Origin of the sequence: Coleofasciculus sp. E2-BRE-01 (genome assembly GCF_040221695.1) — a bacterium.
Taxonomy (GTDB): Bacteria; Cyanobacteriota; Cyanobacteriia; order Cyanobacteriales; family Coleofasciculaceae; genus Coleofasciculus.
Window position 1 is genome coordinate 1 of sequence record NZ_JAVKEA010000170.1, and the last position, 45940, is coordinate 45940.

The following is a 45940-nucleotide window of genomic DNA, read 5'->3' on the forward strand; positions in this document are numbered from 1 at the left end:
TTTCGCCTCCAACAGACAATTCCATCCTGACACCCGACACCCGACACCCGACACCCGACACCCGACACCCGACACCCGACACCCTTGCTCAACCGAGCTTTCACCTTAAGTTGACACCAATGTCCCTAAACCCGCCCCTACTCTCCCCCATCTCCCCTATCTCCCCTATCTCCCCCATCTCCCCCATCTCCCCTATCCCTTTTTACTCCGCCGCCCCTGCAGCTTTGAGAATCCCCACGACTTCTGGATACCCATTAAATTCAGCAATCATCATCGCCGTATAGCCCCCCCGATTTTTGAGGGTGACATCCGCACCTGCGTCTAATAAACATTTCACGGCGGGAATATAACCCCGATGGGCTGCCCACATTAAGGCTGTCGCCCCCGCACTATCTCGCTGATTCACATCAACCCCGGCTGCTAATAATGAGCGTATCAGTTCACTATCCCCTTGATCAGCCACCTTCATTAACAGGGTTTTCCCTTTTATATCGGTCAGATTGGCATTTGCCCCCGCTTTGAGCAATACTGTTACCGTTTCGGGATATCCCTGAGATAGGGCAAGGGTAAGTGGGGTTTCACCTTGGTTGGTGGCATTTACGTCAGCGCCATGTTGCACTAGCGCGATCGCAATCTCTGTGTGACCATGTAAAGCAGCTAGCATCAGTGGGGTGTCACCGAGCTTATTTTTCAGGTGTACGTTAGCATTACGCTGGAGTAACGTCTCCACAACCGTCGTATGCCCTTCTACCGAGGCTAAATGTAAGGCTGTCTCCCCATCCGCATCCTGGAGATTAATCTCTGCCCCTGCCTCCAGTAATGCCCGCACAATGTCACAATGACCCCCGGCTGCTGCCGCCATTAGCGCCGTTCCCCCCCTGGGATTGTGGTGATTTACATCCGCACCCGCCGCGACTAACGTCTGAACCACTAACGTATGCCCTTGATCCGCCGCTAACGTCAGCGCGGTTTCACCATCCTCATCTGGCAAATTGACATCAGCACCATGCGCCAACAATGACTGAATAATCGGTAAATAGCCTAACTCCGCCGCCTGGATGAGTGCGGTTCTGCCATCAAGGTTGCGAGTATTGGCATCAAACCCACCCTCCAGCAATCGGTTCACCATCTGAATATGACCCTCACTCGCCGCTAGCAGCAATGCCTCTGAACTGAGTGTGCCATCTGCCCCAGCTTCGAGTAAGAGGTTGACAATTTGAACATGACCACTTTCCGCCGCTAGCTTCAGGGCGTTATCGTTATCTTTATCTTGGATATTGACATCAGCACCTGCTGCTAATAACCGTTGCACCAGTGTGAGATGACCTTTATGTGCCGCCACCATCAGCGCCGTGCTACCATCTTCATTCTTGGCGTTAACATCAGCACCTGCGGCAATTAGCGTTTCCACTGCATCCACCTGATTCGCGGCGACGGCTAGCATGAGTGCGGTTAAATTGTACCGTTTTCGCGGCAGGTTAACCTTAGCACCTGCGGCAATGAGCGATCGCACGATTTCGGTATAACCTCGTTGAGCGGCGATCATCAATGCCGTTGTGCCATCGCCATCGGTTGCATCGATATTCACCCCCTGACTCAGTAGGGCTTGGATTTGGGTCAAGTTACCACTTTGGGCGGCTTTCAGCAGTAAGCCATCAGTGTTTTGGATCATCGCTGTTGTCTAATTGCAGGGGAAATCTACCTCTTGGGAGGGAAGCCAGTTTCGTTATCAGACTTTAGACGAAACCGCAGCTATGCTATGTTAACTTTTGTCACTATATTAAAACTGCTCCAATAAGCTTATGAACTTCGACATCCCAGAACCGATTAAAGTTTACTCCCAATTCTTTCACCCTATAGTGATGTGGCTCTTGCTGGCAACTGCTATTTATGCCCTGTATCTGGGGATCAAAATTCAACAGACGAGAACGGCAGAAGGTGAACTCCGAAAAGAGCTAGTCAAGGGCAAATACAATATCAAACACCATCAAATTGGCTCAGCACTGTTAGCCTTTATGGTGATTAGCACTGTCGGGGCAATGGCGGTAACTTATATCAACAACGGCAAGTTGTTTTTCGGTCCCCACTTGCTGGTTGGCTTAAGTATGACTGCTATCATTGCCACCTCAGCCTCTCTGACACCCTTTATGCAAAAAGGGCATAATTGGGCGCGTTATAGCCATATCGCTCTAAATGCAGGGCTTTTAGGACTGTTTGGCTGGCAAGCGGTGACGGGAATGCAGATTGTGCAGAAGATTATCAGCAAAATGTAATATAGCGCTACGCGCCAGGGAATAGGCAATAGGCAATAGGCAATAGCGTCCGAGTTAAACTGCCTTGGGTTCAAACCCAAGGAACCAAAAGCAAAAGTCAGCTAAAGCTGACTGACTCTGAGTTTTTGTCCACTAAGCATGAACTTGCGCTTTTAGCAACACATTTATTTTCTGGCGTCCGAGTTACCAACATTCGACTTAAGACAGCAATACCATAAAACATGGAGCCTTTAATTACCTGTCGCCTAACTCATGACCAATTCCTTCGATCACACAGAAGCCTGGTATCCTGTTCATTACCTTAAGGATTTAGATCAGTCTCAACCCACGCAATTCACGCTACTGGGTCGAGATTTAGTGATTTGGTGGGACAAAGTTGCTGATCGCTGGCGTGTCTTTGACGATCAATGCCCTCATCGACTTGCTCCCCTATCACAAGGTAGGATTGCTGAAGATGGGCTGCTGGAATGTCCTTATCATGGTTGGGCATTCACCGGAGAAGGAACGTGCGATCGCATTCCGCAACAAACCGAAGACAGTAGCGCCCAAACCTCTCAACGTGCCTGTGTCGCCGCTTTACCCACGACTGAATGTCAAGGGCTATTATTTGTTTATCCCGGCAACCCAGAAAACGCGCCCAATGTCAAGGTTCCTATCGTCGAACCCTTAAAGGATTCCCCAGAGGGATGGGTTTGTATCGACACGTTTCGGGACTTACCCTACGATGCCTTAACATTGCTGGAAAACGTGCTAGATGTAAGCCACGTTCCCTTTACCCATCATCGCTCGGTGAGCGATCGCGCCTACGCCAGTCCGGTTGAACTAGAGGTTACGGAATCGGGGGAACAGGGGTTTAAAGGGGTTTGGGAACAAAGACCCCGTAAAGGTTGATAACAGATAGCTAGTATGATACTATATGCTCATATTAGATTACATTTACTCACATGGGCTATATTCCTTTGAGAGAAGCCGTCAAGCGACTTGGATTACATAAAAATACGAAGCAGGAAGTACGCAGATAATGGCATCATTCCCTCTATACGCAATCCAGCCGGACAAAGGCTTTTTGATGTCGAAGCCTATCTGGGAACAAGTGTTGGAAGTGCCACTGTTTGTTATTGTCGAGTCTCCAGTAACAAACAACGAGACGACCTGGCCCGACAAGTCGCCTATATGCAATCTCTCTACCCACAAGCCGAAATCGTCAAAGACATCGGCTCAGGACTTAACCTCAAAAGGAAAGGATTGCGTTCCTTACTGGACAGACTTCTTAGAGGGGATAAGCTCACAATTGTTGTTGCCTGTAAAGACCGATTGTGCCGATTTGGATTCGAGCTTATACAGTACCTGGTCGAGCAAAACGGTGGAAGCATCGTGGTTCAAGGGGAAGGTGTACACTGTCCACAGTCAGAACTTACCCAGGATATACTCTCCATCGTCCACGTCAACTCTAGTCGAATGCAGGACTGGAGAAAGTACGGTAAGAAAATCAAAGAAGATCCGAATCTACCTAAACCCTGAGCAGAGAAACCTGGTCAAAAGATGGATGGGAGTATCAAGGTTTGTTTTCAATCGAACCGTTGAATACTTGCAGCAACCTGACACTAAGGCTAACTGGAAAGCGATTAAAGGGGACATATTAAACACCTTGCCGGAATGGTGTAAAAAAGTCCCCTATCAAATTAAATCAATAGCAATCAAGGATACTTGCACCGCCGTAAGAGAAGCCAAGAATAAATATAAGAAAACGGGACAAATCCAGAAAGTCAAGTTTCGTTCTCGCAAAGACAGAATTCAGTCTTGTTATATTCCTAAATCAGCCGTAACTGACTTGGGAATATATCACACAATATTGGGTAAAATACGCTACACAGAACAGTTGCCCGACAATATTGGGGATTGCCGATTAGTGTTCCATCACTCTCAACACTACATCTGCATTCCCCATGACGTGCCACGACAATTGTCCGAGAACCAAGGACGTGTCGTGGCGCTAGACCCTGGCGTTCGGTCGTTCCTGACTCTGTTCACTGAAGATAGTTTTGGCTGGATAGGGACGGGAGATATTGGACGCATCCAACGACTCTGTTACTACCTCGATGATTTAATTTCTCGTACAACTAAAGTCAAAACCAAGCAGCGTCGGAGACTTAAAAAAGCGGCTGACCGATTAAGGCTGAGAATTCGCCATTTAATTGATGAGATGCATCACAAAGTTGCTCGGTTTTTAGTCGATAACTTTGATGTAATTTTGCTACCAACATTTGATGTATCTCAGATGGTGGTCAAATCCACAAGAAAACTCAGATCTAAATCAGTCAGACAAATGTTGTCCTGGGCGCATTACCGCTTTGAAAGGTTCTTGAAGCACAAGGCGTTTGAGACGGGCAAAGTCGTACTTGATTGCAATGAAGCCTACACCAGTAAAACCGTAAGCTGGACAGGTGAAATCATTTCTAATCTTGGTGGAAAAAAAGTCATTGTTGGTGGTGATGGATTTCGGATGGACAGGGACATTAACGGCGCCCGTGGGATTTTCCTACGGGCTTTGGGAGATATCCCCTCTCTAAGAGCTTGTCTGTTAGAGTGTATTGTTAGCGAATGTTAGCAAAATTATATCGGAACCCTAGGACGCCAAGACACCACATTTATTGCCCCCACATTAATGTGGCATGACCTCACCTCGAAACAATTTGGCAGAACTATGACGGTGGTGTACGCAACGCCGATTCGCAAGGGAGAATGTCGCCTATTTGCTCGCTACCTCCGCGATTATCACAGGAGACTTTACTAGACCGCTATCATTCTCATACGGTTAAGTGTAAAAGTTGTAGCACTGCCTTAGCGAGAATTCGCCAGATTCGGAGAGGTGTTGTTGTCCTAGGGGCAATGGCTTGGGCGATTATCCCATTATTGGCACTATTTTTTGACAAAACAGCAACAATAGCCGCCATTATCTCTACTGGAGTCGCGTTAATTGCTGGCTTCGGCTGGTTCGGATTGAGTCGGTTGGAACGGCGGTTTTACGAAGGGCGAACGATTCCACCTCGTAATCTGCCATAGCACAGGGGTAGGGGAGATGGGGAAGCTGGGGAAGCTGGGGAAGCTGGGGAAGCTGGGGAAGCTGGGGGAGAGTAGGGGCGGGTTTACGGACTAATATTGGTTGTTTCCTTAGCGTGGCTGCAAAACCCGCCCCTACACACAGGGCGGGTTTTACCATTAACATTTGCTTGTCACCCTGATATAACTAAACCCGCCCCGATTAGAGTGCTTTTCGGGAAGCGAGTAGAACAAAAGACAAAAGACAAATGACAAATGACGGATAATATACTGATAAGCAAATTGTCGCTCAATGAATTAGTCGAACGTGTGAGGAAAAAGAGTTGATTAGCCCAATCATCTGTTTTGTTCTGGCATTTGTCCTCGCTTCCTTCGTGGAGTACTGGATGCATCGCTTGATGCACGCGAATGCCCGCATTGGTGAACGTCACCGGGATCATCACCGCCGCAACGAAGGACAGGGAGTGCTGTGGGAGTTCCGGGATTATGTGCGGGGTAGCTTTATTGTCATGTGCCTCCTATTTTTCTATTCGTGGCAAGTTGGACTCGGTTGGTTCCTGGGTGGACTTTTTTATGCTGCCTTTTCTGCCTATGCTCATCAGCTACAGCACGAAAATCCAAGACGGTGCTTCTGGATGAAAATGCCGATTCACTATGTCCACCATAAATATCAAATGTGGCATCATAATTTTGGTTTAGCTGTCGATTGGTGGGATCGGGTTTTCGGGACGTATAAGTCTGTGGAATGGCTAACCGATAAGGAATTGCAGCAACCTGAACGTGGGTATTTACAATTGCGCTGGTGGTAGATACTGGGAGATGGGGGAGTTCCAGACCTAGTCGGCTACGTCTCTACGTCGTGATCGCCAAGCTACCCCAAAAGCATAAGTATCTGGTATTACATCATGAAGTGCCGAATGTGTGCTATAGACTTGTCATTAACAAAAAAATAGTCAGGATATGAAGAACATCCATAAAACTTTTGCTTCAGTAGCTATGGCTACAACAGCTACCCTGGGTATTTCAATCCGTGCAGAAGCCTCAAGACTCAATATTGGCTTAAATTTCACAGGTAGTACATTTTTAGAGGATAGTTTCTTTATCCCACCTGATACCATGGGTGGAGTTGGTTCAGAGCATATCGTTGAACTGATTAATGGACGATATTCAGTCTACGAAAAAACCACAGGTACGCCGGTTCAGACGAGTTCGCTCAACCAGTTCTGGAGTGATGCTGGAGTTAGTTTTAGTAGCTTCGCCTTTGATCCTCGAGTGCTATATGATCCCTTCAGTGAACGGTGGTTCGCCACATCTGTGGACAATCCTGGGAGCGACAACAACTTTTTGCTAGCTGTATCAAACGCTTCAGATCCAACAGCGGGTTGGACGGGATTTGCGCTTGATAGCGACTCAACCAACCAGCGCTGGGCAGATTTTCCGACTTTGGGATTTGACCAAGACGGAGTTTATGTCTCGGCAAATATGTTTCCCATTTCCGGTCGTGGCGCTGGTGGTGTTACCACGACGACTGTTGCTGTTCCAAAGAACGACTTGTTGGCGGCAACACCAACAGCTACTATGGCAACGGAGTTCGGGAGCGTAAATGCCGATTCCACAGCAGCTCCTGTAGACGTCGGCGGGGTTCTCAATCCCACTACGCTGGAGAACGAGCCATTGGTAGCAACACCAACCGTTACAGTTGCTCAAGAAGCGACATCGACAGCCATTAATGCAACGATATTTGAAAACGTTTCTCCCTTCGAGACAGGATTTACCCTGCAACCCGTTGTCGATTTAGACAACACAGGATTACCAGTTGCTTTGTTATCCGCCTTCAATACCCCAGCAGGCTTTTTCAAGCGCTCGAACATTACTGGAGATATCACCTCTCCCACACTTGATACCTCAGACGGTTTCATCCCCATCACCCCATTCGGTTTTCCACCCAATGCCAACCAACCAGGTTCCAAACCTGATCTTGATTCGGGCGATAACCGCTTCAGCTCAAATATAATCTTGCACAATGGAGCATTCTGGGGTGTGCAAACTGTAAACAACGCGGGACGCGCAGCGCTTCGCTGGTTCCAGATTGATGCAACGACTAACTTACTCCTTCAAGAAGGTCTCATTGCTGATCCAAATCTTGATTTCTACTACGGCTCTATTGCTGTCAACGATTTTAATGATGTTGTGATTGGTTTCAGCGGATCGAGTGAAAACCAATTCGTTAGCAGCTATGCCGCCCTAGGTCAAACGGTTGGTGGAGTTACAACCTTTGACACTCCAATGCTACTCAAAGAAGGAGTTGCTGATTACCAGAGACTTGATGGCATCGGTCGCAACCGTTGGGGGGATTACAGCGCGACAGTTATTGATCCGACCGATCCCTTTACCTTTTGGACATTTCAGGAGTTTGTTTCGGCTGAAGACCAATGGTCTACGCAGATTACTGAACTGAAAATTGCCCGTGCCACCGTCCCAGAACCTGCTTCTGTATTTGGTGTATTAACGTTTGCTGGTTTGGGTGCTGCTTCGCTGAAGCGCAAAAACAAAAATTCGGCTCAGGCTGAAAGGGTGACAAGTTCCGAGTAGAGACGCGCCATGGCGCGTCTCTACTCGGTCGGGGCGGGCGTCAGTCTTATCCTTTATGAAGTAAGAAACGATAATAATGAAACCCGCCCCTACAGAAAACCAGACCCCTTGAGTAAGCGCGTTGGGTCAAAATATCATCTCTTCCCCAACGGAATTTTTACGATAAATTTGGTGCCTTGTCCCGGAGTCGAAATGCAATAAATTTGCCCTTGGTGTTTTTCGACGACAATCTGATGGCTAATCGATAATCCTAACCCTGTACCACTACCCACAGGCTTAGTGGTGAAAAATGGGTCAAATATTTTCGGCATAATATCTTCGTTGATACCCGAACCATTGTCGGCAATTCGGATAACAATAAAGTCAGTTGTCGCTCTTACATCATCCGTGGTTGGTTGTTTGCTGCCAGTTTCTACTTCAGTAGAGATAGTAATTATTCGTGGTGACGGTTGATCCTCCAAAGCATCGATCGCATTATTCAGGATATTCATAAATACCTGATTTAACTGACTGGCATAACAGGTAACTAATGGGAGTTGATCATAGTGTTTGATTACCTGAATCCCTTGGGCATTACCCGCTGCCTTGAATCGATGCTGTAAAATTAAAAGGGTATTGTCAATCCCTTCATGAATATCAACTTTCTTGATTTCTTTTTCATCTAAGCGGGAGAAGTTTCTTAACGATAGAACAATGGCACGGATGCGATCAGTGCCAATTTGCATGGATTTGAGCAAATTTTGCCAATCGTCGAGCAGAAATTCTAGATCAATTTCTTCAATCAGTTGTTGAAGTTCTGATGTGGGAGTGGGATAGGTCTTTTGATAAGTTTGAATCAAACGAACTAAATCTTGAACATATTCCTTAGCAGGAGTCAAATTACCATAAATAAAACTAACCGGATTGTTGATTTCGTGTGCAACACCTGCCACCATTTGTCCCAGACTGGACATTTTTTCGCTATGAACCAATTGGGCTTGGGTGCGTTTGAGTTGATTTAAAGTGAGTTCTAGATCTAACGCTTGTTCCTGAGTTTTCTGTAATAATTGTGCTTGCTGCACAGCGACGCCAAACTGGGTGGCTATTTGCACCACGACACTGATTTCCGATTTTCGCCAAGCGCGAGGACTGGAATTTTGATAGGTGGCGAGTAATCCCCAAAGTTTTTTACCACAAAATATGGGAGCAATAATGTAGGATCGGGCTTGGAATTGTTCAAGGAGTTTGATATAACAGTCCGTAAATCCAGCGTTATAAATATCTTCGACGACTCGATAACTTGCACCTTGGCTGTAAGCACCGCCTCGCGTTTCTTTTAGATAGGTATCCTGTAGCGAGTTATCGGATTGGAGATTGGTACTGTTAGGGTTTGGACAAGAATAAGGCGGGTAAAGTTGGGGATGGAAACTTGAAATCGAGAGGTTTTCTGAGCCATCCAAGGTTTTAAGGGTACAACGTTCTTCTTCTAAAGCATCGGCTTTGAGATCAGGGTTATTTTGCTGTTCAAGGGTTAACGTCACCCAACCCTCCGCCACAGACTCGGCGACAAACTCGCCACTCCAATCCGGATTGAACCGATAGATGGCGACGCGATCGCAGTTCAAGACATGGCGCAATTCTTCTGTTGTCGCTGTGAATATCTTGTCAATATCCAGGGTTTGACGCATCCGTTGCAAGACTGTCGCGATCGCCCTCTCTCGCACCGCACTCTCCCATAAGGCTTCTTCTGTGCGTTTGCGTTCAATGGCTGTGGCAATGATATTGGCAATCGCTTGCAAAAAGTAAATATCATCATCGGTGAATTGGCGTTTTTGGGTGGTATGAACCGCTAATACGCCAAAGGGTTGATTTTGACCGGGAATTCTCGTACTCATCCCACTGACAATCCCATTATCCTGGAGTAAAAATGAACCCTGAAATCGTGTCTCTGTGGGTAAGTCGGTGACAATAATCGGTTCCCAACAGACCAAACTATAACCGAATTGAGATTCTTTTCCAGCACTCACTGTAGCTTGACCCACTAATCCCGCTTGCCAACCGAATCCGGCGACAAGAAGCAATTCCTTGCCATTGGGTAAACGTTCCAGAATTTGGCAATAGTCTACATTCAACGTTTGGGAAACTAGAGTGACTGTCCACTCCATTAAAATGGATAAATCTGCCTCAATTAATGCCTCTTGACCCAGTTGTGCGATCGCGGCGTCTTGGCGTTGGCGAATCCGTAGCGCTGCTTCGGCTTGTTTTCGTGGGGTAATATCGGTCACCCGTACCAGATGCATTGGCTGACCTGCCACATCAATTTGCCGAATGGCTAAGTTACCCCAAAATACCTTACCTTTTTTACTGACATATTCTAACTCTTGTTGCCAAAAGCCGTAGCGTTTAACCTGATTGGCGATAGAACGCAGTTCTCCGGTTGTAAATCTTTTTTTTTGGAGAAGATGCCCCTCGGTATTGAGTAATTCTTGCTTACTTTGGGCTTCAAAGAGTTCCACAGCACGGCGATTGCAATCGGAAATTACCAGAGTTCCTGCATTGACCAGAAAAATGCCATCAGCCGATTCATTAAATATCGATTCAAATAAGTCCTTAGTACGAGCATTTTCTTGGACTGTGCTAAACGACTGGGAGGTTGACTTCCTTAGCCAACGTGTGATCAAAATGATCATCCATGTCGTGGTCACGAATAGTCCTAGACATAAACTAATCGTCGTGCGCGTGTTAATAGCGTTATGCTGGAAAAATTTGTTGGTTTTAGCTAAAATTACATGACTAGAGGAATTGCCGATAAAATTTATAATGTTCGAGTTGACTGGATCGGGTTGTATAGCTGGTCGATTGGGTAAACTGATTGGACTCAGATGAGAAGTCGCTGATTCAGGGGCGAGGGATGGCTGAACGCGATCGCTAATTTCGTAAGCTAATTGAGAAGCTACCCCATGGAAAGCTTGTCCATTGCTGAACGTCAAATATCCCACTGACCCTACTATTGCGGCAATTGGCACAACAAAGAGGATAATCAGGATGCTTCCCAGGGACGTTTGCCTCAACTCCTGGGCAATCAGATGGTATATTGTTTTGATATACATAGGAGGTGCATAGATAATCAAAACCCTACTTCAGACTAACATCCCTTAGAGTGTCAGTTCGTATTCAGGATTGCTGTAGCCATTAGCACCAGACAGGCTAACAGAGTAAGTAGGTAGGGATAATTAAAGTTAACGGTGGAGATTGTCATACTCGCTTTCCTTGAGAAGCCAGCTACATCTTATGTAAGGGTTTGAGACGTGTTGACAAAATTCAATCTAGTTAAGTTTATTTCTACCAACCTATTTATTTGAATCAAAGGTATTTTAGTAAACCACTGTAATTTTATCCTCGATAAATTTTAAGTTTTACTTTTATGATAGTTATTGTAGTCGCCATAGCTGTTAGGATACATCCGCACCATTGTAGAGACGTTGCATGCAACATCTCTACTTGGACTTCTACCGATGAATGCAAAATTGAACAAGACTTGATATAATTTCCAATATTTGTTCCTAAACCCGCCCATTGAGCCTACTGTTGGGTCGAAACTCACTTTCACTTCATGTTTGCCAATTTCCTTCCCGCCCAAATCCAGCAGCTTACTGAGTCTACCTCAATTGCCCTTGCCCAGGCGATCGCACGCCAAGATATTCTCACACCCCTGAACCCCCAATCCATTGCCACAACTTATGTTCACCAGGGAAAAGGGGGAACACCCATCCTGTTATTACATGGCTTTGATAGTTCCATCTTTGAATTCCGCCGCCTGTTTCCCAAATTAGCTGCACACCAGGAAACATGGGCGGTAGATTTATTGGGATTTGGCTTTACAGATCGCACATCTGGGATCAAGTTTAGCGCCAGCGCGATCACTACTCATCTTTATTATTTCTGGAAAACCCAAATAGAAGTCCCCGTAATTCTAGTTGGGGCGTCGATGGGAGGGGCGGCGGCGATTGATTTCACCTTAACCTATCCCCAAGCGGTGGAAAAGCTGGTATTGCTGGATAGTGCAGGTTTCACCAGTCCCCCGCCTCTTGGCAAATTCCTGTTTCCCCCCTTGGATTATTGGGCGGTTGAGTTTCTGCGGCGTCCCAAGGTGCGGGAAAATATTAGTAAAAATGCTTATTGTGATCCCAAATTTGTTTCGGTTGATGCTTTACTGTGTGCTGCGCTGCACCTAGAAATGCCGGGATGGCATCAGGCATTAATTTCATTTACCAAAAGTGGCGGATATCCGCCGTTTGGTCAAAAACTTACCCAAATTCAGCAGCCGACGTTGATTTTATGGGGAAAAGATGACCGAATTTTGGGAACAAAATATGCTCACAAGTTTGAAGCGGCTATTTCTAATTCTCAACTAATATGGATTGATGACTGTGGTCATGTCCCGCACCTGGAAAAGCCTGAAATAACGGCAGAATATATACAGCAATTTGGTGAGGCAGGGCGGGTTTTGTTGTGAATTTATTGGTGAATATCTGAATTTAGTCCCTAAACCCGCCCCTACACTTATGACCACTGATTAAAGGGATGCCGAACTAAATTCGCATTGTAATAGTTAGGATCTCCAGTTACTTCTTGACCAATCCAATCCGGTAAATCTAAACCTTGATTTTCTTGCGTTAGTTCTACTTCGGCAAAAATCAATCCTTCATTCTCACCGATAAACTCATCCACCTCCCAGACTAAACCCTGACACTGTATCCGATAGCGTGTCTTTTCAATTAAAGGGCGATCGCACAATGTCTCTAGCATTTCTTGAGCATCTGATCCGGGAATAGGATACTCGTACTCGACTCTAGAAAAATTCTCGGTTTTCCCTTTAATCGTCAGATAGCCCTGATCTCCAACTAAACGCACGCGCACCGTCGTCAGGTTATGAGTAGCAATATAACCTTGACGATAGAGCATTCCTTGACCAAGGGTGCGCCATTGATCGCCTTTCACTAAAAATTTTCGTTCAATTTCGATTGCCATGGCTGCAATGTTACCTCGCAGGCTTTGATAAAATTAGGGTAAGTCAATAATCGTGATTGAATAAATTATGCCAGAGATTGCCCGGTTCTACGGAATTGTGATTAAGGTGTTTTTTGGGGATCACCCTCCGCCTCATTTTCATGCAATCTATGGTGAGTACAATGCCTTAGTGAGCATTGAATCATTGGAAATTATTGAAGGAGATTTACCAAGTCGCGCTCAGAAATTAGTTCTAGAGTGGGCAAATTTATACCAGCAAGATCTTTTACAGATGTGGAATACTCAAGAGTTTCGTAAACTACCTCCTTTAAAGTAGACTAAAAATAGCTAGTATGAAATACCCAAAAATTTGCCAAGCAAAAGCCATTAACGATCACACCTTGGTGATTGAATTTACGAATCAAGAAGTTAAGAAATATGATATTATTCATCTTTTCGGAAATCCTCAGTTTGCTCCACTTCGTAAACCTGCATTTTTCAAGAACTTTAAGGTTGAGCAAGGGGGCTACGGGATTGTGTGGAATGAAGATATCGATCTGAGTGAGTATGAGCTTTGGAAAAATGGCATGACGGTAGTAGAAGGCGAACTCCAAAGTATGGGTGTTTCGCCATTGCACTCCTGTCAATAAATCAAACAAAATGCGATCGCTGTTGGGGTTAGGGATTCGTGGACATCCCATCGGCAATTGAGAAGGTGCGTTACGCTTTTAGCTAACGCACCCTACACGATCAAGCGATCGCACTATTTATACTCATTACAGGAGAGCCTACTATTTAATTTTTTCAACAACTAATTCCAAAATTCCTATATCAGTAAATATTACATTTTTCTGTTCGATTAAGTAATAAGATGATTTGTAAGCTGTTTTCTTGTCTTTGTAGTTTCTTACTTTGAAATGATAACTCCAATTCACAGCAGCTACAGCTTGCAAACTAATTAATTCATTATCTACTGGATCTCTTTTGGGATTAGCTATTAAAATGATTGAATCATCTTTATTCTGTTCAAAGTCTTCATTCGTTGTTTCAGTCAAGCTTTCATACGCCGTTCTCGCTGCCAACCAATCCCCCAACCCCACCAACGCTCTCCCTAACCAGTAATTAGCCGCCGCCGGGTTAAACGGCTTCAATTCCTCACTGTCGCCGAGTCATTGCCATTACAGTATTGACAGTGAGTTCAGGCAAATTACCCAAAGCTGGTAACTTGTCCGATCCTGAGCATACCATCGGCAGGTCATCTCCCTGCCAAACCCATATCTGTTGACGGGTGGGGTCAATTAACCAAGCTAATTGTGTGCCATTGCTCAGACAATGGATAATTTTCTTCTGTAAGTCTAGGGTACTTTGGTCAGGGGAGCGAATTTCAATCAGCCAGTCTGGTGTGCCATCGAACGGTCCATCCTCATCAGGAAGACGCGCGATCGCAATAATGGAAATATCCGGCACGGGTGAGTAGGGAGGCACTAAACAGCGTAACTCTTGAACCGCTTCAAACTCGTCAGTATGACGGTTGATGTAATTAACCAGATTGCGTTGTAGGCGCGAGTGAAACAGAGTCGGCATTGGCTTTTGGATAGCACACCCATTTAGAAACTCCCAAGCCGGAGAAGACTCGATATTGGGTTGAGACAGAAACTCAGCGAGTAGGGTAGTGATGACTGGACTCATGAGCAAAAGGCAGAGGGCAGAAGGTTTATCACTCAGTCAGAGCGGGTTTTGTACAAAGGTTACTATCAATCAATAGCGAAAAGAAAATCCGATTACCCGCCCCTACAAACCAGGTTTACTGAAAGTCGTGAAGGGTCAAAACTCCCCCTACCTTAACTACCAATACCCAAACGCACCGCTAACGCTGGCGTGAAGGGAATCAATGTTGCCACCATTAAAAACAGCGCCACTAAGCCTAAAATTGCTCTCGTATCATCCGGTTCGGTAATTTCATTGAGACTCGGACGTTCCAAAGAACGCTGCAAAAACAAAATGATAATTGCCCAATACAAAATCAATGGATTCGAGGGATTCGCTAATGCCACAATTCCCAAAATAATTAACGTCGCAATCGTCGTGCGGCGAGCCGTTTTGCGTCCATAGATAGCCTGAACAACCCGCCCCCCATCTAACTGTCCGGCTGGCATTAAATTCAACGCACTAATCACTAACCCCAGCCAACCCATAATAGTTAAGGGATGAACATCAACAAGGGGTGCTTGCAGAGAATTTCCCAAAATAATCCGGGCTAACCCACCAACCAAAACCGAACCTTGGAAAAATTGAGCCGGAACCTGAAAGGTACTGCCTTGATGAGACAAAACCAAGCCCAACAGCAGTAGGAAAACAGACGCAATTCCACCCGCCGCCGGTCCAGCTAAGGCAATGTCAAACAAGGCTTTACGGTTAGGAACCAATGATTCAAAACGAGTGATTGCCCCAAAGGAACCAATTTGTAAACTGGGAATAAAAAATGGGAAACTCAGGCGCACCTGATGACGCCGTGCTGCCCACAAATGACCGAGTTCGTGAACTGCCAAAACTGTGCAAATCCCCAAACCTAAGGGCAAGGTTTCCTTCACCCGTTCAGGTGCGGTAAATAAATCAAAATTGAGCAAAAATCCAGCCGCTTCTAAGCTAGTAACAATGGTAGCCACCAGCAACACCCCTGCCAAAATTTTCTGGGGAATCGTGAGCGGTTGCGGATCATTACTACTAGGTAGAACAATCACCACGGGTTTTCCTTCGGGATCTTCAACCAAAAAGAGTCGGTAGCGGTCATCCAACCGTTGTTCTAAACTGGCAGATAAACGGGAATGCACCGCCTCAGGCTCACCGCCACGCAGATTCCCCTTAAATATCACCCCTTCCTGATAGGGAATGGTTTCTGTGGCAAAGAATGTATCGATACCAAAAATTCCCTGGATAGTCTTCAGATCGTCTGGCGAAATGGGTATAACTTCAGTCCCTGCCGGACCACTACTCTCTGGTGATGGGGCGGTTGCTGAGGTGTCTTCTTGCGGCGACACATTTTGACTGTCGTTGGTATCAGATTTCTCATGGAGTAATTGGTTGGCACGCTTCTGCAAGACGGCTTCTTGACCTTCTTCCCGCAACCGTTTGCCGAGGAAAATATAGATCCCGGTTGAAACCACCAATAAAAACAAGATACCAACAATATTCAGATAAATTCCGGCAGCCAATAAGACAAAAAATATCAGCCAGGGAACCGTCAACACGAGGGACTGCAACCAGGCGAGGATGCCGAGTTTGCCGTAAGTTCTGGCACGCCTATATCCCCAACCGATGACGCCAAGGGCGACAAGGAGAAGTAAAACTGTTGCAGTCGTCTCTGATCCGTTGAACATGTTTAATGAAACTTGTAGCAGCAAAAGCCAATAGTTCTACTGTAGCTGAGTGGGGATGCTGCGGAAAGTCGCTGTTAACAAATCAATCACCACTGTTCTGGTAACTGAGTAATGCTTGTCTGAGATTTCCTTGCTGTTGACTCAACAGGCGATCGCAGACTGGGGCATCTTCTCCTGTCCAGTGCATCAGCAGTGCCAGTTTCACCCGGCGTCCGCTGCGTTCGAGTAAAAATCCGGCTTCGTCTCGACTCAGGTCAGTCAGGTCTTGTAGAATTCGTAAGGCACGGTCATGGAGTTTTTTATTGGTGACCGCGACATCGACCATGCGATTACCGTAGACTTTGCCGAGTTGCACCATTACACCTGTAGACAGGATATTCAATGCCATTTTGGTCACAGTTCCGGCTTTTAAGCGTGTCGAACCCGCGAGAATTTCTGGACCAACAAGTAAGCGAATATCTAAATCTACCTCATAACTGACTTGTTCAGCGGGAACACAGGCAAGCAAAATTGTCGTAGCGCCGCGTTGTCGTGCCGCTTGCAACGCCCCGCGTACATAGGGTGTTGTCCCACCTGCGGTAATGCCAACCACCACATCCAATTCCGTCACCTGACGGTGCGCGATCGCGTCACTGCCATCTTCTTCCCGATCTTCCAAGTTTTCTGAACTTCGGATTAACGCCCCGGCGCCGCCAGCGATAACGCCTTGTACCAGTTCGGGATGTGTACAAAAGGTGGGAGGACATTCAGCCGCATCCAGTACCCCTAAGCGTCCGCTAGTCCCTGCACCGACATAAAAGAGACGCCCTCCTTGTTTCAGGGCTTTTGCCGTGCGCTCAATGGCTTGTGCTAGTTGAGTTCTAACGGCAGCGATCGCACGAATCGTTTCCTCATCCTCGCGATTAAACAAATCCACTAACTCTAGCGAGGTAAGCTGGTCGAGATTTTGACTTTGAGGGTTTACCTGTTCCGTTAGCAGATAACCCCGTTCCTCCAACTTTTTCATTACAACAATCCCTCTAGCTGACGGCGAATTCGGTCTAGATCAGACATCTCTGGTTCTTGATTTGGCGTCCCATCAGGTTGCCAGTCTGTTTTTTCCACATTTGTTTCCGGCGGTAATGCCAACATCCCGGTTTCAACGAGTTGGCACTCATAGCCAGCACTTTGGCAGAATTCTTCAATTTCCTCAACCTCCAGCGCTTCCACAGAAGGATTGGGGAAATCTTGGGCTTCCAGCATCCCGCCAAAACGGATGGCGTCATCCTCTGACTCAAACATCAACACCACATTGCGATCGCTGATTTGCAGGGTGTGAATCCCCTCGTTTTCGCTACGAGCATTGAATAAGAGAACATAGACTTGTTTCGGTGCAACCATAACCTGTTCAGATGGGAGTGATCGACAAACAAAAAAATCGTCTTTACAGTATAAGCGATGGTGAAAGCCCCCGCACTTCAGTCGGGGGATGAAACCGAGCAAGTCGTAAAGACAGCGGGATTTATCCCGCAATAATTCCCTCAAGTGATATAATATAAAAATCAACAAGGAGGGAATGTTCTTGTACGGTTGTCAGCAATTACTATTAAATCCAGATCAAGAGCTAGCCGCCGTTCTAGAGTTTATTTGCACCGAAGCGAATAACTTAATGAACTGCGGTATTTATTATGCTCGTCAAGTCTGGTTTAAGTGTCGGCGGATTATCGGCAAATATGACTTAGAAAAAGAGTACAAAAACAACAAACACTTCCAAGCCCTCTACTCTCAAGCAGCTCAACAAGCGCTAAGAACAGTTAGCGAATCTTTCAAATCGTTTGATGGGTTAATGAAGGCGTTCAGAAAAGAAAAAATAGCGGACAATCCTAGATTACCTAAGTATTTAAAGAAGGGCGGTCTTTCTGTTGTTAGTTATCCCAAACAAGCTTTGAAGATTAAAGATGGTCAAATCAGAATACCGCTAGGAACGCTAGTCAAGACATGGTTCAAGATAGCGGATTTCTTCATTCATAAGCCATCTAATCTTGCCTTCAAAGACATCAAAGAGCTGAGAATCCTTCCCCGCAACGGCTGCTTCTATGCTGAGTTTGTCTACCTCCTGCCTTCTATAACAGCAGATGTAGACTCCTCACGGGTACTAGGAATCGACCCCGGACTCAACAACTGGATGACCTGTGTTTCTAATGTAGGAACCAGCTTCATTGTTGATGGACGTAAACTAAAGAGTCTTAATCAGCTCTACAACAAACGGGTGGCAACCATTAAGGTGGGGAAATCTCAAGGATTTTGGAATGAAGAATTAGCCTCTCTTGCAGAAAGGCGCAATAGGCAAGTAAGAGATGCGGTTAACCAAGCCGCTCGTATCGTTATCAACCATTGCCTCCAACATCGAATTGGAACAGTCGTTTTCGGTTGGAATCGACGCCATAAAGATGGGATTGAGTTAGGGAAAAAGACGAACCAGGAGTTTGTTCAAATTCCTACTGCTCGTCTTAAACATAGGATTGAGCAACTGTGTGAGCAATACGGGATTCAGTTTGTAGAAACTGAAGAAAGCTATACCTCTAAAGCTAGTTTTCAAGGGCAATGACCCTCTGCCTGTATTCGGCTCCAAGCCGAAAGGGTGGATGCCGAGCGGGAAGCGAGTAAAACGAGGAATGTACCGCACCAAAAACGGAGAATTTGTCAACGCCGATGCTAACGGGGCTGCCAATATCCTCCGCAAAGTAGAGATACAGCTAGGTCTTGATTGAGCCTTGCGTCAGTAGGGCGTTTTTGACTGCGCCATCCAGGGTTTTCCTCTGGAACTCTAAGAAGATGAAACGGAGGGACGCGGCTTTAGCCCGTCCCGCAGTATCCTCTTAGAATCCCCTGCGTTTTTAACCAGGGGAGAAGTCAACCAGAATATCGGTTTAATACCAAATCCGCTTTAGACCAATACATCTTTTGGTGTGGCGGCATTGGCAAATGAGACGCGAAGCCTACACCATAGCGTTAGCTTGGTGTAGGTAGTTCACTCACCAGCCACTCGACCATAACGAGCGATAAACCTCTGGCTGGGGTTCTGTTGATGGCACAACCACGCCCACATCTGATCGCCGCAGCAGAAGTGCCACCACTCCCCTGGATGACGCTGAAATCCTGCCTTTTGCATGATATCCCGTAACAATTGCCGATGGGCATGATAGGGGAGGTGCAATTCTTGGGCGTAATAATCGGGATGAGAGCGGGGTGAGAGTTCGTCAATCTCCGATCCCATGTCAATCGTCTCATTCTTCTCATTGACGAGCGTAATATCCACGGCTGCACCCGTACTATGAGGTGGTGGGGTTAAGGGATCAGGACTCGGTAATGCCCAAATTTTATACACTTGCTGCCATATTTTCTGGCGTTCTGATTCCGATAGAGTCGCTGGGTTGAGGTTTTGCGATCGCACCACTTCAGCGAATGTATGGTTGACCATAAATTCCTGAACCGCTACAGGACGATAGGCATCAAAAATCAGGATACGCCAACCCGGACATCGCTGTTGCAGGTAATGTTGAGCTGTGATTAATGCCTCTAACACTGTCTGGCGCAAATGGTAGGGCGATGTCTTCCCGTAAGGAGCGCCCAGTTTTTCATAAGGATGAAGGGATTCCACGGCGAACCGTTCCAAGGGTATGGGAACTAGGGGTTCTCCACAGTCTCGAATCGGAATCTGGTAATAGGGTTTCATGGTTCTTGTCCTTGATCATTAGTCCTTTGTTTTCTAGCACCGCCATCAGACTAATGACTCAAAACACGTACAAGAAATCCCCTGACCGTCAGAACAAGCGCTCAGGGGCTAAAGAATACAGTGTTTCCTCTTAGAACATATCCAACTCAAAGAGCGAAATAATCCGTATATTTCCGGAACTTTGCTAGCTAGTTCATTTGTATCACCGTGGAATTACGGAGAAAATTGTGTACTTATGTAAATAAATGTTAATTTAATTAAAGGTAACAGACTGTCAGGGTAAGACCTACAAAGAAAAAGGACTTACGTTTAGACACGGAGATACTGCTTAGATAACTCAATGGCGTAAGTCCTTGATAAGTCGTATGTGCTTAACTACTATTGTGTATTTCTACTTACGTAATTTCCTCAGCAATAGTAATGAATCTTAATACGCGATTTAGCGGATTTATCTCTCTTGGCGAAATCTGTAAAACTCACCTCTACAACTGGGCGGGCGCGAGTTAAGTTATCAGTTTGAGCTAAAACGTTATTGGTAAAACTTGCCCCTACAGATCGGCTCCCCCAGCTCCCCTCTCATCCTTGGGAGTTGCGTCCGGAATCGGATCATAACCCCCCGGATGAAATGGATGACAACGTAAGATGCGCCGCAGTGCTAGGTAACTTCCACGCCAGGGACCAAAGCGTTCAATGGCTTGTAGGGCATAGGTTGAACAGGTTGGATGAAATCGACAGGTTGGCGGAAAGATCGGGGAAATTAAGGTTCTGTAGGCTCGAATCAGCCAAATTAATAAAATTTTCATGATTGTAATAGAGTGTTATCAGACACTCCTCTGTTATTCGGGTTCACTCTTGCTTGACTCATTACCTTGGTTTGAATCAATTCCGGCGTTATGGCTCCACATTAGTATTGTGGCACTGGGGCTAGGTGTGATTGTGCTATCCGCTGAGACAATCCATCGCCGGACTTCTACGAGTTCAGAATTAGCCCGCAAAGTGGTTCACATCGGGACGGGTAATGTGATTTTGGTGGCTTGGTGGTTACAAATTCCCGCCTGGGTGGGTATAGCCGCATCCATCATCGCTAGCGCGATCGCACTTTTGTCGTATTATGTGCCATTTCTGCCCGGTATCAACAGTGTGGGACGTAGAAGTTTTGGTACGTTTTTCTATGCGGTGAGTATGGGCATCCTCATCGCCTGGTTTTGGTCGCCCCATCAATTCCACTATGCTGCTATTGGCATTTTAGTCATGACCTGGGGAGATGGACTAGCGGGATTAATTGGTCAGCGATTTGGGCAGCATAAGTACCAAATCTGGGGGATGACAAAAAGCTGGGAAGGTTCTTTGACAATGACTCTCATCAGCTATGGGGTCAGTTGTTCAATTCTACTTGGGGTTCAGGGTAATATTTGGCAAACGTGGTTACTCCCTATCGCTGTGGCGTTAGGGGCTACCGGTTTAGAAATGTTCTCGAAGTGGGGCATGGATAATCTTACCGTACCTGTAGCTAGTGCTGCTTTAGCGTTTTACCTTCATCAACTGTTTCCCTTAGTCTAAGTTTTGAGTGTGTAGGGGCGGGTTTAAGTCAGTGATATTCGCTTGAAAATAGTCCTGATGGCGGCAATAGCGATACAAGCGATACCCCCTATTTCTAATATCCAGTTCATCCTTAATCCAACCACTTGCCAGCTTATCAAGGCATCAATATGATGAAAGGATGAGGCGCGAATGACAATAAAACAAGAAAGGAACAGTGACATCCTCCCACACCAAATCAGAGATTATGGTGTGGGCTTCCAACATCGCTGTTAGACATTGCTGCCCTGTGCCACTTATCTAGGCTAAACGCCCCCGACAGCCCGACTTGACAGCCAATTTCTTTCCCCCAGAGTCCCTGGGTACTCAATTGCTCATAGCCTCGATTACAAATTTCCTGTGCTGAGGCTATATCTCTATCGACTTCATATTTGCATTCCGGACAACTATGCCATCTATCAGATAGTTCTTTTTTGACTTCGATGCGGCAATTCGGGCAAGTTTGAGATGTTCCTCTATGGTCAACTTCAGCAATGTAAACACCTCGCTGCTTCCCCACATAATCAAGAATATCCCTGAACTGACCAAACCCTGCATCAACTGTATGCTTACCTAAAAACCCTTTTGCCATGGTTCGGAAATCAATATCCTCTAAGAAGATAGTCCCCGCCATGTTGCAGAGTTTATGAGCTAATTTATACTGATAGTCTTTGCGCTTGAATGCAATATGATTATGTAGTCGTTCTACTTTGCTTCTGGCTTTTTCATAGTTCTGGGAACGCTTCTCTTTCTTGGATAACCTGCGTTGTCGCACTTTCAGCCTACGATGCATATCCTTGAAAAATTTACGTCCCGGTTCTACAAAGCCATCACTGGTGCAAGCGTAACTATTCAACCCAACGTCTACCCCGATGAAGTGACCATGTGGTACAGCATCAGGAATAGAAATATCGGATTGAATGCTGATGAGTGCGAACCAACCTACCGCCTTTTTAACTACCCGAACCTGCTTAATTACAAAACCATCAGGGATTGGGCGATGCAGGTTAATTTGGACTTTTCCAAGTTTAGGCAATTTAATCTGCCATCCGGTTAGAGGATTTGTCTTGAATTGAGGAAAAAGTATAGACTTCATCTGTCCATACTTTTTGAACCTTGGAAATCCATAACCCCGATTTCGGAAAAAGTCCCAAGCATCATGTAGCCGCCTAATGGTTATTTGCAATACCTGAGAAGGTACTGCTTTTAGTCTTGGGTAAACTTTTTTAGCTTTGGGCAAATTGTTCTGCTGTTGCTGATATCCGGGAAAAGGATAATCAGCACTCATTATGTATTCTGATTCTAAACTACACCTATCTATCGGACACTTCCTTGAAGCAATCCAATCCTTTAGCTCCCTAAGAGCATAATTATAAACACCTCGACAAGTTTCGAGCCACTCGTTTAGTAGCTCGACTTGTTCGGCGTCAGGATAGATTCGATAAGTGTAATTTAGATTCAGCATGCACTGATTATCGCTTAGTCTACCGCAAGTGGCAAGGTATAGTAGATGCCTTGTTTTGAGAGCATTTTGGGGGAGTCCATGTATCAAGGGCGCGCTCATCACAGATTCCAGCGTGGGACTTATAGCTCCCCCAAACCCCCTCACAAGTTAAGTTTTGAGGACAGTCGGAAAAGGTTGAGAAAAAATAGCACCGATGTCAGCGAAGTTCGTAGGGTTGGAGGGGTGTTTACAAAATTTAATACAGTACCGTTTTCTTGGTTCCATTTTACCCTAAGATGAGCGGCTCAAGTATTTCTGCTACGCTGCACTAGCGACTCCGTACCTACGTCGCCCCGCTATCCCTCCCTGTGATGGCGCGTGGAGGACGGGGATTCCCGCGATTCATGTTGAGTTTTAATTGTGTAGGGGCGGGTTTATGAATTTTCGCACAAGCTATTAATGATAACGTTTATTCAAAACCCGCCCTAACCGAGTTTTAAGTTATGAGTTTTGAATTATGAATTTAAAGTCCTTGTTCCCTGTGCTACGAAAAATGACGGAGCGTGCTTGGCGCTTCGCGAATATGAGCAATCACCAATCCCCCATCCCCAATGAAGCTATGCTGCTGACGGATGAATTGCTCCTCTATTACAAACGCTGTCGGCGTCGAGCGTTTCTCGATTATTATGGTGATCCGAGTCAAAAAGATCCGCCCCAAGATTTTCTACTGAAACTGCGCCAAGATAGTTCGGCGCATCGGCAAGCTATCCTCAAAAGCGCAGAATTCGAGGGAAGCTATGGTTCTGCCGGAGAAAGTCCGCTCCTATCCTTATTACCGACTGGAGCAAACCTGACACCGATACAAACCCCTAACTATGGGCGAGATGATTGGCAAGCGGGAGCGCAGGCGACGTGGGAGTTGATGCAGCAAGGAGTCGATTGTATCGCTAAGGGACTTTTGTTCCGGCAAACGGTTGAGGGAGTCACGCTGCTGGGTTCTCCTGATTTATTGCTCAAACAGCCAGGACACTCGATTTTCGGGGATTGGATGTATGTTCCCGTCTCGATTAAATTCGGCAGGCGGGCTAAGGCAGATTATCAAATCATCGCCGCGTTTCATGCCCATCTTTTGGCTGAAATACAAGGAAGTTTGCCCAGTCAGGCGTGGTTAATTTTACGGCGTCAAAATGCTTACTCGGTGACTCTGGATAAATGGCTACCCTTGATGCAGGCGGAGTTGGCAGACTGTATTCAAACTCTGCAACAACCTCAAGCGCCGGAAGTCTTTATCTCACGGCAAAAATGCGGGCTTTGCCATTGGCATAGTAGCTGTTATGCGATCGCGCAATCTCAAAAGCATATTTCGTTGATACCCGGTGTTACGCCAAAGCGCTACCAGAGTTTACAGGAGTTAGAGATAACGACGGTAGAATCCCTTGCCCAAGCTGAGATTAGCACCTTGGCTTATGAGTTTGGCAGCGAAGTGGCGTTAAATTTAGTGCAACAGGCTCAATCGATTCAGCACAATCGGGTAATTCTGCGTCAGAGAGTTGAGCCAGCTAGAGAGACTCCACCATTCGACAGGTTGACGGAATCGGAGAACAATGCCAATGGTGCTGGAGTTAATTCTTACTCAGAGTTTCAGCCTTCGATGGGATATACGGATCGATTACCCCAAGCCTCTGTCGAACTCTTCTTTGATATCGAGGCTCAACCCGACTTAAACCTGGACTATTTACTAGGTATCTTGGTAGTTGATCGCTCCACCAATACCGAGACATTTCACCCCTTCTTGGCAGAACATCCCGACGATGAAGCCCTGATCTGGCAGCAATTTTTAGAGTTGGTGTGGCTCTACCCGGATGCTCCCATCTTTCATTTTTCGGATTATGAAGTCGAAACGGTCAAGCGCTTAGCTAAACTTTACAAAACCCCATTCACCCAGCTACAGCCCTTACTGTCGCGCTTTGTCGATGTTCATCAGCACGTTATGAGTACTGTTACCTTACCCGTGGAAAGCTATTCGCTCAAACATTTAGCGCGGTGGTTAGGCTTTGAGTGGCGCGATGCGGCGGTAACGGGTTCTCAATGCGTCTGTCTCTATGAGCAGTGGTTGACAACAGGCGATCGCACGGTACTGGAGATTATTCAACGCTACAATGAAGATGATTGCCGTGCTACTTATCACTTGAAGGACTGGTTATGCGGATTTTTGCAGGCAAATGCTTCCACCTCTGCCTGAAGAATACGAAGTTATGCAAAGATTTCTGAAAAAAACTGAACTGGTTATTAATATTACAATTTTCTCTAATCAATCAATGTTAGCGTAGATAACATTGAGGGTTTCGCAGTCGTTGAATCGGATGGAAGCCCTCTAGGAACTTTTAAGAGGTGATCGCTATGCTTCCAATCTTCCTGATTCTTTTGCTCAGCGCCATCGCAAGTCTCTGGCTGTCTTTACGCGCCTCTCACGAAGTTTCCCGGGTTTTAGCTATAGGTAGTGCTATATTTTGCTTAATTTTTGGGTTTGCTATGGCACCATGGGCTATTCAGGTTTTGATTGTTCTGTCGCTTCTGGGCATCGAACGGTTATATCCCTTCCGGAAAACAGCCGCTGAATTGGTTACTCTTTCTCCGACCAAAAGACGATGATTTGTTTGTTGAGGTCTACTCCAGATTATCATGCATTCAGCCAGGGAGTCTACTCTCCCAATCTATAACAGAAAAAATTTAATAAATGAATGCCCCAGTTTTAACGCTGGGGTATTTTGATCTGAACTTTCCCTAGGACATCGGTCAAGAAACTTTGTTTGTGTAGCAGCGATTTTAATCGCCATGGCAAAAAGTTCGCTATAAACGCCAGATTTAGCGAAGGAAGTATGTCAACCAATCAAAGATTATGGATGTAGCAAAACCCGTCCTCTTTTACCTCCCCCATTATAGGTAGAGTCGTATATACAGCTACAGAAAGATGATTTTTGAGAATCCCTTTGATTTGCTAGTAGACGTGACCCAAATAACTCACGGAAAATAATTATGCCTTATCAAAACATCGAAGAATTACCAAACGACGTAAAAGAACAACTTCCTCAAGGCGCTCAGCAGATTTTCTGTGCTGCCTATAATAGCGCATCTCGCGATGGACTCAACGATAACCAAGCCCATCAAGTGGCATGGAATTCGGTTAAAAACAGCTACGAACAGAGTGAACATGGTCAATGGCAGCACAAAGCCGAAGGTGGTGCTGGTATCAGCTCTACAGGTACGATGCCTGGTGCCTAATTACCTGTATCCCCTACTTAGATGATGTAATAGCGAAGCATTTGGGTAATAGCTGAGGAGCAAAAACTCAGATTCTATGCCCATGTTTCATTTTTCCCCGTAGGAAGTTGTAGGTTGGGTTGCAGCAACGAAACCCAACCTATCGTTTACTCAACTGATGCTCTAATCGGCACTGGCTACCAAGCCATTGCCACTACCAACATATTTAATCACTTCAACGCCATTTTGTTCCAAAATCACTAACGGTTCCTGATTTTTACCTAATTCAATACGCTTAACCTTTACTGCGCCATTCAACAAAGAATCCCCCGCCCGCACATAGCGGCTGGTTGTGTTCGCTGACGCCTTGACAATTGCATTCCATTGTCCCTCAAGCTGCATCACACCACTCACTTTTGCCGCATCAGCCAGTTCAGTAGAAGGGGCGGGCGGTTCCTCAATAACGGTTGTCTCGCTAGGCGCTGGAGACGGTTGAGGCTTGGGTTCTTGAGTTTTAGGGGCTGGGGGTTCAGGTGATTTTTCGTTCGCGGCGGGAGTGGGAGAGGATTTAGTCGGAGAGGGTTGGCGTTTAGGTTCTGAAGTTGGGGAAGGTTGAGTTTTGGCTGGAGTTTCAGACGCTTTTGGCTGGGAGGGTTGCGTTTTAGCTGGTTGAGGCTGAGTCGGTTGAGTTGTCTTTGTCGGAGTAGACTGTTGATTCGGTACAACCTTAACCGTACTAAACGGATCTTGACGCGCTTTAGCAACAGGTATCTCAATCAATCGGCTCGACGGAATCAGTCCGGCTGGTGGTGGAGGAACTAGGGTTTTGCTTCGATTGTTGGCAGTTTCAGCTTCAGGTTGTGTCGGGGCTGTAGCTACAGATGATTCAGGTTTTGGGGTTTGACTGACTTGGTTATTTTGACGGGTGCAGCTACTGACGAGCAGAGCAACTAGACCTAAACCAGCGATCCACCGCAGCTTATTCATGGCGATTACCTGAGTTCTTTTCCTTAAGAATAGCCTTTCTGAAGATGGAAATCTCTTGCTTACAGCTTAAGCGATCGCACTCAGCTTAGGGTATTCTTTGGCGATATCTCGGCTATAAACCAACCAAATCAGCATCAACGCCCCTATTATCAGATCCTGTCAGATAGCATACATCAGCCGTTCCAGAATGGCTGGAGTTGGAGAACTCTTGAGGTGTGGCTTTGTTCTCAACGTCAGTGTTCTGGTGACTGGGTAAACCACTTTGTAATTCCAGAGCGATCGCGATCCACTCCGATAGAGAAACACCCACGCTGTCAGCTTGTCGCTTCAAGGCTGCATATACTTCATCACTCAGTTCTAGCTTGACAACGTGGCTCACGGCTATGTCCCTCAACGATTGCTATGTAACCCTAGAGTAACATTTCCCAAAACTTCATGACTTTGATTGATACCCAGCTTTTGCTATCTGAAATTTTTCCTAGACGGCTTTTAAATTTAGTGGCGGTTGCAGGGTGGCAATTGGGGTAACTTGCTCTGTTGGGTTTCGGCGAGTCAACCCAATCTACATCTGCGCGATCGCACATTCACTTCCACATAATAGAACTACCAAGTACAATTTTCTTTACTTCTTGAATATTGTCTACCGAGAATACGAATCATTCATTGTAGTTATCACACTATATCCAGGTAGGAGAAGTCGTTATGAAAAAAGCTAAATACAGTAAAGATGTCGATGCCCTTCTGATTGAGCTGTCCGATGATGATATTGCTTATGCAGAAGATGAAGGACAAGTAATTATTCACTACTCAAATAATGAAAAGTTAGTGTTAATTGAAATTTTAGATTTCAAGCAATTTATGTCTCAACAGATTATTGCTGAACTTATTTCAACGTCTTGATTGACTTTACACAGAAATATAAAATCTAAAAGGTTTACTGGATAAAAAAATTAGTCGGTTTTAACCGACTTGAGCTATAAGCCAAGAACTTGAGTTCTTGGCGGCGGGTAACATGGGCTTACTCAAGCTTGAAACTGCGACAACAACCAAGCGCTCACTTTACCATGATTCATTTGCCGACTACGCCGAAAGGCTTCTTCCAATAGAGCAATCTCTAAACCAGGAAACACCTGAGACTGGTAAATTCGCCGACTCCCGCCATTTTGAATCTCAAAGGCGATAACCTGAACATTTTTGACATCAATAATCCAATACTCGCGAACTCCCAAGGATTCGTAGAGGAGACGTTTCTCTCCTTTGTCATCGGCTAAAGAAGAATAGGCAACTTCAATAACTAAATCAGGGGGTGGGTAGGTATCGAGATTGATAATCGTCGCTTCCCAAGGGACTACTTCCGCGTTGTCACCGACATAAAATGAGACATCCGGTTGGGCTTCCTCACAACCTGTCTTACGATACGTGCAGTTATCATGACCATCAAAGTCAATCTGATTGAGTCCTGCAAAGAGGCAGACGGCGTGAATAACGATAAGGTGATCACGAGAATGGGGGTTACCAAGTGGAGACATCTCTAGCCTCATGCGTTCGTTATAGTAGTAGCCTTTCGCTTTTTCATAGGCTGGATCACTGATTGCCTGAAGGTATTCGTCCCAAGTCGCATTGACCCAGGTATCGGTTGGTAGTTTGGCTTGCAGTTGACTCATGACAACCTTACTTGTGGCTCGCGATCGCTGATATTGTAACTTAATACGAATGGCACGTTCCTTAAGGATGGTGGGCAATGCCCACCCTACTAGCTTGGCAAGCTTAAAACAGTGGTCAAGTATTTTATCAAAACCTTATGAGAGTAGCGATCCAGAAAAATTTTACCCACAACTTTAAGCTTGCCAGCCTACTACTGGCGTGACCCACCTAAAATGGTGAAATAGATTTGGTTCGTAGTGAGGGCTTTAGCCCTCTCCAGCTAGGCGTTAAAGCACTTTAGTGCTTACTACAAACAAAGTCCTATTTTAACCCGGTCACGCCACTACTACGATCAAGGGTTTCGGCGATCCTAAAATGCTTGTTGAGTGTGCCATTGAACTTAATACCAGATCCCCGACTTCTTCAAGAAGTCGGGGATCTCAGAGTTTACTCAGTATTAATTGTCTCCAGCCAAGGCTTTTCGATAATCCTTAAACGACTGATAGCACTCCTGTTGACTATAGAGGTGACATTGGTCGGTAATCTGTTTCATCAACGACCAAGAAAAACGGCATTCACGCAATTCATCCCCCCAATTTTCCTTGAGAATCCGATGCGCTAACCGCAAATTATAGGACGGAATCGCACTGGAAATGTGATGGGGAATGTGAACATTAATATCGTGGCAGAGAAACTCTATCCAACGGGGATAATCACAGTGAACCGAACCAAATAGTTGAGCCTCTGCCTCATTCCACTCCGGTTCTGGGATAAAGGGAATATCGGGTGCTGTGTGGTGAACAATGGTAAACGTACTCATCCAGAAATGGTAAACAACCCAGGGAAGTAGCCAGAATTTGATCACTCCCCACACACCTACTGTGGCAAAGAGTAAAGGAAATGCAACAGCAGCAAAACCAATAACCAACAACGCGGAAAACTTGACTTGAGAACGCTGTTTCCCCTGGAAATTCCCCCAGTTAAAATGCAGTAAAGCCCAGTGGAACATCGAACCAATCCACCACAATCGACTTCGTGTTAGTTGGTAAAACAACTTAACTAAAATAGGGTGGCTGGCATAATACTCTATAGTAAAAGGTTGCCATGCATTATCTTCGCCAAGCTTATTCGTGTGGGCGTGATGGTGGTTATGGAGAATGCGCCAGCTATGAAAGGGATAAAGTAAAGGTAAAAATGCCAGGTGTCCAACCAAATCATTCACCCAACGGCGATTGGCAAAGGAACGATGACCACAATCATGACCGATCACAAAAAAGCCAGTCAATGCTGTACCCGTGAAAATCCATAATAGTGGTAAACAAAACCAGGGCGCGATCGCTAAACCCCCATAGCCTATACTCACCATTACAATACTCACCAGAACCACTGTCCAGGCTTTGCGACGGTTTTTCACAAACACTTCACGCGGTAACGTTCGCAAAATGTCTCTTAACCGTAAGGTCGTTGTAACCCTTGTCAAGGAGTAAGGGGAATTTTGTTCTTTGATTGTCGATATAGTCATGAAAGAATTTAATACATGAGATGTTGATGAATTGCGAATAGTCAGGCAAAAAAAATCCTGCCCAGCCGTCTATTACTGGCAGATAGAAGGGTATCTCCTTGTGCTTATCCGTCAGAGTTGACAAAACTTAGCACCCCAAGAATGAGTTCTGGGGTGCAAAAACAGCATGAATCAAACCAAACACTACTGTTCCCCTTAATTATTGGCGTCGGATTGCGCCGCAGCCAACCGTTGTTTTTGGAGGATTTGGAGCTGCTGCAATAGTGAATCTACTTCTGCTTGCAAATGTAGATACTTGACTTGCTGATCAGCCTGGTAAATCGACTTCATTAATTTTATCAGGCGTTGGTCACTCGTGCTGGTTACCATCCCGCGATCGCTCTCGGTTGCAGCTTCCCGATTCGGGTTTGGTGGACAGACTACACTAGATGAACGATTTAGCATTCGTTAAATAGTTATTTTTACTTACTCACACCACAGGCTATTGTATCTTGAACATCAAGTTTTGTTGCATCATATAGGTCAATTTTATGACTGGCTGAGGTATTCATTATGAAAGCCAACAAGCTTGATAAGCTGGAACCCCCATCTGTCAAGTGTTTTCCTCTCGCTCTTGCAAATAACGTTAGCCCGGATGGGAAGTTGGCTCTGACCACGGTGACACAGCCTTTCAGTATAAACCAGGAATCAGTTTTTTGACTCGCTGTTGATAGTCGATGTATTCCGGATACTTCTGAGTTAACCAAGTTTCTTCCCGTCTAGCTTTGATATCCAAGAAAATCAAGAGGATCACCGTCGCTATGAGGTGGGAAAGACTTAGCTGAAAGATTGCCCAACCTAAGCCAGCAAACACTAAACTACTGTAGAGGGGATGGCGCACCAGACTGTAAACACCCGATCGCACCAGTTGTCCGTCATCTTTGGGATAGGGTAGAGGGGTGAGATTCTCTCCTAAATCCTGTAGTCCTTTGAGAATAAAGACTAATGCCGTTACCTCTAATCCGATGAGGAAACCCCAGCGCAGATAAAACAGAAGCGGAGTGTTAATCACCCAACTACTGGGACGGTAAACGGGTAGCAACAGGAAACCAATAATTAGGATAGCCTGTAGCAACACCAGGTATTCGCCACGTTTACCCTGCCGCCATTCCCGCGTAAATCCCCAATCTCGTAAACGTTGCATCATTGGTGATAACTCCTGGTTAAACTCCTTGTTGGTTGTCTTGACGCTGGGCGATGACAGCATAGAAAGGATCACCCCCACCAACCCCTAGCATCTGGAACAAACTGGGAACTGGAGAAGAACGGGCAATCACTTCGGGAGTACCAAATCCGGGTATCGACTGAAAATAACCCTTGACAAGTTGCACACGACTGGCTTCAGTTCCGTCTCGCCATGCCGCGATCGCTTTTTGGAAGAACATGCGGTTGGAAAAGCTGATAATGGCGATACCACCGGGTTTGAGGATGCGGTGAATCTCCTGAAACACGGCATCAGGGTATTGGAGGTACTGAATCGAGACACAGTTAAGAACCGCATCAAACTCTTGATCGGGCAACGGTAACTGAGGATTTTTATTCAGATCCTGGACAAAATAATGATTTAAGCGGGGATTGCGTGCTAGTTCCTGTTCATTCATCCCATGTCCCTCAATATGGGCGAATTCCATGTCATCGGGCAAGTGGGACACATGACTACTCATCATATCCAAGATGCGAGTATGGGGTTTCAGGCGTTCTCTATAGAGTTGAGTAAGTTGATCCAGAAACCCAGCATCAACATGGGTGACAAAGCGAGGGAAGGAGTAAAACAGGGTATCGTCGGTATCGTCTAGTTTCGTCCGTTGGTTGGATTGCAGCAGCATAGTCGTTAGCGGAAAATAGGATGCTATCTCTTAGTTTAAGAAAAATTACGGAATGTTAAGGATACGCATCCCATGACTGTTTACGGTTGTGATCTGATCGCCTTTGAGGGAGTTAGCCCTAAAAAACGGCTTGCAAACCAGCCGTCAACCGCCAATCCGTTTCAAGCTGCGGGCCATCCAGAGAACGATAAAGAGGTAATTCAAACTCAATCGCCAACCGACTTCCCTGGAGATTACCACTAGGAGCATAGAGATTAACACCAAAGCCTAAATTTAACTGGGTGCCACCGCGTCTATCTGGATCAGCCGTAGGAATCATCATCGGATTCAGACGAGAGTCAGATCCATCAATATTTCCCCACGTCTGACCATTGAGACGAATTGAGGTACTCAGCCAATCTGTCCACTTATAAGCCGTCCAACCCGTGAGCATCAGTTGATTACCGAGTCGATAATCATTACTATTTTCACCCAAGCGCAGCGTCGCGATCGCTTGGCTGCCCCAAGACCAATTGTTACTCTGACCTAAGTAAGTAATACCGGGTAGTAAGTCAAAAGTGCCAGAACCGATCTGCATGGGATAGGGTAAAATCTGGTCATCACCTGCTGGGGTATTGTCTCGCTCCTCAATTGAACCTGTGGGGAAACTCATGCCGATATTCAAGTGCAAGCGCTGTTGGCTTTGATCTAGGACTTTGTAAAGTGCTGTGAGTTTGATATCACCGAAGCCTTCTGAATTGGTAGTAAAGCGCACGCCGCGACGAGTGACATGATCCATTTCTTTGAAAACATAAGGTACCATCGCCATCAACGTCAGGTCATTGGTTGGTGCATACATCACCCCCAGTGCGTGCATTTGCATGGTCATGCGTACCGGAGTCACGGGAAACTGTTGCAAAACCTCGGCATCGCTGAGGTTATCTGTACCCTCCCGATTACCGTCCATGTCCATAAACCGATAGCGGTAGGAGAACATCCATTCTCCAGCACTATGGGTATGATCACCCATTACGCCAATAGGAGCATGTCCATCGGGTCGTCCTGAAGTCCATTGAAAGGGTTCTATTTGATTATTGCTATCGGCAAATTGGACGTTTTGATCGTCTAAATTAAAGATTGGCAACGGAGTTAGAACTTCAGGAGTGGATTGTCCGGTTGATATCTCATCGAAGGAAATGGGATGGCTCAGATCCGCTGAAGTTTTTTCCGGCAAGTCTAGACCACTAAGCGGGTTAACCTGAGCCTCTCGCTCATGTTGGGGAGTCAATGAACGTTTGTCCCATCGATCATAATGTGCCTGTTGTCGATCTATAAGATCTATAATCGGATCAATTTCCCTAGAGAAATCTACATTAGCTGGTTTGGTTTCCGATTGAATTTCCCACGTTTGTGAGATTGTATCGGGAATTGGTAAGAATAGTTTTTGGTTTATCCTTGGCAAGGTTTGTGCATTCACGCTTATCGGACACATCCAGATAATTCCCATTATGACCCAACTGAATCGACGGTGATCTCTTTTCACTGAATCAACCCCTCGTTAACACAACGTATGTAAACAATGCCTGTTATTTTGGTTGGGGCTACAGTTTAAGTCAAAAGACAGGTTGTCAAACTTGATGGTGAAGGGTAAGATACGTGATCGCTGAGGGAGCATAGACCCATGAACCCTAAAATCTCCAATCGCCTATGCCTGTCTACGGTTGTGATCCGATCGCCTTTGAGGGAGTTACAGGTCAGCGTTATTGGTTCCATGAACCGTTTCACTTTACCGGAATTAGCGATATCGACGAACGGCTGAGTAGTTTCCCTGTTGCTGTCTTTTTGCCACAGAATCGACCTGCCGATCAGACACCGTTGGTGATTGGCATTCAAGGGATGTGTGCGCCTTATGGCTGGAATGCCTTTATTGTGCCAACGCTGACCCAGATGGGGATTGCTGTGGCATTATTTGACACACCCCTAGCAGGTGAACGCAGTTTCATGCGGACGTTTTCCGGGGTGGCGCACGTTGAAATTAAACCGCTTCTGGATCGCGGTATTTCCTTTGATACTCAACTGATGCTGCGGATGTTTAGTGTTACAGCGCGGGATATTGGCTTAGTGCGGAACTTTTGTCGCGATCGCTATCATCTGACTGATCCTCGGTTGGCGCTATTTGGTGTCAGTATGGGGGTTTTGTTTAGTGCGTTCGCCTTTACTACAGACGGAATGGGAGAACGATTACTGGGTGCGATCGGTCACGCTAACCTGCAAACCTTTGCCAAAAGCTGGGGGGGCTTTATTTTGCCAGAACTGGCTGCATCGCCGCTAGGGAGGTTAGCAGAAGCGTTGCTGGGGAAAGCTCAACCGGATCTCCAGAGTTTCGTTCCCCTCTTGCGAGTGGCTAATTCTCTCAAACATCCTGATCAGTTTGGTCAGGCTTGTAACCCGATGACGTATGCGGATCGGGTAGACTCTCATCGTCGGATTCGCTTTTTGGTGGGGAAGCGCGATCGCATGGTTAATGTCGCCGATGCCAAGGCTTGTGCCAAGCGATTTCCGAATAGTGATTGTTATGTTGTTCCGGGTATGGGTCACGGGACAAACGATTTCGGTTCTACGTTTACCGATCATGTTCGCTATTTTCTCGTGACTCAGTTAGCAGATTGGCGAGGTTAATGGGTAATATTATGTTCTGTGGAATACCCTTTTATCTTAAGTCCTGTTGAAAAGGAAATCGCGGCTAAACCAACAAAGTTCGCTTGACGAAATGAAGAAAAACTAGGGGTTTTGAAACCCGCGCAGGCGGGTTTCGTTTGTGTAGCTGCGGTTTCAACCGCCCAGTTATTTAAAAAGGACGAATGACGAATGACGAATGACGAATGACAATCTCCACCGTTCACTTTAATTGTGTCCACCTACTTACAGTAGACTCAATCTCAGCCAACTGCCGCTGAAGTGCGCCTGTGATTAACAAAGACTCCGCCTTGCTTAATCCATCTTCTAACGTCGGGCAAACCCCACAACGCCAGAGATAAAACCCACCATTCCAAATCACTGATTTTTGGAATTCTGAAGCTTTTCCGGCTAAAACATCCTTAATTTGTGCCAATAATTGTTCCTTTGACTCTAGAGGAACTTCCTTGCCTTCAAAGCCATAATCCCTAGAGTGAAGTTTCAGGCGTTGATAGGGTTCGCCATCTCCAGGTTTATGTGTCGAAATAATCGCTGTCCGTTCACGGGGTAAATCACAACTTCCCTCTAATCCCTTGATTAAGGTGTAATTCTTGACGCCTCGTAATCCTAATGTTCCCTGCATAAATTCTTCCGTTGGGGGATGGACAAACCCAGCCACGAGATGCACATTCCCCGCATAAGGAAGCCAAATTAATTCAATCGTGGCAAAGGGGGGACGCTTGCCAATCTGATCCCGATAATTCACCAAACGTTGAGTCGCCGGAAAATGATTAGGGGTGTAGATAAACCCAAAGCGAGTTATTTCTAAACCCTGATGAACTTGGGTAAGACTCAATCGGGTAAAATCGATGCCCAATCCTTGCCAAATTTCTACCAAGGGAATGCCATATTTTGTTGCCATACAGTCGCCGCCATGTTGAATTACCGGAACCCCTGAAGCCGCCAGCATCAGCGCCGTTAATAGAGTAACTGGGGCGGTTCGCGATCGCCCGTCGTAAGGTGTCCCCATTACCGTGACTATCGGATCACCAGATAACCGGGGTACTGTGCAACCTAATTGATCATACGCATCCAACATTCCCGCTAGTTCTTCACTCGTGGGGCGCTTAATGCGATGGGCAATTAAAAACGCCCCAATTTGAGCCGGAGTCGCGTCTTCATTCAAGATCATTTCTGTGGCGTTGGCGGCTTCTTCACGAGTTAAATCTTTGTGAGTATGGCTACCGCTACCCACTTTCTTTAACAGTTCTCTGAAAATAATACTCATAATGGGGGATGAAAAATAGGACGATGGGACTATGACGATAACGGTTTAGGACGATAGCAGATTGACAGAGAACCGTTCGTGATTCCTGAACAAAGATGCAACGACTTCGCCATTGAGTGAACGCTGTGAGGATTAGTTAACAAATCTACAATTAATTTTTATGTATTATTTGATACAGATTTTAATTTTAGTATATTCTGATACAAGAAGAGAATCGAGAATCAGACGGCACAGATATGCAAAATCCACAACCGCAACCCCCTCCAGCCAACCTCTCGGCTAGTGCAATTTTTCGCTATCTGCAACCGGGAATGTGGCTGAGACTAGAGGAACTCCCCAATCCATTTGCCCACTATGAGGCGTTGATACTTTCCCAAGTCTCGGATCATGAATGGCTGACTTGGATTCCGGAACATGGAGAATATCTGTTAGTGCTGTAGCCACTTCCAGCGAAAGGATCGCCTCCTCTAGCTAAGTTGTTCAGCCAATATCACCTCCATACAATGCTCAAACGTATAGAAAATTTGGAGTTTTGGTAATGATCAAGACTAAGCTTTCCCCCTGCGAGAGTTTACTCTATCACTGGATTCGGTTTCATACTAGAACCAATCATAAAGTAAATTTTAACTGGCATGACTTTCAGGCTTGGACAGCCGAATTCCTAGAACATTCAGTTAGCTTGAGCGAAGTTTACGCCGCGCTTACAGAGTTACATAAGCTGAAATTAATTACTGTCCAAGGCACCGAAGTTGCCCTAAATACGCCCCCAAGTCGTACACCATTAGAACTTTCACCATTACCCCACAAATTATTAACCACCCGCCGGAAACCCAAGTTTTTTTCCTGGGGTTCCCTGATGACGTTAATCTTTTTAGTCTTCTGGTTAGGCTCAGGTGTTATGTATTTTAAGTTGTATTCAGGAGACTCAAATCATTATACCAATCCTTATCAATTTTTGGGCGAAAAAATAAAATAATTTGGTTGACTTATTTAGTCAATCGGAGACAGAGCGAAACAAGGATGAATGGTGAAACAGGGTTATCCGAATGTAGGGGCGGGTTTCACTACTATCTTTTTTGACTTCACCCGAATTTCACTAAACCCGCCCCGATCCAATGTCCGAATTATTGGACAAACCAATGACATAAGACAAACGCCTTAGGCATCAATCACCACTTGTCCTTCAGGCACAGCACAACAGGTCAAAACCATGCCCTCCTCTAAATTTTCCAAGGCACTATACTCTTCGTCATACTTCACTTGACCTTTTAATAACTTTTTAACACAAGTCCCGCAAGTGCCAGCACGACAACTACTGTCGATTTCAATACCTTGGTTTTCAGCCATATCCAGGATAAAGTCCTGAGAATTAGCGTCAACCTGTTTCCAAGATTCCGCGAAAAATAGCTTTGTTTGAGCTTGATTGTCGTTAGTTTCTGTCTCAGATGAAGGTTGAGTATCCTCCGGAACATTCTCCTGAGTTTCCGGTTCCGGTTCTATAACAACTCCATCCTTAACTTTAGCATCAAAGTTTTCAATTAATAGATTCCGCAGAATCGGTTTTAGGTCATCGCAGGCAATTCCTTTTTCCAATACGTCTCCAAGTTGAGCATCTTTGCCGACTTTTCCTCCGGTATAAAGATTCACCCCTTCGACAGGCTTGCCATCTTTACGAACTTTCGTACCCATTAACCCAATATCGGCAACTTGAGGTTGTCCACAGGAGTTGGGACATCCAGTCCAATGTATCCGCACTCGCTCGGGAATATCTAATTCTTGATCCAGTTCTTGCGCCAGTTTTAATGCCCGTTGTTTGGTTTCTATGATGGCAAAATTGCAATAGCGATTCCCGGTACAAGATACCAATGAACGGGTAAGCGTAGAGGGATGAATCGGAAACTGCTGGAGTAACGGTTCACTCAGAAATGCTTCGATTTTTTCATTGGCAATGTAGGGAATAATTAAATTTTGTTCAACGGTTAAGCGAATTTCACCATTCCCATAAACATCAGCTAATCGGGCTAACTCAAACATGGTGTCGGCTGACAAGCGCCCGACGGGAACCAGTAAGCCAACATAACTGTACCCTGGTTGCTTTTGCGGATAAACCCCAATGTAATCTTTTTTCTCTTGGGTAATCTCATCCTCAGGCGCAGCCGGCAGGAGTTCTTTGCCGAATGTTTTTTCAACTTCCGCCCGGAATTTTTCTACGCCCCATTTATCAATTAACCACATCATCCGGGCTTTTTGGCGGCTTTTTCTTAATCCCTCTTTTAATCCGTTCTGAGTATAAACGGTGAGAATCGCACCACTCAAGTTAATCACATCTGCTTCATTTGCTGGAACCCATGCATTTAAGGGAATCGCTTCCACACAACGCTGGGCTGATAAATAACCGCCGACTAAAACATTGAAGCCTAATTCTCCATCCCGATAGGCAGGGACAAAAGCAATATCATTAATTTCCGCGTGAATGGAGTTATCTCGTCCTCCTTCGATGGCAATATTGAATTTACGCGGAAGATTCGTAAATGCATAATTACCTTCCCCGTTATTGGTAATCATGTCCTGCAATTTTTGCACCATGTCACGGGTGTCAATGATTTCGTCTGCATCAATTCCAGCGACAGGTGATCCGGTTAAATTCCGCACATTATCCATTCCCGTCTGCACACTGGTCATATTAATGGATTGCAGTTGACGGAAAATTTCCGGAATATCTTCTAAACGGACGCCTCGCAGTTGAATATTTTGGCGAGTAGTAATATCGGCGCTACCATCATCACCATAACGCTGCACAATACTGGCGAGAACCCGCATTTTCTCACTGTCCAGATAACCATTGGGTGTGCGTAAGCGCAACATGAATTTGCCGGGAGTCACTGGACGGAAAAAGACACCCAACCACTTGAGGCGGAGTTCTAAGTCGGTTTTATCAACGTTTTCCCAGCCAAGTTCGATTAAGCTTTCCAGTTCATGTTTAATGTCTAGCCCATCTTTCTCGGCTTTGGCTTTTTCCACTTTGTTTATTTTTTTTGATACGTCTTTTGTTGTAGTCATAGCGCTATTTTGATGGATTTTTACGGTTTTCGGTTCTACTAAAATTGCCCCTCTTAATTTCAGTAAGGTAAGCAAGGTTCAAGTGGTAAATTGTATATTTGGATACGCTTTTAAGTTGAATTTGAACAAACTGCATCATATAAATGCAATTTGTGAATTAAATGTTTATAAATCTATCAATTCTATGAAACGATAGGAAGAGTGAGGCTGAAGTGGCACACCATTCAGTCTGGGTGACGATGCAAGTGATCAAACAATGGACAAACTTCTTAAACAAGCCACAGTTGCCACAGAACAAGGGGATTGGTTGTCAGTCACTCAATGTTTGCAGCAATTACCGTTGGATGAGTGCAGCCGAAATCATGCCAATCCAGAAACCAAGGAATTGCCTCTCGGATTGGCGATGGCGTTAACGGTTTTGGAACAGGGAGATTTTCAGGCGCGTTGGGATATTGCCAAGGTTTTGCCACAATGGGGCGATAGAATTGTGGTACCGTTGATCGAGATTCTGGAAGATGAGGAGGCGGATTTAGAGCAACGGTGGTTTGCGGGGCGGATTTTGGGAGGATTTAATACGCCTGACGTGATTCGGACATTGGTGAAATTACTGGATCACAGTGAAGATGAAGAGTTAAGTGCGATCGCAGCTAGTGCGTTAGCCACTATCGGACATGCTGCGGTTGAGGCGTTAACTGATTTGTTGGTGAAACCGGAATCTCGTCTTTTCGCCACTCGCGCTTTAGCTCAAATGCATTGTGCAGAGGTGATTAATCCCTTATTAAGCGTCGTTCATGATCCAGATGTACAGGTGCGTGTTACCGCCATTGCTGCCCTGAGTCGTTTCCATGATGATCGCATTGTACCCGTTTTCTTGGTCGCGTTAAAGGATTATGCCGCGTCTGTGCGTAAAGAAGCGGTGATCGGTTTAGGCTTAAGCGCCTCCTCACAGACAGATTTCGAGACATTACCCTATCTGCAACCCCTGCTGTATGATCTGAACTTAGATGTCTGTCAGCAAGCCGCGATCGCGATCGGTAGAATCGGTACAGATGAAGCAGCCGAGGCGTTATTTCCAGTTTTGCGATCGCCTCTAACTCCTGTTCCCCTACAAATCACCGTCATTCAGGTATTGGCGCGGATCGAAACGGCGACAACATTAGAGTATTTACACCAAGCCTTATCCACCATAGCCGAAGACTCTATATTAGAAATCGTGCGCGTTTTCGGGCGGATTGAAACCCCGAATTTGAAATACCAAGCCGCTAAAATTTTGCTGGATTTCTTTGAGTCGGGACATCCCAGTGTTGAAACAACCGCCATTAAACAGGCGTTAGCCTACAGTTGGGGACAATTAGGAGTCGCTGACGCTATGAGTGCTTTATTCCAACTCCAGAATGATCCTCAATTGAGTGTCAGATTACACGCTAATGCGGCAATTAAACAACTCCAGTAAAAAGTGGTTAAAGTTCAGCTTGAACCAGCCGCTTAAGCGTAAGTAAGTAAGCCCGATGCCCGGAGTTCAAACTCCGGGCTAAAAGCTTAAGTCAGCTAAAGCTGACTGGATTGAGTGAGGTACTCCAGATCACCGACTTCTCCAAGACGTCGGGCATATTGTTTAGATATACTGTATTTCATGAACTTGAAATATGTTGTAAAGAGTTGGCATAAAATAGTTTTATTCTCAAGCCTACCCAAAAATCGGTTGTATATTTTTGGGGCTAACCGATTTACTTCTCCTCAAAATGTATCCGTTCCTTTCCTGTATAAATATTAAATCGTTTTCCGCGCAAAAATCCGACTAAGGTGATGCCAAACTCTTTGGCTAAGGCAACCGCTAAACTGCTGGGTGCAGATACCGCACAAACAATCGGGACACCTGCGGTTAGACATTTCTGTACTATCTCAAAGCTAGAACGTCCACTCACCAGAACAATGTGGTTGGTTAAAGGTAATTGATTACTCAAAAAAGCAGCGCCAATTAATTTATCCAAGGCGTTGTGGCGTCCCACATCTTCTCGTACTGAGAGTAATTTTCCTTGGGTGTCGAATAAGGCGGCGGCGTGTAATCCTCCGGTACTTGAGAAAATCCGCTGGGCGGTGTGTAATTGTTCGGGTAAACTATAAATAATATCTGGACTAACGGTTAATCCGGCTGAGATAATTGGACATCCCCGTAAATGTAGGGCTTCTAGACTGGCTTTCCCACAAACACCACAGGCGCTGGTGGTAAAAAAGTGGCGTTCTAAGGGTTGTAAATTAACCGATAATCCCGGTCGAAGTTTTACATTAACAATGTTGTAACGCTGTTCCCCATCGACATCCGGATCAACACAATAACTGATCTGCTGAATATCATCGCGATCGCGCACCACTCCTTCAGAGTACAAAAACCCCGCCGCCAGTTCAAAATCTGCCCCTGGTGTTCGCATGGTAACGGCTACCGTTTGCGGGGGAGAGACAAGGCGAATCTCTAAGGGTTCTTCCGTCGCCACCTGATCTTGGCGCGATCGCACATTCTCCTTCTCCACCACCCAAACCCTGGTTTTTGTCTTACTCCCCATCGCCATTTTCATGGTTGCGCTAATCGTCTGCGTTCATTGGACTTTTTCTAACCGTACCAGGGCATTATAATCAGGAATCGCTACTTCAGGCGATCGCTTATTCTTATCTAAAAGTATATTCCCTTCGGGCCAATGCACTTGCAGGTTCCCGGGTTTCACCGGTGCCGTACACACTCGTGCCTTCAACTCGCCAACTTCATTTTTGAGAATCACAGCATCCCCATCTTTTAACCCCAACGCAAGCATCCACCGCACTCATTAACACCGCCTCACGCACTGCACCCGTAATCGCATCTTTCTTTTCCTGCACCATACTATTAAACTGCTTCCCGCGTCGGGTGGCGACGAAGAAACATCCCTCTGGTAAATCTCGTTGTGGTGGCGATAACGGAGTAAACCGCGCCTTCCCATCGGGTGTGGGAAAAGTCCAACCAAAACAAAGATGAGAACCCCCATATTGAAACTGATCTCCCGCTTCTTTGAGATGTTGAATCCCCGCATATTGGGGAATGATTTGGGCAATTTCTTGGCGAATCGCGGCGGTTCCGTCGAAGTTTAACGGCGCGTTTCCGTCATTTTCTGCGGCTAAATCGGGACGAACTCTCCGTGCCAATTCCATGAATACTTCCCATTCTGGACGCGCTTCGCCAATGCGATTTCCCTGAACTTCGGGACTGAAAATGACTCGTCGTTCTGTCGTGGTTTCGGTTACGCCTCCTGGCACTTCATACCGAGTGGTGGCGGGGAGTAGAATTACCGTATCCGCCGGATCAACTAACATTTGGCTAGAACAAATAATATCCTGATGCACCCGCAGAGGAACGCGCTTTAATGCCGTTTCCACATAATCGGGTTCGGGTAGCACTTCTAGGAAATTTCCCCCCACCGAAAACAGGACATCCAACTCTCCCGCATAAGCCGCTTGAATCATTTCTGATGCGGTTAATCCTGGGGAGGTTGGCATCTCAAATCCCCATTTTTCACTTAACTGTGCTGCATTTTCTGAGGTAATCGGCTTACCTCCAGGGAGTACCGTGGCGTAGCATCCCATTTCCGCCCCCCCTTGTACTCCAGAATGTCCGCGAATCGGCATCAAGCCACAGCCTTCTCTGCCGACAAAGCCTTTGGTTAGTGCTAGATTAATTAGCGATCGCACGTTATCTTCGCCACATTCATGCTGGGTAATCCCCATACTCCAGACAAAGACAGCCTTGTTCGCCTCGGCAATCATCTGGGCAAATTCATACATCTGATCACGAGATGCGCCAGATAGCGGTTCGAGTTCCTCCCAGGATTGGCAGTTTAGGCTGGCTTTTAAGTCCTCAAAGTTGCGCGTATAGGTGTTGATAAACGAGTGATCAACCCAATCATTGGCGATTAAATGTTTCAGTGTACCATTAATAAACGCCATATCCCCGCCCATATTCACCAGAAAAAAGTCTTCGGCAAATTTCGTGCCAAATAAAGCACTTTCGGGAATCGACGGCACCCAATAGCGTTCCATCCCAGGTTCCTGGTAGGTATTAATTACGACTATTTTTGTTCCCGCCTTTTTTGCCCAGTGGAGATACTTCACCGTGACGGGTTGGTTATTTGCCACATTAGACCCAATGAAGACTAATAAATCTGTCCCAATCCAGTCTTTATAGGAACAAGTTGTCGCGGCTACTCCTAATGCATTTTTCAATCCCGCCGTACTCGGAGAATGACAAATTCTCGCTGCATTATCAATATTATTGGTTCCCATTGCCCGCACCGCTTTTTGGGCAGCATAATAGGTTTCATTAACGGTACCGCGACTGGTGAGATAAAAGCTGAGTTGATCGGGTGTCGTGGTGCGAATGCGATTGGCGATAACATCCAGGGCTTCTTCCCAACTCAGCCGATGAAATCCTTTCTCTCCCCGTTGACGCATCATTGGATAAGGAAGTCGCCCCATCTGTCGCAGTTCAGCACTTTTTTTGCCCTGCAACTGGGATACATCTGCCAGGATTTCGGGGTCAAAAGCGGGCATTGTATTCATCCGCAGTAGTCGCAACCGGACATTACAAACATGAATCCCCTCTAATGTCCAGTCTTTCATCCCCGTAGTGCCTAACGCACAACCATCGCAGACGCCTTGGTTGAGGATATCCCAGGCGTAGGGAAGTTGATCCCGATTTTCCCAGATGGCGCGAAATACTTCCCAGTAATTATTCGGGTATTGTTCGCCGATACCGAAAGGTTTCCAGGTTGCCCAGTGTTCAGGCGTCCAGCGCTTTTTAGGTTGAGGTAACATGATTTGGAGTGGTGCTAATGCTTGCTATTCTTTAACGCTACCATTTTCCTATTCTAATCCGATAGTTGGGTTCGGTCTATCGCCTTTCCACTCGATCATCAAACCTAATCCTAAGTATGTCGGTGTCAATAAAGCTATCTATATTAAGTTCAGTAAATAAACCTCAAATCCTTACAAATGACAAATGACAAATGACAAATGACAATCTTCACCGTTCACGTTAATTATGTCCACCTAGCTTAGGGTCAAATGTCCAGCAATCCATACCGTTTCTGAAGTTGCAGCAATTTTAGTCGGGCTTCCCCTGCATTATCGGCTAAATCAGCAAACTCTAAAAACCGTTTCAACTCTTTTTTGAGCAAATTCCGTTCCACCTCTAACGTTTCACGTCCTAAATCTGGAGGGAGAACAATCATATCAAATAAAGTTGCCCGTTCTTTATCAGGATGTGGGCGCAAAATCCGCCCCCGCCGTTGAATAAACTGGCGGGGATTTCCACTACTAGCCAGAATAACAGCGGTTTGAATCGCTGGAATATCTACCCCTTCATCAAGACAGCGAATCGCCACCAATCCTTGTAATTTCCCGGTTTCAAATTGACGACGTAATTCCTCTCGTTCGGCTAAAGGCGTGTCTGCTGTATAGGTGTTAATCCGATATCCAAGTTCACTTCCTAATAACCGGGTTACGGCGGCTAGTTGACGAGTGGTTTCCTGACTTACACTGCCTTCAACTGAACCATCTCCACAATAAAACAATGTGTGATAAGTCTCTAATCGTTCTGCCATTAACTGTTGCAATGCGGTTAACTTGTTAGCCGCTGACCCAATTAAACGAGCGCGTTGCATTAATAAGGCAGTTACAGTATCATTATTCTGGATATCGACACCTTCATTATCCATTAGTGCCCAGCCAATGCGTTTAGTAAATTTGGCATAAGCGATAGATTCAGTTTCGGTTAATTCCACTAATATTGGATAGTAGAGATAGTGAACTAATGCGCCTTGGTGAATCGCATCCGCTAAAGTTAGTTCAGGTTGCAAAACTGAGCCAAAATAGTTGAATAAGCCGTGGGTTCCTTCTTCATCAAAATAGCGTTCTGGTGTGGCGGATAGGGCAAGACGTAAGCCAATGTTGCGTGGTAAACTCTCTTCTAAGCGTCGAGACCCTAGGTTATGGGCTTCATCACCAACAATCAAGGTTTTGGGGGGAAGGTATTTGAGTTGAGATTGTAACCCCTCTGTGATCAATGTGGCGTTGGTGGTGATAATTGTCAGAAAAGATTGATTACCCGATTGTAAGTTATAAAGGGCAGTAGAGAGTTGATTTTGCCAATGGCGTACATTTTCAAATGCCAGAATCGGTTCTAAGTTAAACGTCTGACATTCTCGCGCCCATTGGGTAACTAGATGACGATAGGGGCAAACAACCAGTAAGACTTGTAAGCCGATTTGGTGATAGAGTTGGGTTGCGATCGCGAGGGCGGTAATTGTCTTGCCACTCCCTGTTGCCATCTTCAGCGTACCGCGTCCCTGATTGCTAAACCAGTTGGTTATCGCTTGTTGCTGGTAGGAACGTAGGTGCAGTGATGGGGGTATCCGGGGACAGCCTGGTGATATCATCTCTTGAAGGCAGATGGCAGAGGGGAAGCTGGGGGAGCTGGGGGAGCTGGGGGAGCTGGGGGAGCTGGGGGAGCTGGGGGAGCTGGGGGAGCTGGGGGAGCTGGGGGAGCTGGGGGAGCTGGGGGAGCTGGGGGAGCTGGGGGAGCTGGGGGAGCTGGGGGAGCTGGGG

General features: G+C 45.9%; 40 protein-coding genes and 4 pseudogenes. 20 read left to right on the forward strand and 24 right to left on the reverse strand.

Annotation, left to right across the window (positions count from 1 at the left end):
- Positions 1 to 202: 202 nt before the first annotated feature.
- The gene (locus tag RIG66_RS20750; protein WP_446380640.1) at positions 203 to 1672 is read right to left on the reverse strand and encodes an ankyrin repeat domain-containing protein; all 1470 of its coding nucleotides are present in this window, start codon (positions 1670 to 1672) and stop codon (positions 203 to 205) included.
- A 130-nt stretch (positions 1673 to 1802) separates the two neighbouring features.
- On the opposite strand from RIG66_RS20750, the gene RIG66_RS20755 reads away from it, so the two are divergent.
- The 7 genes and pseudogenes from RIG66_RS20755 (at position 1803) to RIG66_RS20785 (ending at position 7925) form a co-directional block, all read left to right on the forward strand.
- On the forward strand, positions 1803 to 2273 hold the full coding sequence (locus RIG66_RS20755; RefSeq protein WP_006098591.1) for a DUF4079 domain-containing protein: 471 nt from the start codon (positions 1803 to 1805) through the stop codon (positions 2271 to 2273).
- A 252-nt stretch (positions 2274 to 2525) separates the two neighbouring features.
- Positions 2526 to 3161, forward strand: a pseudogene (locus tag RIG66_RS20760) (aromatic ring-hydroxylating dioxygenase subunit alpha); the annotation flags it as partial.
- A 93-nt stretch (positions 3162 to 3254) separates the two neighbouring features.
- A complete protein-coding gene (locus tag RIG66_RS20765) occupies positions 3255 to 3794 on the forward strand; it encodes an IS607 family transposase (protein WP_446380641.1) in 540 nt (179 codons plus the stop codon).
- Positions 3778 to 4881, forward strand: a complete 1104-nt coding sequence (locus tag RIG66_RS20770) for an RNA-guided endonuclease InsQ/TnpB family protein (protein ID WP_446380669.1) — start codon at positions 3778 to 3780, stop codon at positions 4879 to 4881. Before RIG66_RS20765 ends, RIG66_RS20770 begins: the two co-directional genes overlap by 17 nt.
- A gap of 12 nt (positions 4882 to 4893) precedes the next feature.
- Positions 4894 to 5336: pseudogene (locus tag RIG66_RS20775) on the forward strand (Rieske 2Fe-2S domain-containing protein); the annotation flags it as partial.
- Positions 5337 to 5656: 320 nt separating this feature from the next.
- Positions 5657 to 6142, forward strand: coding sequence for a sterol desaturase family protein (locus tag RIG66_RS20780; protein ID WP_446380642.1), 486 nt, complete (start codon positions 5657 to 5659; stop codon positions 6140 to 6142).
- 187 nt (positions 6143 to 6329) lie between these two features.
- The gene (locus RIG66_RS20785; protein WP_446380643.1) at positions 6330 to 7925 is read left to right on the forward strand and encodes a PEP-CTERM sorting domain-containing protein; all 1596 of its coding nucleotides are present in this window, start codon (positions 6330 to 6332) and stop codon (positions 7923 to 7925) included.
- 134 nt (positions 7926 to 8059) lie between these two features.
- On the opposite strand, the gene RIG66_RS20790 is transcribed toward RIG66_RS20785, so the two are convergent.
- A complete protein-coding gene (locus tag RIG66_RS20790) occupies positions 8060 to 11014 on the reverse strand; it encodes a GAF domain-containing sensor histidine kinase (RefSeq protein ID WP_446380644.1) in 2955 nt (984 codons plus the stop codon).
- A gap of 503 nt (positions 11015 to 11517) precedes the next feature.
- Between RIG66_RS20790 and RIG66_RS20795 the strand changes: the two genes are divergently transcribed.
- The gene (locus tag RIG66_RS20795) at positions 11518 to 12420 is read left to right on the forward strand and encodes an alpha/beta fold hydrolase (RefSeq protein WP_446380645.1); all 903 of its coding nucleotides are present in this window, start codon (positions 11518 to 11520) and stop codon (positions 12418 to 12420) included.
- A 47-nt stretch (positions 12421 to 12467) separates the two neighbouring features.
- On the opposite strand, the gene RIG66_RS20800 is transcribed toward RIG66_RS20795, so the two are convergent.
- Entirely contained in the window at positions 12468 to 12935 is a 468-nt protein-coding gene (locus tag RIG66_RS20800; protein WP_446380646.1) for a CYTH domain-containing protein, read from the reverse strand.
- Between the two features lie 67 nt (positions 12936 to 13002).
- On the opposite strand from RIG66_RS20800, the gene dhiT reads away from it, so the two are divergent.
- Entirely contained in the window at positions 13003 to 13251 is a 249-nt protein-coding gene (gene dhiT / locus RIG66_RS20805) for a type II toxin-antitoxin system toxin DhiT (protein ID WP_006098319.1), read from the forward strand.
- Positions 13252 to 13267: 16 nt separating this feature from the next.
- Complete coding sequence (locus RIG66_RS20810; protein ID WP_446342465.1) at positions 13268 to 13564, forward strand: DUF2442 domain-containing protein; 297 nt, start codon at positions 13268 to 13270, stop codon at positions 13562 to 13564.
- A gap of 141 nt (positions 13565 to 13705) precedes the next feature.
- Here RIG66_RS20810 and RIG66_RS20815 read toward each other — a convergent pair whose 3' ends face one another.
- The 5 genes from RIG66_RS20815 to RIG66_RS20835 all read right to left on the reverse strand — a co-directional run bounded on the left by RIG66_RS20815 (position 13706) and on the right by RIG66_RS20835 (position 17671).
- Entirely contained in the window at positions 13706 to 14065 is a 360-nt protein-coding gene (locus tag RIG66_RS20815) for a hypothetical protein (protein ID WP_446380647.1), read from the reverse strand.
- Positions 14066 to 14069: 4 nt separating this feature from the next.
- Positions 14070 to 14603, reverse strand: coding sequence for a Uma2 family endonuclease (locus tag RIG66_RS20820; protein ID WP_446380648.1), 534 nt, complete (start codon positions 14601 to 14603; stop codon positions 14070 to 14072).
- Between the two features lie 152 nt (positions 14604 to 14755).
- Entirely contained in the window at positions 14756 to 16291 is a 1536-nt protein-coding gene (locus RIG66_RS20825) for a site-2 protease family protein (RefSeq protein ID WP_446380649.1), read from the reverse strand.
- A gap of 82 nt (positions 16292 to 16373) precedes the next feature.
- The gene (murQ, locus tag RIG66_RS20830; protein WP_446380650.1) at positions 16374 to 17297 is read right to left on the reverse strand and encodes an N-acetylmuramic acid 6-phosphate etherase; all 924 of its coding nucleotides are present in this window, start codon (positions 17295 to 17297) and stop codon (positions 16374 to 16376) included.
- Positions 17297 to 17671, reverse strand: a complete 375-nt coding sequence (locus tag RIG66_RS20835) for a DUF3110 domain-containing protein (RefSeq protein ID WP_446380651.1) — start codon at positions 17669 to 17671, stop codon at positions 17297 to 17299. The genes murQ and RIG66_RS20835 overlap by 1 nt, the downstream gene beginning before the upstream one ends.
- 181 nt (positions 17672 to 17852) lie before the next feature.
- Between RIG66_RS20835 and RIG66_RS20840 the strand changes: the two are divergent.
- Positions 17853 to 19153 (forward strand): annotated as a pseudogene (locus RIG66_RS20840) (RNA-guided endonuclease InsQ/TnpB family protein).
- Positions 19154 to 19301: 148 nt separating this feature from the next.
- Here the strand turns inward: RIG66_RS20840 and RIG66_RS20845 are convergent.
- Entirely contained in the window at positions 19302 to 20006 is a 705-nt protein-coding gene (locus RIG66_RS20845; RefSeq protein ID WP_446380652.1) for a M15 family metallopeptidase, read from the reverse strand.
- Positions 20007 to 20554: 548 nt separating this feature from the next.
- Positions 20555 to 20809: a membrane protein insertion efficiency factor YidD gene (gene yidD / locus RIG66_RS20850; RefSeq protein ID WP_446380653.1), complete on the reverse strand. Its 255-nt coding sequence runs from the start codon at positions 20807 to 20809 to the stop codon at positions 20555 to 20557.
- Between the two features lie 49 nt (positions 20810 to 20858).
- Here yidD and RIG66_RS20855 point away from each other — a divergent pair, with 49 nt between their 5' ends.
- Positions 20859 to 21566, forward strand: a complete 708-nt coding sequence (locus tag RIG66_RS20855; protein WP_446380670.1) for a diacylglycerol/polyprenol kinase family protein — start codon at positions 20859 to 20861, stop codon at positions 21564 to 21566.
- 217 nt (positions 21567 to 21783) lie between these two features.
- On the opposite strand, the gene RIG66_RS20860 is transcribed toward RIG66_RS20855, so the two are convergent.
- Positions 21784 to 23049 (reverse strand): RNA-guided endonuclease InsQ/TnpB family protein, encoded by a 1266-nt coding sequence (locus RIG66_RS20860; RefSeq protein ID WP_446380654.1) that lies wholly within the window; start codon positions 23047 to 23049, stop codon positions 21784 to 21786.
- Between the two features lie 598 nt (positions 23050 to 23647).
- Here RIG66_RS20860 and RIG66_RS20865 point away from each other — a divergent pair.
- The 3 genes from RIG66_RS20865 (at position 23648) to RIG66_RS20875 (ending at position 26310) form a co-directional block, all read left to right on the forward strand.
- Positions 23648 to 25270, forward strand: coding sequence for a TM0106 family RecB-like putative nuclease (locus RIG66_RS20865; RefSeq protein WP_446380671.1), 1623 nt, complete (start codon positions 23648 to 23650; stop codon positions 25268 to 25270).
- A 158-nt stretch (positions 25271 to 25428) separates the two neighbouring features.
- On the forward strand, positions 25429 to 25680 hold the full coding sequence (locus RIG66_RS20870; protein ID WP_071777185.1) for a hypothetical protein: 252 nt from the start codon (positions 25429 to 25431) through the stop codon (positions 25678 to 25680).
- A 384-nt stretch (positions 25681 to 26064) separates the two neighbouring features.
- A complete protein-coding gene (locus RIG66_RS20875) occupies positions 26065 to 26310 on the forward strand; it encodes a ChaB family protein (protein ID WP_446380655.1) in 246 nt (81 codons plus the stop codon).
- A gap of 162 nt (positions 26311 to 26472) precedes the next feature.
- Here RIG66_RS20875 and RIG66_RS20880 read toward each other — a convergent pair whose 3' ends face one another.
- Entirely contained in the window at positions 26473 to 27276 is an 804-nt protein-coding gene (locus RIG66_RS20880; RefSeq protein ID WP_446380656.1) for a hypothetical protein, read from the reverse strand.
- A gap of 112 nt (positions 27277 to 27388) precedes the next feature.
- Positions 27389 to 27655 carry a hypothetical protein gene (locus tag RIG66_RS20885; RefSeq protein ID WP_446380657.1) on the reverse strand — a complete coding sequence of 89 codons (267 nt, stop codon included), beginning with the start codon at positions 27653 to 27655 and terminating at the stop codon, positions 27389 to 27391.
- A 323-nt stretch (positions 27656 to 27978) separates the two neighbouring features.
- On the opposite strand from RIG66_RS20885, the gene RIG66_RS20890 reads away from it, so the two are divergent.
- A complete protein-coding gene (locus tag RIG66_RS20890; protein WP_446380658.1) occupies positions 27979 to 28176 on the forward strand; it encodes a DUF2283 domain-containing protein in 198 nt (65 codons plus the stop codon).
- 122 nt (positions 28177 to 28298) lie between these two features.
- On the opposite strand, the gene RIG66_RS20895 is transcribed toward RIG66_RS20890, so the two are convergent.
- The 6 genes from RIG66_RS20895 to RIG66_RS20920 all read right to left on the reverse strand — a co-directional run bounded on the left by RIG66_RS20895 (position 28299) and on the right by RIG66_RS20920 (position 33778).
- Positions 28299 to 28940 (reverse strand): Uma2 family endonuclease, encoded by a 642-nt coding sequence (locus tag RIG66_RS20895; protein WP_446380672.1) that lies wholly within the window; start codon positions 28938 to 28940, stop codon positions 28299 to 28301.
- A gap of 437 nt (positions 28941 to 29377) precedes the next feature.
- The gene (locus RIG66_RS20900; protein WP_446380659.1) at positions 29378 to 30442 is read right to left on the reverse strand and encodes a fatty acid desaturase; all 1065 of its coding nucleotides are present in this window, start codon (positions 30440 to 30442) and stop codon (positions 29378 to 29380) included.
- Between the two features lie 195 nt (positions 30443 to 30637).
- Positions 30638 to 30886, reverse strand: coding sequence for a hypothetical protein (locus RIG66_RS20905; protein WP_446380674.1), 249 nt, complete (start codon positions 30884 to 30886; stop codon positions 30638 to 30640).
- A gap of 226 nt (positions 30887 to 31112) precedes the next feature.
- Positions 31113 to 31625 carry a methyltransferase family protein gene (locus tag RIG66_RS20910; protein ID WP_446380673.1) on the reverse strand — a complete coding sequence of 171 codons (513 nt, stop codon included), beginning with the start codon at positions 31623 to 31625 and terminating at the stop codon, positions 31113 to 31115.
- A 19-nt stretch (positions 31626 to 31644) separates the two neighbouring features.
- Positions 31645 to 32307 (reverse strand): class I SAM-dependent methyltransferase, encoded by a 663-nt coding sequence (locus tag RIG66_RS20915; RefSeq protein ID WP_446380660.1) that lies wholly within the window; start codon positions 32305 to 32307, stop codon positions 31645 to 31647.
- A 118-nt stretch (positions 32308 to 32425) separates the two neighbouring features.
- Positions 32426 to 33778 carry a transporter gene (locus tag RIG66_RS20920; RefSeq protein ID WP_446380661.1) on the reverse strand — a complete coding sequence of 451 codons (1353 nt, stop codon included), beginning with the start codon at positions 33776 to 33778 and terminating at the stop codon, positions 32426 to 32428.
- Positions 33779 to 33993: 215 nt separating this feature from the next.
- On the opposite strand from RIG66_RS20920, the gene RIG66_RS20925 reads away from it, so the two are divergent.
- Positions 33994 to 34965, forward strand: a complete 972-nt coding sequence (locus RIG66_RS20925; RefSeq protein WP_446380662.1) for an alpha/beta fold hydrolase — start codon at positions 33994 to 33996, stop codon at positions 34963 to 34965.
- A gap of 220 nt (positions 34966 to 35185) precedes the next feature.
- On the opposite strand, the gene RIG66_RS20930 is transcribed toward RIG66_RS20925, so the two are convergent.
- On the reverse strand, positions 35186 to 36250 hold the full coding sequence (locus tag RIG66_RS20930; RefSeq protein ID WP_446380663.1) for an anthranilate phosphoribosyltransferase family protein: 1065 nt from the start codon (positions 36248 to 36250) through the stop codon (positions 35186 to 35188).
- Positions 36251 to 36486: 236 nt separating this feature from the next.
- Here RIG66_RS20930 and RIG66_RS20935 point away from each other — a divergent pair, with 236 nt between their 5' ends.
- Positions 36487 to 36690, forward strand: a complete 204-nt coding sequence (locus tag RIG66_RS20935) for a hypothetical protein (RefSeq protein ID WP_006105971.1) — start codon at positions 36487 to 36489, stop codon at positions 36688 to 36690.
- 98 nt (positions 36691 to 36788) lie between these two features.
- A complete protein-coding gene (locus RIG66_RS20940) occupies positions 36789 to 37226 on the forward strand; it encodes a hypothetical protein (protein ID WP_446380664.1) in 438 nt (145 codons plus the stop codon).
- 182 nt (positions 37227 to 37408) lie between these two features.
- On the opposite strand, the gene RIG66_RS20945 is transcribed toward RIG66_RS20940, so the two are convergent.
- Positions 37409 to 39310: a ferredoxin--nitrite reductase gene (locus RIG66_RS20945; RefSeq protein ID WP_446380665.1), complete on the reverse strand. Its 1902-nt coding sequence runs from the start codon at positions 39308 to 39310 to the stop codon at positions 37409 to 37411.
- 256 nt (positions 39311 to 39566) lie between these two features.
- Here RIG66_RS20945 and RIG66_RS20950 point away from each other — a divergent pair, with 256 nt between their 5' ends.
- Entirely contained in the window at positions 39567 to 40763 is a 1197-nt protein-coding gene (locus RIG66_RS20950) for a HEAT repeat domain-containing protein (protein ID WP_446380666.1), read from the forward strand.
- Positions 40764 to 41037: 274 nt separating this feature from the next.
- Here RIG66_RS20950 and fdhD read toward each other — a convergent pair whose 3' ends face one another.
- The 3 genes and pseudogenes from fdhD to RIG66_RS20965 form a co-directional block, all read right to left on the reverse strand.
- On the reverse strand, positions 41038 to 41883 hold the full coding sequence (gene fdhD, locus RIG66_RS20955; RefSeq protein WP_446380667.1) for a formate dehydrogenase accessory sulfurtransferase FdhD: 846 nt from the start codon (positions 41881 to 41883) through the stop codon (positions 41038 to 41040).
- Between the two features lie 21 nt (positions 41884 to 41904).
- Positions 41905 to 44149, reverse strand: a pseudogene (locus RIG66_RS20960) (FdhF/YdeP family oxidoreductase).
- A gap of 245 nt (positions 44150 to 44394) precedes the next feature.
- Entirely contained in the window at positions 44395 to 45771 is a 1377-nt protein-coding gene (locus RIG66_RS20965) for a DNA phosphorothioation system restriction enzyme (protein WP_446380668.1), read from the reverse strand.
- Positions 45772 to 45940 lie beyond the last annotated feature (169 nt).

Coding starts and splice junctions, on each gene's coding strand:
- RIG66_RS20750 (WP_446380640.1), bottom strand. CDS start 1,672: ATGATCCAAAACACTGATGGCTTACTGCTGAAAGCCGCCCAAAGTGGT.
- RIG66_RS20755 (WP_006098591.1), top strand. CDS start 1,803: ATGAACTTCGACATCCCAGAACCGATTAAAGTTTACTCCCAATTCTTT.
- RIG66_RS20785 (WP_446380643.1), top strand. CDS start 6,330: ATGGCTACAACAGCTACCCTGGGTATTTCAATCCGTGCAGAAGCCTCA.
- RIG66_RS20790 (WP_446380644.1), bottom strand. CDS start 11,014: ATGTATATCAAAACAATATACCATCTGATTGCCCAGGAGTTGAGGCAA.
- RIG66_RS20795 (WP_446380645.1), top strand. CDS start 11,518: ATGTTTGCCAATTTCCTTCCCGCCCAAATCCAGCAGCTTACTGAGTCT.
- RIG66_RS20800 (WP_446380646.1), bottom strand. CDS start 12,935: ATGGCAATCGAAATTGAACGAAAATTTTTAGTGAAAGGCGATCAATGG.
- dhiT (WP_006098319.1), top strand. CDS start 13,003: ATGCCAGAGATTGCCCGGTTCTACGGAATTGTGATTAAGGTGTTTTTT.
- RIG66_RS20810 (WP_446342465.1), top strand. CDS start 13,268: ATGAAATACCCAAAAATTTGCCAAGCAAAAGCCATTAACGATCACACC.
- RIG66_RS20820 (WP_446380648.1), bottom strand. CDS start 14,603: ATGAGTCCAGTCATCACTACCCTACTCGCTGAGTTTCTGTCTCAACCC.
- RIG66_RS20825 (WP_446380649.1), bottom strand. CDS start 16,291: ATGTTCAACGGATCAGAGACGACTGCAACAGTTTTACTTCTCCTTGTC.
- murQ (WP_446380650.1), bottom strand. CDS start 17,297: ATGAAAAAGTTGGAGGAACGGGGTTATCTGCTAACGGAACAGGTAAAC.
- RIG66_RS20835 (WP_446380651.1), bottom strand. CDS start 17,671: ATGGTTGCACCGAAACAAGTCTATGTTCTCTTATTCAATGCTCGTAGC.
- RIG66_RS20845 (WP_446380652.1), bottom strand. CDS start 20,006: ATGAAACCCTATTACCAGATTCCGATTCGAGACTGTGGAGAACCCCTA.
- yidD (WP_446380653.1), bottom strand. CDS start 20,809: ATGAAAATTTTATTAATTTGGCTGATTCGAGCCTACAGAACCTTAATT.
- RIG66_RS20860 (WP_446380654.1), bottom strand. CDS start 23,049: ATGCTGAATCTAAATTACACTTATCGAATCTATCCTGACGCCGAACAA.
- RIG66_RS20865 (WP_446380671.1), top strand. CDS start 23,648: ATGCTGCTGACGGATGAATTGCTCCTCTATTACAAACGCTGTCGGCGT.
- RIG66_RS20870 (WP_071777185.1), top strand. CDS start 25,429: ATGCTTCCAATCTTCCTGATTCTTTTGCTCAGCGCCATCGCAAGTCTC.
- RIG66_RS20875 (WP_446380655.1), top strand. CDS start 26,065: ATGCCTTATCAAAACATCGAAGAATTACCAAACGACGTAAAAGAACAA.
- RIG66_RS20880 (WP_446380656.1), bottom strand. CDS start 27,276: ATGAATAAGCTGCGGTGGATCGCTGGTTTAGGTCTAGTTGCTCTGCTC.
- RIG66_RS20890 (WP_446380658.1), top strand. CDS start 27,979: ATGAAAAAAGCTAAATACAGTAAAGATGTCGATGCCCTTCTGATTGAG.
- RIG66_RS20895 (WP_446380672.1), bottom strand. CDS start 28,940: ATGAGTCAACTGCAAGCCAAACTACCAACCGATACCTGGGTCAATGCG.
- RIG66_RS20900 (WP_446380659.1), bottom strand. CDS start 30,442: ATGACTATATCGACAATCAAAGAACAAAATTCCCCTTACTCCTTGACA.
- RIG66_RS20905 (WP_446380674.1), bottom strand. CDS start 30,886: ATGCTAAATCGTTCATCTAGTGTAGTCTGTCCACCAAACCCGAATCGG.
- RIG66_RS20910 (WP_446380673.1), bottom strand. CDS start 31,625: ATGCAACGTTTACGAGATTGGGGATTTACGCGGGAATGGCGGCAGGGT.
- RIG66_RS20915 (WP_446380660.1), bottom strand. CDS start 32,307: ATGCTGCTGCAATCCAACCAACGGACGAAACTAGACGATACCGACGAT.
- RIG66_RS20920 (WP_446380661.1), bottom strand. CDS start 33,778: ATGTGTCCGATAAGCGTGAATGCACAAACCTTGCCAAGGATAAACCAA.
- RIG66_RS20925 (WP_446380662.1), top strand. CDS start 33,994: ATGCCTGTCTACGGTTGTGATCCGATCGCCTTTGAGGGAGTTACAGGT.
- RIG66_RS20930 (WP_446380663.1), bottom strand. CDS start 36,250: ATGAGTATTATTTTCAGAGAACTGTTAAAGAAAGTGGGTAGCGGTAGC.
- RIG66_RS20935 (WP_006105971.1), top strand. CDS start 36,487: ATGCAAAATCCACAACCGCAACCCCCTCCAGCCAACCTCTCGGCTAGT.
- RIG66_RS20940 (WP_446380664.1), top strand. CDS start 36,789: ATGATCAAGACTAAGCTTTCCCCCTGCGAGAGTTTACTCTATCACTGG.
- RIG66_RS20945 (WP_446380665.1), bottom strand. CDS start 39,310: ATGACTACAACAAAAGACGTATCAAAAAAAATAAACAAAGTGGAAAAA.
- RIG66_RS20950 (WP_446380666.1), top strand. CDS start 39,567: ATGGACAAACTTCTTAAACAAGCCACAGTTGCCACAGAACAAGGGGAT.
- fdhD (WP_446380667.1), bottom strand. CDS start 41,883: ATGAAAATGGCGATGGGGAGTAAGACAAAAACCAGGGTTTGGGTGGTG.
- RIG66_RS20965 (WP_446380668.1), bottom strand. CDS start 45,771: ATGATATCACCAGGCTGTCCCCGGATACCCCCATCACTGCACCTACGT.